Source organism: Pelorhabdus sp. sgz311002, from assembly GCF_056134285.1.
Genome location: NZ_JBWBCL010000001.1, coordinates 115,343 through 173,013, shown reverse-complemented (window position 1 = coordinate 173,013; position 57,671 = coordinate 115,343). Strand labels below are relative to the sequence as shown.

General features: G+C 39.3%; 60 protein-coding genes and 2 pseudogenes (2 of these 62 running past the window's edge). 21 read left to right on the top strand and 41 right to left on the bottom strand.

The genetic code is table 11. The features are described 5' to 3' along the window. A protein-coding gene (gene recD2, locus AC0NJP_RS00860) for an SF1B family DNA helicase RecD2 (RefSeq protein ID WP_474698480.1) crosses the window boundary here: on the top strand, window positions 1-1,794 show its 3' portion. The gene continues 435 nt to the left of window position 1, outside the view; only the last 1,794 of its 2,229 coding nucleotides appear in the window; its start codon lies beyond the left edge, outside the window; it ends in the stop codon at window positions 1,792-1,794. Here the strand turns inward: recD2 and AC0NJP_RS00855 are convergent. From AC0NJP_RS00855 to AC0NJP_RS00840, 4 genes are all read right to left on the bottom strand, one after another. Then, the gene (locus tag AC0NJP_RS00855) at window positions 1,769-2,224 is read right to left on the bottom strand and encodes a gamma-glutamylcyclotransferase family protein (RefSeq protein WP_474698479.1); all 456 of its coding nucleotides are present in this window, start codon (window positions 2,222-2,224) and stop codon (window positions 1,769-1,771) included. The genes recD2 and AC0NJP_RS00855 overlap by 26 nt on opposite strands. A 91-nt stretch (window positions 2,225-2,315) precedes the next feature. Next, on the bottom strand, window positions 2,316-3,404 hold the full coding sequence (gene rsgA / locus AC0NJP_RS00850; protein WP_474698478.1) for a ribosome small subunit-dependent GTPase A: 1,089 nt from the start codon (window positions 3,402-3,404) through the stop codon (window positions 2,316-2,318). A 219-nt stretch (window positions 3,405-3,623) separates the two neighbouring features. Next, the gene (locus AC0NJP_RS00845; RefSeq protein WP_474698477.1) at window positions 3,624-4,382 is read right to left on the bottom strand and encodes a hypothetical protein; all 759 of its coding nucleotides are present in this window, start codon (window positions 4,380-4,382) and stop codon (window positions 3,624-3,626) included. A gap of 65 nt (window positions 4,383-4,447) precedes the next feature. After that, window positions 4,448-5,329, bottom strand: coding sequence for a LysR family transcriptional regulator (locus AC0NJP_RS00840; RefSeq protein WP_474698476.1), 882 nt, complete (start codon window positions 5,327-5,329; stop codon window positions 4,448-4,450). Window positions 5,330-5,410: 81 nt separating this feature from the next. Here AC0NJP_RS00840 and AC0NJP_RS00835 point away from each other — a divergent pair, with 81 nt between their 5' ends. The 4 genes from AC0NJP_RS00835 (at window position 5,411) to AC0NJP_RS00820 (ending at window position 8,790) form a co-directional block, all read left to right on the top strand. Further along, the gene (locus tag AC0NJP_RS00835; RefSeq protein ID WP_474698833.1) at window positions 5,411-6,325 is read left to right on the top strand and encodes an EamA family transporter; all 915 of its coding nucleotides are present in this window, start codon (window positions 5,411-5,413) and stop codon (window positions 6,323-6,325) included. 31 nt (window positions 6,326-6,356) lie between these two features. Further along, window positions 6,357-6,764, top strand: coding sequence for a FosX/FosE/FosI family fosfomycin resistance hydrolase (fosX, locus tag AC0NJP_RS00830; RefSeq protein WP_474698475.1), 408 nt, complete (start codon window positions 6,357-6,359; stop codon window positions 6,762-6,764). 30 nt (window positions 6,765-6,794) lie between these two features. Continuing rightward, entirely contained in the window at window positions 6,795-7,769 is a 975-nt protein-coding gene (pta, locus tag AC0NJP_RS00825; protein ID WP_474698474.1) for a phosphate acetyltransferase, read from the top strand. 64 nt (window positions 7,770-7,833) lie between these two features. Further along, entirely contained in the window at window positions 7,834-8,790 is a 957-nt protein-coding gene (locus AC0NJP_RS00820) for an NAD(P)-dependent oxidoreductase (RefSeq protein WP_474698473.1), read from the top strand. A 152-nt stretch (window positions 8,791-8,942) separates the two neighbouring features. Here AC0NJP_RS00820 and AC0NJP_RS00815 read toward each other — a convergent pair whose 3' ends face one another. The 9 genes from AC0NJP_RS00815 to AC0NJP_RS00775 all read right to left on the bottom strand — a co-directional run bounded on the left by AC0NJP_RS00815 (window position 8,943) and on the right by AC0NJP_RS00775 (window position 17,256). Then, a complete protein-coding gene (locus tag AC0NJP_RS00815; RefSeq protein ID WP_474698472.1) occupies window positions 8,943-9,698 on the bottom strand; it encodes an AAA family ATPase in 756 nt (251 codons plus the stop codon). 70 nt (window positions 9,699-9,768) lie between these two features. Next, the gene (locus AC0NJP_RS00810; RefSeq protein ID WP_474698471.1) at window positions 9,769-10,986 is read right to left on the bottom strand and encodes an ArsB/NhaD family transporter; all 1,218 of its coding nucleotides are present in this window, start codon (window positions 10,984-10,986) and stop codon (window positions 9,769-9,771) included. Between the two features lie 50 nt (window positions 10,987-11,036). Continuing rightward, the gene (locus AC0NJP_RS00805; RefSeq protein WP_474698470.1) at window positions 11,037-12,269 is read right to left on the bottom strand and encodes an MFS transporter; all 1,233 of its coding nucleotides are present in this window, start codon (window positions 12,267-12,269) and stop codon (window positions 11,037-11,039) included. Window positions 12,270-12,318: 49 nt separating this feature from the next. Continuing rightward, window positions 12,319-12,828, bottom strand: coding sequence for a hypothetical protein (locus AC0NJP_RS00800; RefSeq protein WP_474698469.1), 510 nt, complete (start codon window positions 12,826-12,828; stop codon window positions 12,319-12,321). Window positions 12,829-12,921: 93 nt separating this feature from the next. Next, window positions 12,922-14,196 carry a sensor histidine kinase gene (locus AC0NJP_RS00795; protein ID WP_474698468.1) on the bottom strand — a complete coding sequence of 425 codons (1,275 nt, stop codon included), beginning with the start codon at window positions 14,194-14,196 and terminating at the stop codon, window positions 12,922-12,924. Beyond that, window positions 14,196-14,873 (bottom strand): response regulator transcription factor, encoded by a 678-nt coding sequence (locus AC0NJP_RS00790; RefSeq protein ID WP_474698467.1) that lies wholly within the window; start codon window positions 14,871-14,873, stop codon window positions 14,196-14,198. Before AC0NJP_RS00790 ends, AC0NJP_RS00795 begins: the two co-directional genes overlap by 1 nt. A 449-nt stretch (window positions 14,874-15,322) precedes the next feature. Next, complete coding sequence (locus tag AC0NJP_RS00785) at window positions 15,323-15,973, bottom strand: CatA-like O-acetyltransferase, family 3 (RefSeq protein ID WP_474698466.1); 651 nt, start codon at window positions 15,971-15,973, stop codon at window positions 15,323-15,325. A gap of 267 nt (window positions 15,974-16,240) precedes the next feature. Continuing rightward, window positions 16,241-16,567, bottom strand: a complete 327-nt coding sequence (locus AC0NJP_RS00780) for a branched-chain amino acid transporter permease (RefSeq protein WP_474698465.1) — start codon at window positions 16,565-16,567, stop codon at window positions 16,241-16,243. Continuing rightward, the gene (locus tag AC0NJP_RS00775; RefSeq protein WP_474698464.1) at window positions 16,564-17,256 is read right to left on the bottom strand and encodes an AzlC family ABC transporter permease; all 693 of its coding nucleotides are present in this window, start codon (window positions 17,254-17,256) and stop codon (window positions 16,564-16,566) included. The genes AC0NJP_RS00780 and AC0NJP_RS00775 overlap by 4 nt, the downstream gene beginning before the upstream one ends. Before the next feature lie 163 nt (window positions 17,257-17,419). On the opposite strand from AC0NJP_RS00775, the gene AC0NJP_RS00770 reads away from it, so the two are divergent. Beyond that, the gene (locus AC0NJP_RS00770; protein ID WP_474698463.1) at window positions 17,420-17,971 is read left to right on the top strand and encodes a helix-turn-helix domain-containing protein; all 552 of its coding nucleotides are present in this window, start codon (window positions 17,420-17,422) and stop codon (window positions 17,969-17,971) included. A 175-nt stretch (window positions 17,972-18,146) separates the two neighbouring features. Here AC0NJP_RS00770 and AC0NJP_RS00765 read toward each other — a convergent pair whose 3' ends face one another. After that, on the bottom strand, window positions 18,147-18,872 hold the full coding sequence (locus tag AC0NJP_RS00765; protein ID WP_474698462.1) for an SAM-dependent methyltransferase: 726 nt from the start codon (window positions 18,870-18,872) through the stop codon (window positions 18,147-18,149). A 130-nt stretch (window positions 18,873-19,002) separates the two neighbouring features. Beyond that, window positions 19,003-19,278 (bottom strand): CD3324 family protein, encoded by a 276-nt coding sequence (locus tag AC0NJP_RS00760; RefSeq protein WP_474037982.1) that lies wholly within the window; start codon window positions 19,276-19,278, stop codon window positions 19,003-19,005. A gap of 954 nt (window positions 19,279-20,232) precedes the next feature. Between AC0NJP_RS00760 and AC0NJP_RS00755 the strand changes: the two genes are divergently transcribed. The 5 genes from AC0NJP_RS00755 (at window position 20,233) to AC0NJP_RS00735 (ending at window position 26,796) form a co-directional block, all read left to right on the top strand. Continuing rightward, on the top strand, window positions 20,233-20,691 hold the full coding sequence (locus AC0NJP_RS00755; RefSeq protein WP_474698461.1) for a MarR family winged helix-turn-helix transcriptional regulator: 459 nt from the start codon (window positions 20,233-20,235) through the stop codon (window positions 20,689-20,691). 578 nt (window positions 20,692-21,269) lie between these two features. Continuing rightward, window positions 21,270-22,388 carry an efflux RND transporter periplasmic adaptor subunit gene (locus AC0NJP_RS00750; RefSeq protein ID WP_474698460.1) on the top strand — a complete coding sequence of 373 codons (1,119 nt, stop codon included), beginning with the start codon at window positions 21,270-21,272 and terminating at the stop codon, window positions 22,386-22,388. Beyond that, window positions 22,385-25,504 carry an efflux RND transporter permease subunit gene (locus tag AC0NJP_RS00745; protein WP_474698459.1) on the top strand — a complete coding sequence of 1,040 codons (3,120 nt, stop codon included), beginning with the start codon at window positions 22,385-22,387 and terminating at the stop codon, window positions 25,502-25,504. Before AC0NJP_RS00750 ends, AC0NJP_RS00745 begins: the two co-directional genes overlap by 4 nt. A 92-nt stretch (window positions 25,505-25,596) precedes the next feature. After that, window positions 25,597-26,040: a universal stress protein gene (locus tag AC0NJP_RS00740; protein ID WP_474698458.1), complete on the top strand. Its 444-nt coding sequence runs from the start codon at window positions 25,597-25,599 to the stop codon at window positions 26,038-26,040. Window positions 26,041-26,256: 216 nt separating this feature from the next. Further along, window positions 26,257-26,796, top strand: a complete 540-nt coding sequence (locus AC0NJP_RS00735) for a LysR substrate-binding domain-containing protein (protein ID WP_474698832.1) — start codon at window positions 26,257-26,259, stop codon at window positions 26,794-26,796. Between the two features lie 230 nt (window positions 26,797-27,026). Here AC0NJP_RS00735 and AC0NJP_RS00730 read toward each other — a convergent pair whose 3' ends face one another. From AC0NJP_RS00730 to AC0NJP_RS00715, 4 genes are all read right to left on the bottom strand, one after another. Further along, window positions 27,027-27,752 carry a flavodoxin family protein gene (locus AC0NJP_RS00730; protein ID WP_474698457.1) on the bottom strand — a complete coding sequence of 242 codons (726 nt, stop codon included), beginning with the start codon at window positions 27,750-27,752 and terminating at the stop codon, window positions 27,027-27,029. 639 nt (window positions 27,753-28,391) lie between these two features. Continuing rightward, window positions 28,392-29,126, bottom strand: a complete 735-nt coding sequence (locus AC0NJP_RS00725; RefSeq protein WP_474698456.1) for a 4Fe-4S binding protein — start codon at window positions 29,124-29,126, stop codon at window positions 28,392-28,394. Then, window positions 29,123-29,719: a flavodoxin family protein gene (locus AC0NJP_RS00720; RefSeq protein ID WP_474698455.1), complete on the bottom strand. Its 597-nt coding sequence runs from the start codon at window positions 29,717-29,719 to the stop codon at window positions 29,123-29,125. Before AC0NJP_RS00720 ends, AC0NJP_RS00725 begins: the two co-directional genes overlap by 4 nt. A 35-nt stretch (window positions 29,720-29,754) precedes the next feature. Next, window positions 29,755-30,264, bottom strand: coding sequence for a PadR family transcriptional regulator (locus tag AC0NJP_RS00715; protein ID WP_474698454.1), 510 nt, complete (start codon window positions 30,262-30,264; stop codon window positions 29,755-29,757). 1,510 nt (window positions 30,265-31,774) lie between these two features. Here AC0NJP_RS00715 and AC0NJP_RS00710 point away from each other — a divergent pair. From AC0NJP_RS00710 to AC0NJP_RS00700, 3 genes are all read left to right on the top strand, one after another. Beyond that, window positions 31,775-32,377, top strand: coding sequence for a hypothetical protein (locus tag AC0NJP_RS00710; protein ID WP_474698453.1), 603 nt, complete (start codon window positions 31,775-31,777; stop codon window positions 32,375-32,377). Window positions 32,378-33,121: 744 nt separating this feature from the next. Next, window positions 33,122-34,441, top strand: coding sequence for a lipopolysaccharide biosynthesis protein RfbH (rfbH, locus tag AC0NJP_RS00705; protein ID WP_474698452.1), 1,320 nt, complete (start codon window positions 33,122-33,124; stop codon window positions 34,439-34,441). After that, complete coding sequence (locus AC0NJP_RS00700; RefSeq protein WP_474698451.1) at window positions 34,442-35,146, top strand: FAD-dependent oxidoreductase; 705 nt, start codon at window positions 34,442-34,444, stop codon at window positions 35,144-35,146. A gap of 289 nt (window positions 35,147-35,435) precedes the next feature. Here AC0NJP_RS00700 and AC0NJP_RS00695 read toward each other — a convergent pair whose 3' ends face one another. Then, window positions 35,436-35,678 (bottom strand): hypothetical protein, encoded by a 243-nt coding sequence (locus tag AC0NJP_RS00695; protein ID WP_474698450.1) that lies wholly within the window; start codon window positions 35,676-35,678, stop codon window positions 35,436-35,438. Between the two features lie 860 nt (window positions 35,679-36,538). Here AC0NJP_RS00695 and AC0NJP_RS00690 point away from each other — a divergent pair. Then, window positions 36,539-36,670, top strand: a complete 132-nt coding sequence (locus AC0NJP_RS00690; RefSeq protein ID WP_474698449.1) for a hypothetical protein — start codon at window positions 36,539-36,541, stop codon at window positions 36,668-36,670. A 107-nt stretch (window positions 36,671-36,777) separates the two neighbouring features. Continuing rightward, window positions 36,778-37,080: a tyrosine-type recombinase/integrase gene (locus AC0NJP_RS00685; RefSeq protein WP_474698448.1), complete on the top strand. Its 303-nt coding sequence runs from the start codon at window positions 36,778-36,780 to the stop codon at window positions 37,078-37,080. A gap of 361 nt (window positions 37,081-37,441) precedes the next feature. Here the strand turns inward: AC0NJP_RS00685 and AC0NJP_RS00680 are convergent, their stop codons facing one another. The 4 genes from AC0NJP_RS00680 to AC0NJP_RS00665 form a co-directional block, all read right to left on the bottom strand. Continuing rightward, window positions 37,442-37,705: a helix-turn-helix domain-containing protein gene (locus tag AC0NJP_RS00680; protein WP_474698447.1), complete on the bottom strand. Its 264-nt coding sequence runs from the start codon at window positions 37,703-37,705 to the stop codon at window positions 37,442-37,444. A 77-nt stretch (window positions 37,706-37,782) separates the two neighbouring features. Then, the gene (locus AC0NJP_RS00675; RefSeq protein WP_474698446.1) at window positions 37,783-38,025 is read right to left on the bottom strand and encodes an SWIM zinc finger family protein; all 243 of its coding nucleotides are present in this window, start codon (window positions 38,023-38,025) and stop codon (window positions 37,783-37,785) included. 114 nt (window positions 38,026-38,139) lie between these two features. Then, complete coding sequence (locus tag AC0NJP_RS00670; protein ID WP_474698445.1) at window positions 38,140-39,705, bottom strand: DHA2 family efflux MFS transporter permease subunit; 1,566 nt, start codon at window positions 39,703-39,705, stop codon at window positions 38,140-38,142. Further along, window positions 39,702-40,763 carry an HlyD family secretion protein gene (locus AC0NJP_RS00665; protein ID WP_474698444.1) on the bottom strand — a complete coding sequence of 354 codons (1,062 nt, stop codon included), beginning with the start codon at window positions 40,761-40,763 and terminating at the stop codon, window positions 39,702-39,704. The genes AC0NJP_RS00670 and AC0NJP_RS00665 overlap by 4 nt, the downstream gene beginning before the upstream one ends. Before the next feature lie 228 nt (window positions 40,764-40,991). On the opposite strand from AC0NJP_RS00665, the gene AC0NJP_RS00660 reads away from it, so the two are divergent. Then, window positions 40,992-41,627, top strand: a complete 636-nt coding sequence (locus tag AC0NJP_RS00660; protein WP_474698443.1) for a TetR/AcrR family transcriptional regulator C-terminal domain-containing protein — start codon at window positions 40,992-40,994, stop codon at window positions 41,625-41,627. 772 nt (window positions 41,628-42,399) lie between these two features. Here AC0NJP_RS00660 and AC0NJP_RS00655 read toward each other — a convergent pair. From AC0NJP_RS00655 to AC0NJP_RS00615, 9 genes are all read right to left on the bottom strand, one after another. Further along, window positions 42,400-42,987: a hypothetical protein gene (locus AC0NJP_RS00655; RefSeq protein WP_474698442.1), complete on the bottom strand. Its 588-nt coding sequence runs from the start codon at window positions 42,985-42,987 to the stop codon at window positions 42,400-42,402. Window positions 42,988-43,077: 90 nt separating this feature from the next. After that, window positions 43,078-43,308, bottom strand: a complete 231-nt coding sequence (locus AC0NJP_RS00650; RefSeq protein WP_474698441.1) for a cupin domain-containing protein — start codon at window positions 43,306-43,308, stop codon at window positions 43,078-43,080. Between the two features lie 436 nt (window positions 43,309-43,744). Next, window positions 43,745-44,671, bottom strand: a complete 927-nt coding sequence (locus tag AC0NJP_RS00645; RefSeq protein ID WP_474698440.1) for an alpha/beta fold hydrolase — start codon at window positions 44,669-44,671, stop codon at window positions 43,745-43,747. Window positions 44,672-44,712: 41 nt separating this feature from the next. After that, window positions 44,713-45,774 carry a C45 family autoproteolytic acyltransferase/hydolase gene (locus AC0NJP_RS00640; RefSeq protein ID WP_474698439.1) on the bottom strand — a complete coding sequence of 354 codons (1,062 nt, stop codon included), beginning with the start codon at window positions 45,772-45,774 and terminating at the stop codon, window positions 44,713-44,715. Window positions 45,775-45,857: 83 nt separating this feature from the next. Then, entirely contained in the window at window positions 45,858-46,172 is a 315-nt protein-coding gene (locus AC0NJP_RS00635) for a DnaJ family domain-containing protein (RefSeq protein ID WP_474698438.1), read from the bottom strand. A gap of 34 nt (window positions 46,173-46,206) precedes the next feature. Beyond that, a complete protein-coding gene (locus tag AC0NJP_RS00630; protein ID WP_474698437.1) occupies window positions 46,207-46,413 on the bottom strand; it encodes a hypothetical protein in 207 nt (68 codons plus the stop codon). A 335-nt stretch (window positions 46,414-46,748) separates the two neighbouring features. After that, window positions 46,749-47,561: a carboxylesterase family protein gene (locus AC0NJP_RS00625; protein WP_474698436.1), complete on the bottom strand. Its 813-nt coding sequence runs from the start codon at window positions 47,559-47,561 to the stop codon at window positions 46,749-46,751. A 163-nt stretch (window positions 47,562-47,724) separates the two neighbouring features. After that, a complete protein-coding gene (locus AC0NJP_RS00620) occupies window positions 47,725-48,282 on the bottom strand; it encodes a carboxymuconolactone decarboxylase family protein (protein WP_474698435.1) in 558 nt (185 codons plus the stop codon). Window positions 48,283-48,285: 3 nt separating this feature from the next. Next, complete coding sequence (locus tag AC0NJP_RS00615) at window positions 48,286-49,071, bottom strand: cyclase family protein (RefSeq protein ID WP_474698831.1); 786 nt, start codon at window positions 49,069-49,071, stop codon at window positions 48,286-48,288. A 228-nt stretch (window positions 49,072-49,299) separates the two neighbouring features. On the opposite strand from AC0NJP_RS00615, the gene AC0NJP_RS00610 reads away from it, so the two are divergent. Continuing rightward, entirely contained in the window at window positions 49,300-50,088 is a 789-nt protein-coding gene (locus AC0NJP_RS00610) for a PaaX family transcriptional regulator C-terminal domain-containing protein (protein WP_474698434.1), read from the top strand. 177 nt (window positions 50,089-50,265) lie between these two features. On the opposite strand, the gene AC0NJP_RS00605 is transcribed toward AC0NJP_RS00610, so the two are convergent. The 3 genes from AC0NJP_RS00605 to AC0NJP_RS00595 form a co-directional block, all read right to left on the bottom strand. After that, on the bottom strand, window positions 50,266-50,814 hold the full coding sequence (locus AC0NJP_RS00605) for a CD3072 family TudS-related putative desulfidase (RefSeq protein ID WP_474698433.1): 549 nt from the start codon (window positions 50,812-50,814) through the stop codon (window positions 50,266-50,268). 239 nt (window positions 50,815-51,053) lie between these two features. Continuing rightward, window positions 51,054-51,812 (bottom strand): glycosyltransferase family 2 protein, encoded by a 759-nt coding sequence (locus AC0NJP_RS00600; RefSeq protein WP_474698432.1) that lies wholly within the window; start codon window positions 51,810-51,812, stop codon window positions 51,054-51,056. Between the two features lie 329 nt (window positions 51,813-52,141). Then, window positions 52,142-52,876: a flavodoxin family protein gene (locus tag AC0NJP_RS00595; RefSeq protein ID WP_474698431.1), complete on the bottom strand. Its 735-nt coding sequence runs from the start codon at window positions 52,874-52,876 to the stop codon at window positions 52,142-52,144. 269 nt (window positions 52,877-53,145) lie between these two features. On the opposite strand from AC0NJP_RS00595, the gene AC0NJP_RS00590 reads away from it, so the two are divergent. Both AC0NJP_RS00590 and AC0NJP_RS00585 read left to right on the top strand, forming a co-directional pair. Further along, window positions 53,146-53,520: a hypothetical protein gene (locus AC0NJP_RS00590; RefSeq protein WP_474698430.1), complete on the top strand. Its 375-nt coding sequence runs from the start codon at window positions 53,146-53,148 to the stop codon at window positions 53,518-53,520. An 81-nt stretch (window positions 53,521-53,601) separates the two neighbouring features. Further along, a pseudogene (locus tag AC0NJP_RS00585) lies at window positions 53,602-53,823 on the top strand (hypothetical protein); the annotation flags it as partial. 20 nt (window positions 53,824-53,843) lie between these two features. Here AC0NJP_RS00585 and AC0NJP_RS00580 read toward each other — a convergent pair. The 3 genes and pseudogenes from AC0NJP_RS00580 to AC0NJP_RS00570 form a co-directional block, all read right to left on the bottom strand. Continuing rightward, complete coding sequence (locus AC0NJP_RS00580) at window positions 53,844-54,506, bottom strand: IS3 family transposase (RefSeq protein WP_474698429.1); 663 nt, start codon at window positions 54,504-54,506, stop codon at window positions 53,844-53,846. Next, on the bottom strand, window positions 54,490-54,723 hold the full coding sequence (locus AC0NJP_RS00575; protein WP_474698428.1) for a transposase: 234 nt from the start codon (window positions 54,721-54,723) through the stop codon (window positions 54,490-54,492). Before AC0NJP_RS00575 ends, AC0NJP_RS00580 begins: the two co-directional genes overlap by 17 nt. Window positions 54,724-54,863: 140 nt before the next feature. Then, window positions 54,864-55,625 (bottom strand): annotated as a pseudogene (locus AC0NJP_RS00570) (MBL fold metallo-hydrolase); the annotation flags it as partial. Window positions 55,626-55,778: 153 nt separating this feature from the next. Here AC0NJP_RS00570 and AC0NJP_RS00565 point away from each other — a divergent pair. Then, window positions 55,779-56,357 (top strand): helix-turn-helix domain-containing protein, encoded by a 579-nt coding sequence (locus tag AC0NJP_RS00565; protein ID WP_474698427.1) that lies wholly within the window; start codon window positions 55,779-55,781, stop codon window positions 56,355-56,357. Between the two features lie 122 nt (window positions 56,358-56,479). Here AC0NJP_RS00565 and AC0NJP_RS00560 read toward each other — a convergent pair whose 3' ends face one another. Both AC0NJP_RS00560 and AC0NJP_RS00555 read right to left on the bottom strand, forming a co-directional pair. After that, complete coding sequence (locus tag AC0NJP_RS00560; protein ID WP_474698426.1) at window positions 56,480-57,532, bottom strand: hypothetical protein; 1,053 nt, start codon at window positions 57,530-57,532, stop codon at window positions 56,480-56,482. After that, a protein-coding gene (locus AC0NJP_RS00555) for a TrbG/VirB9 family P-type conjugative transfer protein (protein ID WP_474698425.1) crosses the window boundary here: on the bottom strand, window positions 57,529-57,671 show its end. The gene runs 706 nt beyond the window's last position; only the last 143 of its 849 coding nucleotides appear in the window; its start codon lies off the right edge, out of view — the gene reads right to left on this strand; its stop codon occupies window positions 57,529-57,531. The genes AC0NJP_RS00560 and AC0NJP_RS00555 overlap by 4 nt, the downstream gene beginning before the upstream one ends.

Genomic DNA, 57,671 nt, shown 5'->3' with positions numbered 1-57,671 from the left:
AGTGAAAAGATTGTGAAGGGCTGGGATGCCCAAAAGAAAATTAAAGAAATTATGCTTTTTTTATATTCAAATGGCGTTGGCACATCAAAAGCTGTTAGAATTTATAAAACCTACGGCGATAAAGCGATTTCTCTGATTCAGGAAAACCCCTACCGTTTAGCGCAAGATATATATGGGATCGGCTTTGTGACAGCTGATACAATTGCTCAGAAAATCGGTGTTGAAAAAAACTCGCTCATTCGTGCCAAAGCGGGAATTCGTCATGCCCTTTTCGAAGAAGTTTCCAACGGCAACTGCGCCTACCCCAAAGCCGCTCTGCTGCCCCAAGCAGTAGAATTATTAGAAATCCCGCTTGATATCTTAGAACAAGCCCTTATCGAAGAAATTGAGACACAAGGTATTATGATAGATACCATCGGCGACGCGGAGTGTCTCTTTATCCCCAGCCTCTATTATTATGAAAAATATATTGCCGAACGAATTGTCGCTGTCGCCTCAGGTTCGCCCCTATGGGGTGAAATAAATGCAGCTACTGCAATTCCCTGGGTTGAAGCGAAATTAGGCATCCAACTGGCGGAGAATCAAAAAAAAGCCATTGCTACAGCGATACAGTCTAAATTTATGGTCATTACTGGCGGCCCTGGTGTAGGAAAAACTACGATCGTAAATTCTATCATCAAAATTCTCAATGCCAAGCAACTACAAATCCTCTTAGCTGCCCCAACAGGTCGAGCTGCGAAACGCCTCTCAGAGTCTACCGGCCTAGAAGCCAAAACCATTCATCGCTTGCTGGAATATGATCCGTCAGAACATCAATTCAAACGAAACGAAATGAATCCGCTCGAATGTCAACTGTTGGTTATTGATGAAACATCCATGGTAGATGCCCAGTTAATGAATTCCCTGCTAAAAGCTGTACCGCAAAACGCTTCGATTATCCTCGTCGGCGATGTAAATCAGCTTCCTTCTGTGGGCGCCGGGCAAATCTTAGCTGACATTATTGATTCTGAATGTGTGACAGTTGTTACATTAAATGAAATCTTTCGTCAGGCTAAAACAAGTAAGATCATTACTAGCGCTCATGCGATTAATAGCGGCAATATGCCTGATCTCTCCAATCAGCTTGACGGCGATTTCTTTTTTGTTAGCTCGGAAACCCCAGAAGATGCTGTACAAAAAATCATTGAAATTGTAAAGCACCGCATACCAAAACGCTGGCACTATAATCCAATCACTGACGTTCAAATTCTCTGTCCGGCTAATATCGGCGGTATTGGCGCTAAATCTTTAAACATCGAACTGCAAAAGGTACTAAACCCTCAGGCTACAGAAAAAGTAGTAAAATTCGGGATTCCCCTCGCCACTGGCGATAAGGTGATGCAAATTCAAAACAACTACGACAAAGAAGTCTTTAATGGTGATATTGGCTTTATCACCAGCATTGACACAGGCGAAAAAGAGCTGGCCATTCAGTTTGATGATCGCACGGTAATTTATGATTTTGACGAACTAGATGAAGTCGTTCTTGCTTACGCTTGTACCATTCATAAAAGTCAGGGCTCAGAATATCCGGTTATCGTCATCCCGATCATGATGCAGCATTTTATGATGTTGCAACGCAATCTCATCTATACAGGAGTCACTCGCGGCAAAAAACTAGTCATTCTCGTGGGACAAAAAAAAGCCTTAAATATTGCGGTTAACGGCAAAAAACATAACAAACCGCGTTATTCAAAGCTTAAAGAATGGCTTGTAACCTTAACAACTATTACAACGAATCCACTTTCGCTTTAGCATTTTCCACTGCCTGTTCTAACACCATAGTATTAAGGTCATGATCCCGATAACCTTGCCGAATCATTTCAAGATACCGTTCATGCGGTAACGCCGGCATGGCTTCATACTCTTCAGCCATTACATAAAGCATGGCTTCCTGCTCGCCGATCTTAGTCCCTACCGTAACATTTTTCTTTTCATACAGCCTTGGATATCCCTCATAACGATCAAGAGCCTTTTCGCAATCTTGCGTAATATGCCAAAGGACAACCGGGACAACGCCCTCGCTTTGCCGTTCCACATTAGCAACACCGTTTTGTTTGCCGCGAAAAGTCAAAGTATAGCCTGTTAGCTCACCCGTACCAATTACCTGAGCATTCGGACAACGCCGCTTCATTTGCTGTATATTCATATTACTGCCATAAGCAGCATATACTTTGGCTTTCATGCGCTTGATTCTCCTTCCTTATCGCCAAGATAATCATTGAGGTTCATTCAGCTTTGCGACGTTTGCAAAAAAGCATCTCCAAAGAGATGCTTTAAAAGCCACGCCGTCTTTTATTTTTTTCTTTGACAAACTCTCGTGCGTTTTTCACGCCGCCCATTTGCGCAAACATAGTCGTACTCTTTTCCTGTTCAATCTGCTTTGAAGTTAAGCCCTCATACTTGGCTTCTTTTTTCAACTTTAAATAATTAGCAAGCCGTTCTGCCGACAGCAACCCGTCTTTTATAGCCCTTTGTACTGCACAGTTCGGCTCATTAGTATGAGTGCAATCATGAAACTTGCACTTTGCTTTGAGCTCGTCAATGTCGGCAAAGGCTTTCGTAAAATCAGCGCTCTCGATTCCGATTTCTCTCATTCCTGGGGTATCAATAACAACACCGCCACTTGGAATAGTGATCAATTCGCGCCTAGTCGTAGTATGCCTGCCTTTATTATCGTTTCTTATCCCTTGGGTTTGTAGCACTTTTTGGCCTGTGAGTCTATTGATTAACGTCGACTTTCCCACACCGGATGAGCCGATAAATGCAATGGTTTTACCACTAACGAGATAGCTTTGCACAGATCCGCAACCAGCCTCAATCAAACTCGAAGTAACAAGCACCTCAACCCCACAAGCAACCGTATTAAGCTCTAACAATTTTCGTGGTAGATTATCACATAAATCAGATTTCGTAAGAACGATAACCGGAACAGCTCCACTATCCCAGGCAATGCCAAGATAACGTTCTAACCTGCGAAGATTATAATCGTTATTCAGTGACATACAGATAAACACGGTATCAATGTTTGAAGCTACAACTTGCTCCTCATTTGAACGTCCCGCCGCCTTTCTAATAAAAGCGCTTTTCCGTGTCAAAACCTGATGAATAATGGCATTCCCTCTAGTATCATCATTTCGATCCAGCATAACAAAATCGCCCACTGCCGGATAATCAGATATCGCGCGGACATCAAAACGAAACTTTCCGGCAATTTCTGCTGTTAACTCACCGTTCTCGGTTACTACCTTGTATAAATCTTTATATTGGGCAATAATTCGCCCAATATAAAAACCAGAATATAAACTAGACTCAGTAATAAACCGTTGACTGAGCCCCATATTTTCCATATCAATTTTGCTCAATTTTATATCCTCCAAAAGTTTGTGAACTCAGCTTTTGGGAGGTATATACATTATTTTATTTTGTATGCACCTCCCAGGTTCTTACAATATCCATTGCACTACTATACAACATAAAACAACATCTCCTTTTAAAAGCAGATTCTCTTACAATTTGATCATATCACAAAAGCATTAACTCATAAAGCAGCCTTATGAATTATCACTAACTTTAAAATCCTATTATAGCAAAGCAGCAAGATAAAACTGCCGATATTTTTCCTCCTCAAATACAACAGAAATCTGTTCCCGATAAAGCGCAATGGCCAAAATGGCATTGCAGTCTGCCTCAAAGCACGGAAATTGCTCTTGGTCAAATACCGGCACTTCATTAACCGCATAGTCATGGAGCCAATAATCAGCCAAAGCCATACACGCTTGCTTAAGGTCAGTTGCATTTTTTTGCATAATGGCTCGATACAGTTGCAGCCAATGACGATCATCATAGGCAGGATTTTCTGTCGGTAAGACCACGGGATATCCTGTCATTAAGCCATATAGGATTCGGGAAGCAACACCTTCATAATCAGATTTTTCCGGCCAATCTCGATAATGTTCTAAAGAAAAATCCCGTGTCAAGGCGAAAAACGTAACAGTTTCTTCTGAATCGATAGGATAATTTTCGCCTACTAGCTTCTGGGAAAGAAGGAGCGCGAGACAAGCAAACCATAGGCGACACCGCTCTGCGCTTGCTCCCGCCGCACACTCCAAGGAGCCAAGACGAAAAATAGCTTCCCGCAAATATTTTATTTTTAGAACAAAAGCATCGTTACGATGCCACGCGTCAGCTTCCAACTGATCAATACCGCTCAGACTGCTCAGCCACTCAGGGGCTAGGCGCTCATAATCGGCAAGGCCTCCTGGAATTCGTTCTTCGCCAAATACGGGCGGCGTTTGAATAAGCTGAAGTATTTTCTCTTTTATGTAGTTCGTGTTCTCCATATAATCCTCCCAATAAATTACTAGTCGCTAACCGTCACCTGCTAAATCCGTATTAAGCAACGACCTTATACACCAAATATCGTTTGCAAATACTGATCAAGAATACAAAGTGTTTTGTTTAAATCCTGATAAGGAAACTTGTGGGTCGCCTTATAGCATATTCTAGGCGGAATGGGTTCTGCTAGCCGCTGAAGGACAAACTGTCCACCCTGTACCATGTGTGCACCTACCGAAGCTGGAACGATAGTCCACTGCTGAACGTCCTTCATAAAAGTAGTGATAAGCCCTGCCGAATCTAAATGAATGCGAGAAGGACAATGGGGGTCCCACCACTGATCATGTTTAAATTGAAATTCTTTATTCCAAATTATGAATATTTCGTGCTGCGGCGCTAATTCCTTTATTTCAACAGTGTCTCCTGCCTGACGCCCCGGTGCGGCAAGACGCAACAACATCATTTCTTCCGAAAAAAACGGCTTCACGGTGACACAGGGCGATGCGATCTCGCGTACCACAAAGGCCACATCCATCTCGCGTCTCTCTATACTATCAAAGGCCTCCTGCGTATGCTGTGTTCGAATTTGCAGCCGTATTGCTGGATTGTGCTCATTTAACAGGCGATATAAAGGCGGTAAAACAAAGTGACTTATACTTTCAGCAACACTAATGGCCAAACTGAATTGAGAGTCATTAGCTTGCAAGATTTGCGTTTCCCGCCAAAGAGCATCCCATCTCTCAGCAATATAAAAAAAGCTTTCCCCTTTTGGCGTCAGGCTGATTTTGGCTTCCCCTTTTCGTCGCTCCACCAAGAGGCCGCCCATATCCTTCTCTAAGGTCTTCAACCGATAGCTTACTGTAGCTTGCGATAAATGCAAGAGTTCCGCCGCCTTGCTTAAATTTTCCGTCTTCACAATCGCTAAAAAAGCTTCAATCCCAGGAAAGTACATAAAATCACCTCTTATATATAGAAAAAGTTAATATTTATTACAAAATACTTAACATTTACATCAGTATTCTATATATGTAAAATTAACATTAACAAAGCTGCTAGTCAAATCATTCTTTGCATTGGAGGAGATAGTATAACAGAATCAGCTCTTATTCTTATTCTGATTGCCGCCTTCGCTCATGCCACCTGGAATTATTTAGCCAAAAAAGCCTGCGGAGGTACCGCCTTTATTTGGCTGTTCGCCGCGCTTTCGACCTTGCTTTATTTTCCATTCGCTCTATGGATCATCGTTACGCAAAGCCCGGTAATTGGCTGGTATCAACTAGGTTTTATGCTAGGCAGCGCCATATTGCACTCTTTATATTATATCTTGTTGGACAAAGGATATCGAATTGGGGATCTTTCGCTCATCTATCCTCTCGCTCGTGGCACAGGTCCTATGATCTCGACGATTGCCGCCATTGTATTATTAGGCGAACAACCTTCTGCCATAGCGCTTATGGGAACGCTATGCATTGGACTAGGAATTATTGTAATCACCGGAAATCCTTTGCACATAGCCGAACCTACAGCCCGCAAATCAGTGATATTTGCTGTTTTGTGCGGCACTATGATTGCTGGATATACGCTCTCAGACAAATTAGCTGTTACTACCTTGCTAATCCCCCCGTTACTGCTGGATTGGGCAACTAACTTGGGACGAATATTTCTCTTAACTCCTTATGCAATCAAAAATTGGAACAAAGTAAAAGACCAATGGAAGAGTCATAAAGTGGAGGCTATTAGTGTGGCTATTTTGTGTCCATTGGCCTATATTTTAGTTTTAACTGCGATGGTATTTAGTCCGGTAAGTTATATCGCACCAGCGAGAGAAATCAGCATTCTAATCGGCACTGCCCTGGGAGCCAAGCTGCTATCAGAAGAAAATATAAGAATTCGTATCATTGGAGCAATTGCGATGCTCCTTGGTTTAGGCGCGCTGTCGCTAGGATAGCAATACCCTGCAGAAAGGAGGCGTTAATAGTATGATCGAAGGCATCAGTCACGTAACTTTTATCGTTAAAGATCTTGAACTTGCGACTACATTTTTCAAGCAAATATTTGAAGCAGAAGAAGTTTACGCTAGCGGTAATAATACCTTCTCGCTATCAAAAGAGAAATTTTTCCTCATTGGCGGACAATGGATTGCCATTATGGAAGGTGATTCTCTGCCCACTCGAACCTATAACCATATCGCCTTTAAAATAGCAGAAGCAGATTTCGAAGTATATGAATCACGCATTAAAAAACTCGGTGTAGATTTTAAGCCGCCGCGACCACGCGTAGAGGGCGAAGGCCGATCATTATATTTTTATGACTTTGACAATCATTTGTTTGAAATCCATACAGGAACACTCCTGCAACGATTAGAAAGATATAAAATAGCGAAATAAAATCCTATATGTAAAAATGGAGGTGCCAAAATGTTTGAAAGCATGATTGAAAAATTAAGAAATAACCAGCGAAAACTCGTATTTACCGAAGGTTCTGATCCTAGAATTCTTGAGGCGGCCAGTCGTTTAAAAACAGAAAAAATTCTCGAACCGATCCTGTTAGGAAATCCCCAAGAGATAAGCACAGCATCGCAACAGTATGGTTTTCCTATAAATGAAATTGAAATCATTGAGCCTAAAACCTATCCGGCGCTGGATTCCATGGTTACGCAAATGGTTGAGCTTCGAAAAGGAAAAATGGATAAAGCCACCTGCCAAGAGGCTTTGATGAAAACGAATTACTTTGGTACCATGCTTGTAAAAATGGGGTATGCTGACGGCCTATTAGGTGGTGCAACCTATTCTACTGCCGACACCGTTCGCCCGGCACTTCAACTTATAAAAACATCACCTGGAAATAAAATTGTTTCAAGCAGCTTTATTCTATATCGTAATATAGAGAATGTTGAGGAAAAATACGCCATGGCTGATTGTGCAATCAACTTGAATCCTAGTGAAGATGAGCTTGTTGAGATTGCTGTTGAAACGGCAAAAACAGCAAAGGTTTTTGACATTGATCCCAAAGTTGCTTTATTATCGTACAGCACCTTAGGCTCAGGCGCAGGAGAATCAGTTGATAAAATGCGAAATGTAACTGCCAAATTAAAGAGTATGAATCTTGCTTTTCCTATTGATGGCGAATTACAATTTGATGCGGCCTTTTCAAAAGATGTTGCCAAAATAAAAGCGTCACACTCGCCTGTCGCTGGAAAAGCAAACACTTTCATATTCCCCGATATCAATGCCGGCAATATTGGTTATAAGATAGCGCAACGTCTCGGAAACTTTAAGGCCTATGGTCCAATCCTGCAAGGACTTAATGCACCAATCAATGACCTTTCAAGAGGTTGTAACGCAGATGAAGTATATAATATGGCAATTATTACGGCTTCCTTAAAAGGATAAAACGGTAAGCCACAAACAGATTTTCTGCCAAACATAGTATAAAACCTGAAAAGGGGGTTTAGCCGTGAAGATTCTCATTGTTGGCTATTTTACTGAGACTGCAAAAACAACGATTGCAAAGCATTTTCCGACCGGCTGGGACATTATAATTGTCCCACCTGGAAAAGAAATAACGCAGCATATAGCAGATTGTCAGGTACTCATCCCCGAACATATTAAAGTAGATAGCAGCCTGCTTTCCATCGCAAAAAAGTTAAAGTTGGTACAAACAGGCGCAGGCTTTGATAATGTAGATATAGAGGCTTGTACGCAATTCGGCGTTTGGGCGGCTAATGCTGCCGGAGTCAATGCCCAGGCAGTTGCTGAACATGTAATGGCACTGCTTTTAGCTTATTATAAAAACATACCGTTTCTTGATACTTTCATGAAAAACAAGGTCGCTGAAAATCAACTGGCCTATACGGGGAGTGAATTAGCAGGCAAAACAATTGGGATTATCGGTTACGGCGCCATCGGCAAAAAAGTCGCTGAGTTTTGTAAAGTTTTTGATATGAATGTACAGGCCTATGCTAGAAATGCTGCGGCACAGTCTGACGGTTTTGTAAAAATGACGGATTTCACGACTCTTATCAGCACTTCCGACATCGTAAGCGTACATATCCCCTTGAATCAGCAAACCAAACAGTTGATCAACCAATCGACATTTAAGAAAATGAAAAGTTCAGCGCTGTTTATCAATACCGCCCGCGGCGGGATCGTCAATGAACAAGACTTGATCGCCGCATTAAAAAGCAGGGATATTGCAGGCGCCTGTCTAGATGTATTTGAGTCTGAGCCGCTGCCAATGGACAGTGAACTACGGAACCTAAGCAACGTGATACTGACTCCCCACACCGCAGGTATGCCTGACAGTCGTAAATTTCATAAAAAAAGATATGACTTCTTTGTGAATAATATTAAACGTGTGGAAAATGGTGAGGAACCAGAAAGCAAGCTTAATCAGCTTCATACTCCTCGGTAACGCACTTTAAAGAACAAGGCTAAACCGCTAATTGTAGTGTATAAAACGTCCAATTGGGATACAAACTACGAGGGGATACTCTCCTTTTTAAATATCAAGGCCATTGATGACTGTCATGGTCTTGATATTTTTTTATTTTTCTACCCTTAGATTTATTCTTCGGATAAAAGTATTTTTAGCATCTTTTCACGATTATTCATAAATTCCTTGGTAATGATATAGTGATCAGTATCTTCATAGGAAGCCCGTTTAAGCCTGCCTTGAGATAATTGCAATAATTCGGCGCCAGGATAAGCCATAATTATTGGTGAATGAGTAGCTATAATAAATTGCGAGTTTTTACGCACTAAATTACGGATGAGCGGAATCATGGACATTTGGCTTAATGGTGATAACGCTGCCTCTGGTTCATCCAAAATATAAAGACCTAGCCCGCCGAATCGATTTTTAAAGGCAGCTAAAAAGGATTCTCCATGTGACAATTCATGTAAAGATCGACCTCCAAAGGAACATTTTATCGGTGGTCCAAATGCTGGTTCCTCATCAAGTTGATCGATATTGGTCGCTACATTATAGTAGCTTTCAGCGCGGAAAAAGAAACCATTTTTGTTTCGCTGATCACCTCTAGTAACCCTAATGTACTCACTGAGTTTAGAGTGAGAATCCCGCGAGCTAAAATTGAAATTCTTTGTACCGCCTTCAGGATTAAATCCCAAATTTACCGCTAAAGCTTCCAACAATGTAGATTTGCCCGAACCATTTTCGCCAATAATCATAGTAACTGATGTATTCAGTTGTATTTCTTTCAAATCTTGGATTATAGGAATATTAAAGGGATACTCTTGTCGATTATCAACTTTATCCCAAAGCATTTCAATACTACGAACATAAAGGGATGATCCAAACATACCCTGCCCTCCTACCTAGATAATAGAAAATACTCAAAAATTCAACTCCAGCCATATAATAACACTTTTCTTAAATCAGCCATAAATATCCAATAAAAGTAACAACTAACGTTAGAGGAAAACCAATGCGAAAATACTCTCGCGCAGTCATATAGACATGATTTTGTTTGGCAATCTCAACTACAATTAAGTTCGCAATAGATCCCGCAATCGTGAGATTTCCGGCCAAAGTCGAAAATAAGGCTAAGGCCTTCCACCATACTTCCGCCTCGGTATCTGGAATAAGAAAACGCATTAATAACACTGCGGGAACATTGCTTACCAGATTAGATAAACCAACGGTGAATATAGCAAAAAGTCCTAAGGTGCTCAATTTCAAAAAAGAAAATTGGTCAAAAAAATAATTTACCAGACCACTTTCTTCGACTCCAGCCACAATAATAAAAAGACCAATAAAGATAACCAATAGGTTAAAATCCACACTAGCGTAGACTTTGCTCGGTTCTACCCGCCGAGTCAGTAAAGATGCCGTAGCTCCCAAGCTAGCTACTAATGCCAAATCAAAACCGAATAAGTACGTAATTAAGATAACTGCCAATATCAATAAACTTTTGATAATCAAATACATATGGACATTTACAGGAATTTGTTGGCGACTATCCCAACCACCGCAAAGTTCTTTACGATAATAAAATGCAATCACGCTAAAAGTACAAAGCAGCCCTAAGATTGCTATAGGAGCTGCAACCATAAAATAAGATAAAAATGTCATTTTTGACAGACTGCCCACAAGTATATTTTGTGGATTTCCCAGTAAAGTCGCAGCACTGCCTATATTGGAAGCCATGGCAACTCCCAGGAGATGTGGTACCGGATTACAATCAAGTTTCTGGCAAATAAGTAGTACTATAGGCGTAAAGAGCAGGCAGACAATATCATTAATCGTAAAAGCGGAGAGAACCCCACTTACCAAAATAATGGCAAACAACAAGTTTTTCTTATTGTGCACCATCCGTATCAGATGGTTGCCTACGAACTCAAAAAATCCGGCTAATTTCAAATTTGCTACTAGAATCATCATTGAAAATAAAATGATGATTGTCTTATAATCTACCGCCGAAACGGCTTTATCATATGATAAAACACCGGTTCCTGTCATTGCTACCGCTCCAATGATAGCAGCTCCTGCACGATCCACTCTGAAAATGGGGCTTTTTCCTAATGTAAAAATCACTAATACAACTCCCAAAATTATCCCCGCCAATACCATATGTAAAGAATGTTCCATTTCCTACCTCGTTTTGCGCTATTTCGAAATATTACTTAGCCAGCCAAATATTAATCTATCCCATCACACCGTTCGATTTTCTTCCCAACAATTATAAAGAGCGCAACAGCAAAAACTGCGACAAGCCCATGAAAAAGATAGGCTGTACCGTAGCCATAATGGTCCACAATGAATCCTGCTACTATATTGCTTGATGTAGCCCCGAGTCCCTGCACTGTAAGAACGGCAGCAAGACCAAAATTGAAATGACCGGTTCCTGCTAATAGCCGTTCAACAGCTAATGGCGTTAAAATGCCAAGTAAACCTGCGCCAACACCATCTAAGACCTGAACAGGATAGATCATTGCAAAACCGGACATTTGGGCAGCAAGAATGCCACGAATTGGCAATGACCCAAGCGACAAAAGTATGGTCCATCGTAATCCAATCCGCTCAACAGCATAGGGAGCCAACACAGCACCGACAATCGATGAAATCTGACCTACACCAGTAATGATCGCAGTCGTCTGAAACGGCTGTTGCAGCTCTCTAGCAAATTGTTGGGATATCAACCTTGCAATCGGCGCATTCCCGAAATGAAAAATCATTAACGTCCCCGCAAGTAAAAATAACGCTTTATTCGACAGCAGCCGTTTAAATTGTGATGGTCCTAACCCTTCCGTTCTTCGGTTAAGACCACGGGCGACAGCATGATCAATCTTCGATCTGTCAATGGCTAAAACGGCCATAGCTGTAGCAAGTGTAGTCACAACCATTAGTGCAGTAACGCCGCTGATACCACCCCATTGACTTACGAGATAGGTTCCTCCGATAAGTAATATGTTACCAGTATGGTCCCACACTGCATTCCGACTAATCTGCCGACCGAATAGCTCTTTTCCGACCAGTCCAAGAGTAATCGCCATAACAGCTGGTCCAATCACCAAACCGGCAACACTAGTTATAAATTGAGTGGTAAAAACAGTAAAGCCAATTGGATAGATAAGAGTTACGAAAGCAAGGATCGTAATCAATGTAATCGGAACAACGACGAGCGTACGCTTATGACAGGTTGCATCGACGAAAGCGCCCGCCGGAGCGCCGCCAACGATACCAACAATTCCGCCAATAGTAGCAAGCACACCTAAATCAAAGGGCGTCCAGCCTTTAGTGATAAGATACGCATCTAAGAAAGGTCCAAGACCGTCCCGCGCATCAGCAAGAAAAAAGTTAAGCGCCGCCAAGGCAGTAAGCGGCGCTGTCATACGACTGCACAAGTTACCTTGTTTGACACAGTTGTTCATAAAACGAACTATCTGACAAACAGTTAGGGCACGCTTTCTTTCTGAAAGCCTAATCATTGGTCGATTCGTCTGGCTCATCTAGGTCTGGTCTCGGTAATGGAGGCCCCGGCCGATGTTTTCCTGGAAGCGGACCGGGATCATTAATTTCTCTTACTATATGCTCTTCCAGATCCGCTTTTATTCTTTGCGCTTGGCATGCAGAAATGCGGCCTTCTTTTACATCTTCATCGATATGCTGCGTCCTTTCAGCAATCATGAATTCCTTCAACGATTCCTCTGAAATACCATGTTCATTTGCTATAATAACTAAGGTTTTACCTGCCTCTCGCTCAGCTCTTAAAGTATTTTCATCTACTTGTAGTAATGTAAGAAGTTTTGGGTTCTCCATTGGTCCTCCCCCTGGTTTTGGATGACCTTTCCCAGGTATTGGATGATCCTTTACAGGAGCTGAACTTTGTTCAATAAAATCATTTTGCTGATTGGGAATGGCAAAACCTATTGCCAAATTACTAGCCGCCATGATAGCCACAATACTCATTGTTAAAATACGTTTTTTCATAATATGATGTACCACCCTTCAAAATTTGATGAAATAAATGGAACTATATTCATATTATGAAGCCTTATTTTTTGAGATTTTTTTGAAAAGTATTTACTCCTTATTAGGTATATAGGCAGGCATAGAAATCATAAATTTTGTACCTTTTCCTAGCTCGCTCTCAACGTTTATTTTTCCTCCGTGCTTTTCTACAATCCACTTAGCAATTGCTAATCCGAGTCCGATTCCGCCACTTTCACGCGAACGTGACTTGTCTACCCGAAAAAACCGCTCAAAAATGCGGTGTAAATGATTCGGCGCTATGCCAATACCAGTATCTGCTACAGTCATTACAACGTTTTTTTTAGCTTGAAAACAATGGATTTGTACTTGTCCGCCTGCCTGTGTATACTTCAAAGCATTATCAAGCAAGATAACGAATAACTGATGTAGCCGCTCTTTGTCAGCTATTAGTGCTAAATTGGGTTGGATATCACTGAAAAGGCTAATTCCATTTAACTCATCCATCCCTTTGAATTGTTCCAAAACATTGTCAATGATTGCACTTATATTAATCAGTTCCAGATGCAACTCCGATTTATTGGCGTCAGATCTAGCTAGCGTAAGCAGACTAGATATTAAGTTCTTCAGTCGCATTGACTCTCTTATGATAATATGAAGCCTATAACTTTCCGCTTCAACACTGTTTTCAGGATGTTTTAGCATCAATGCGGCATTCGTATAAATTCCTGTAATAGGAGAACGAAGTTCATGTGATGCATCGGAAACGAACTGTTGCTGCTTTTCCCACGCTGCTTGAATGGGAATCATCGCTCGTTTTGCAAGAAAATATCCTGCCAGGATAATGGCGATTGTTCCAATTACTCCGCCGCCCAAGGTAATCCATAGTAAATTATTAAGTAATGCAACTTCGGCATCCACATTACTTACTGCAATCACATACTGCACCTGAAAGTCATTAACCTCATTAAAAGAATTATCCGTATCTGAATAAGGAATACGGACCGTTCGATAAATATGTTCTTCATAATTCTTAGTTTGAATTTCCCCTGGCTTGGTCAGTGAATTGAATTCTTCCATATTGCTGATTTCCTCAATTTTAGCTGGTCCTGGATGAATAATACGTCCATCGGTGCTCTGTAGCAATAGGAATATCCGTGGGTCGGGCGGTTGCGGTGGCTTAGGCGGAGGTTTATGGGCGCCTCTAGGTACTCTAAAGGAACTCGCTTGTAACTGCATAGCATAATCAATCTTATCAAACAAGCGAAAAGCCATATATTCGTATAGTATCATGGTGAATGCTACGAAAATTAATAGGAATACAAGGGAATTCAAGACAGTCAATCGTCGCAGTATATTTTTAAACATTACCTCTTCTCCCTCAATGAAAAACCTGTGCCACGAATCGTTTGTATCATTGTATCAAAACCATAAGGCGCAAGTTTTTTTCTTAAATAATGAATATATAAATCAACAATTTGAATCGCTGCATCGTAATCGTATCCCCAAATTCGATCAAAAATTTGTTCTCTTGTTAGAGTTTGGTTTTTATTTAAAATAAGAAACTCTAAAATATCATATTCTTTAGCCCCTAGTTTAAGCGACTGGCTATCAATATACCCGTCTCGGATCTTGCTATTTAATGAGATACCGCCATAGCTCAATCCGCTATCCATACCAAGATTGCCCTTCCGTCGTAAGAGGGCCTTTATTCTTGCTAACAGTTCCCGTACAGCAAAAGGCTTCACTAAATAGTCATCTGCTCCCGACTCCAAACCAATCACCCGATCATCGACACTGTCTAGGGCTGTAAGAAGCAGTATTGGCAAAGTACAGCCAGTTTCTCTTAATGTTTTAACTATATCAATTCCATTTATCTCTGGTAACATAATGTCTATTATTAATAGATCATGTATTTCTTGCTCAGCGGCACACAACCCAGCTTCACCGGTTGACGCCTCATCGACAACATAATTTTCCTCTATTAGAAGCGAAACAATCGCTTCACGCACGACATTATCATCTTCAATTACAAGAATTCGCATGTTCATCACTCCTAATATAATAAGTTTTATAAATCAAGAAAAGCTATAAAGTAATCTAGCTATTATAACCAGTTATGTTTCTGTCGTGTAATTCTGCTTTTCTATACATCAAATAATATAATAGTTTGTTTATTATAAAAAGGTGTTTTTTGTTATAAATATTTTTATATAAACAATGCATAAAGCTCCCAGTTCAACTACAAACTACCAGGACATACTATTCTTTTAAAAATATCAAGGCCATTGACGATTGCCGTGGTCTTACATTTAACAAAGAGAAACGGCGAATTTCTAAATTCGCCGTTTCTCTTTGTTCCTACTCATTCAAGTCGCACTTCTTCGCCGCCCTATTTTGCCTAAAAGAAAAGCAGTATTATACAGTTTGCAATATACGCTCCGAAAAGCTACCATGATCCGCTCTATATAAAGAATAAAAAGCCTAAGCAGCTCTATTGCTGAGTAAAATTCAGAATTTCGTCTTTTAGCAACAAAAACACCTTAGCCAAAAGATACCCATCTGCTACTGCATGATTCAATCGTACACTGACCGGCATCATTAAACGGCCGTCTACCTTACGGTAACGCCCCCAATTCACGATTGGCATAAAATAAAGGTAGCCATCTGGCAGTTCCACATGCAGTGAATCATAGGACAACCAGGAAATATACGAGGCATCAAACCAATTTGGATGATTTTCCATATCGACCCCATACTTCCGCGTCTGCTTTGCTTTCGCAATATCCGCTACACACGCAGCATAAAAGGCTTTATAATCCTTTTGGTACTCTGTATAGACTGGCGTACAGGTTTCTGTATCCTCGTAAAAAATATACTGAGTGGGATTAATCTTGTCATACACAATAACTTGCTTTGTCTGCCAAAGATATCCCATTCGATAATCTTCCCGAGAATTCAAGACTTTTGCTAATACATAAAGAAAATTAATATAAAACTTCGTACCGCTACGCCGAGAATAGGCTTCTAGCTCCGTCACATCTAGTTGGCTGGTCATCGAAACAGAGCACTTGCAGTCAGCCGAAAAATGATGAAACACGCCACGGCGATAATATTTGTCCATCTCGATCACTTTATAATTCATACATTTTGCCCTCTTTGTTTGAGATTTTTTAATGACACCTCTAGCAAAGCTGGCATACAGCGACACATCTATCGCTTCATATAATCGTCGCTGTAGCAGCTTTGTATGAAGCCTTTGCAATACAAAGAATCATCTCCAGCACATCCTCTCATGAATTAATTTGCTAGCTTTATTATACAATAGTTTTCAAAGAATTCTTCTTTTAACTTTTATTACTTATTAAGCTACTTAAAGCCACACTTAACATGAGCTTTGCCAAAGGCAATCTCAGCCAAAATAAGCTTGTACTAAAAACATATATAAAGCGGTTCCTGCTCCAATACTCAGCAGCATATTCTTTTTCCACTTGTGGAGAGCAGCAAGAAAAATAATTGCTGCTATTTCAGGAATAATATCCCCCTTGCCGTTAAACGAATCTTTTAAGCAATAAACAACCAGTAACCCCATTACCGCATAGGGCAAAACATTTCCTAAATATTTAATATAGGGCGGCGGAGTCTTTCCCTCGGGGAAAATGAGAAAGGGAAGAAACCTTGTTACCATCGTACCAAATATAACAATAAGAATTGTGATTATCCCTTGTGTTGTTGTCATAATTCCACTTCCTTTGCTTTTGTCTTTCTATCTAGGGAAAGACAAAAAACGATTAACGCCATAGCTGGCAAAATGAAGTTCTGGCTGCCAAAAATCAATAGGCACAATACGGAACAGAGTAATCCGGTAAGAGCTGAACGATGATTAGCTGCTTCTTCCCATTGATTCATAAACATAACTACAAAGAGTGCCGTCATGACAAATTCAATCCCTGTCGGATCAAAGTGAATGACATATCCCAAAAGGGCGCCCAAGGTTGCTCCCAAAACCCAATAAATTTGATTAAGAAATGTGACAAAAAACATGAACCAGCCTCTGTCAACATCGGAAGGCGGCGTCACAGTGCAATTGATTGAGAAAGATTCATCACACATTCCATAGATTAGATAGGATTTCTTCCAACCGCAATTCTTGTATTTTTCTAACATAGAAATACCATAAAAAAGATGTCTAGCATTTACCATAAGCGTCAAAAAAAATGCAGCAAACGGATTAAATGCGGATAACAACAAATTGATTGCGACAAATTCCATCGAACCAGCATAAATAAATAAGCTCATTAACATGGGATAAATAAATGAAAATCCTTTACTTTGCATAAGAAAACCATAGGACATTCCTAATAAAAGAAAGCCCACGCAAATCGGTATAGTGTATGGCAGCGCCGCCTTAAATGCTTTGATTTTCATCAATAAATCACTCCTCATATTCCTTGATTTTCTTGTTAATATTTCATATAATAACCTCAGTAAGGCTACATTAAAACTTACGATTATCCAGTATATCGAACAATTTTATAATATATATCCTACAACTGTTCGATATATCTGTCAAGGAAGGCGAAAAGTAATTATGGAATTAGGAAAAACTATAGCGATAAATTTGAAAACATTACGCGATGAACGTAACTTAACCTTGGGACAATTATCAAAAATATCAGGTATTAGTAAAGCCATGTTATCCGATATTGAAAAAGGAAACAGTAACCCGACAATCAATACGATCTGGAAGATTGCCAATGGACTAAATGTCCCCTATACGAAATTAATAGATAGTATGGAAAAAGAAACTACCGTGATCCGACGTTCTGAACCTACGGCACAAGTTGGTGAAACAGAACAATATCGCGTGTATTGCTATTTTACAAGTACTCCTGTTAGAAACTTCGAATTTTTCTATGTGGAATTAGATGCAAAGTCGTCTAACGCATCGATCGGGCACTCTAAAAAAGCCCAGGAATATATCTATATTATCCAAGGCGAACTTAAACTTCAAACTGAAATGGACGAACATACACTCAATGCCGGAGACGCCATTATGTTTGATTCTTCTATCAGTCACACTTATATAAACGAGCAAAATACCCTTGTCAGTTTTCTGGTTATAAATTATTATCCGAATTAAACAATCTCCTCCTCACATAGTCGCAGCAGCTTTCATACAAAAGTCGCTGCATTTCACCAACTAAAAATAAAGCAGAGATTCTCATCTCCGCTTTATTTTCAGTTTCATTATTTATTGCCATCGAATGGATATGCTGCACTTCTATCTGATAAGGGTCTGGTCGTGCCGACGCCCTTCAAAGGACTTTAGCAATCAACTGCACAAGATTAAAGTACCGTCCTCCCTCAGCCTGCATCATTTTGATGTCTTCAGCGACAATGGGATGATCGGCGCTCAGCCATTCTTTCCACGCCTCACTACAGCAAGCCATTTCACGACTATCCACCATTTCAATCCCCTCAGCCTGCTGCCACAAAGCTTGCCACCACTCCAGCGAGTGTAAAGTTCTTTCCATTTCGCTATTCCAAAATGGCAGCATATCGGCGGGAACGTTTTCCCCAAATTCGTATTTTAAGCCGGGAATAGCTACAACGATATAGCCCCCCTTTTTCACAAAAGGAATAAGCGACGGAAGCATTTCCGCCGTATCCCCGAAATAATGATAGGCATCTACTGTAAACAACAGGTCAAAAAACTCGTTTGCGAAAGGCAAGCCTTTCGTAGCGTCTACTGAAATGGGAACTGCTTTATCCTCAATTCCGCTAGCTTTGAAACGCTCATAATTTTCTGTTGGTGAAATCCACAAGTCGGCAGCGAAAACATTTACACCGTATTTTTGTGTCAATAAGAGCGTAGAAAGACCGCACCCACACCCGAGATCAAGAATCCGCATATTAGCATTGATGTTTAAATAGGACGCAAGTTCTTCTGCTACGCGCATAGCATTAGGCCCCATCATCGCAGCTTTCAATAATTCCATATTGTTTTGATTCGAAATAAATTGATTTGTAAAGGTATACATGATTTTCCTCCTCCGTAAATCCCCTATCGTGCTATAAATCCATTATAATAATTATATTATGGCAATACTCCCTACAAGATCATTCAGAAGTAAAAAAGCGACATGGCAAAACCACCATGTCGCTCTCGTTTTAGCATTGACTTTTCATATCAGCCAATATTTTATAAATTGTTTTAGGTGATAAGTAATTACAGCTTGCAATATCCTCAACTGAAACACCCTTTTGATACTGAGAAAATATTAATTCATTGCGTTTCTGAATATATTGCCGACTATTTTTTACTTCCCCCCACCGTTTTTTATTTTCTGCCTTTCGTGGTATATAAATATATTCACCATCAATATATTGTTGCATTGCTTCTAATAAGTCCGCGGGAAATACATTAAATGCATTCTTGTAGCCCATTATGCTCCTCCTAAAATTATAGTTTTAGGATGGAACAAAGGCTATCTCACAGCATGTTTGTTATGCGATAGCCTTTGCTCCGCATAACACCGACTCCAAATAATATAAGATGATAAGCCATTCTCCTTTCTTAAAAATTTTTATCTTTCGCAAATTTCACCGATTAGGATAAATTTATTGCTTTATCAGCAGTCTACCACAAAAAACAGGGAAAGAAAATTGCTTGCAGTTGCAACATCATCCGCACTTCTGACGATACACGATCCGTAGCAAAGTCGATCAATTAGGTTTCATAGAGTAGCCGCTATTTCTTCTTCATGGTTTATTGGGCAAAATAGTTACATATTAAAGCAATAATCTAAATGTAAAATTGTTAACTAAAGGATTATAGTTATGCTTATGTGGCTACGGGGAACTCTTGGCAAATATACCGAAGGATGGCGATTTTTCTTGGAAAATAATTCTAAAGAAACTTTTCCCAAAACAGTATATTTAGATAGGACAGGACATCATGTCGACTCAAAAATAGCATATCAAAAGCTCACACGTTGTTACGATCATGACCATCATCTTTTAAAAACTCATCTAAACATTCGTTTTTCTCTAAATACCGACTGGTAATAAACTAGTTCTAAAACAAGAGTTTCCAGGTATACCACTTAACATTCTCCTTAACAACTTATAAATTATATCGTTCATAATAAACACGCCTTTCACGATTCATCACCCTTTAATTTATGTACTACGGTAAGAATAAGAACGTGTCGATGACTACTGTATGTATGACTTATAATAACCATGGTTTTTTTCTGCAATCATGTCATTTGTCCTCCATTTTCGCATTGGTCTTTTTCATTCTTTATAAAATATAACTTGACACATAGTTAACCTAGTGTACAATATAACCATAGAACATCAAATCTGATATTTTACCAACGATATGAGGTTAAAACAATGACAGAACAAAGAAAAGAAATGCTGGAATCTATTTTTAGGCTGTCAAAGAAATTTTTTGAGACCATGAAACAGCCAAATAAATTTGGCACAGATCAACTCTTATACTCATCAGAAATTCATACCCTCGAAATGATCGGCAAACATCCCGGTATAACCGTAACCGAACTAGCAGACCGACAAGGCATTTCCAAAAGCGCCCTACCAAAGCTTGTCCACAAACTGATCCAAAAAGATTTGATCTATCGTTATCAAGAAACCGGCAATAAAAAAAATATTCTCTTGGAATTGACGGACAAAGGCCGAGTTGCTGTTCGACACCACTTCGAGTTTCACGAAACCTTTGACAGCGGTATTATGGAAAAAATCAACTTATTAACGCCAAAAGAATATTTGTTTCTCAGCGATATCCTGGAAGAACTAGAGCAGTATATCGACCATATGAAGCAACAGGAATAAAAAAACTTTATACAAAACTTTTGTTACCCCTATGAAAATATCAAGATGTTTGGTCAGGAGTGTTGGTAAAATTAAAATTTCTACACCAACATTCTTATTATTTAAAGTTATTGTTCACCTAGTTAACTTTTTTAAGACAAGAAAAACAACTGTTTCATATTAAATAAACAGGATATTGAGGTAACACCATATAATCAAGTTTATCTATTTGGAACTAAAAATGGAATACTTCAACACCAAGGATATCTTTTGCGAGAACCGGCAAACGAAATCCTTATCTTTTTTGAAAATAGTTCACCTAGTTAACTTTATTGTAAATTTCCAACTCCCTCAGACCTAGCTCGCAATCATTCATCCTTTGTCTTACTTTAGAATAATCAATAACGTCTATGAATCCTCTTGCTATTGAGATCTTGCGATTACTCTTATTCTAATTACTTCACTAAGGGAGGAATCTCTCTATGCCACAGCATGTACCTATGCGTCAGCAAATCATAACGATGTTGTTTTGCATCGCCCAACGTGCACCATAATTTTTCTTCTATAAAAACAGATTGCATATGATAAGGAGTGTTTTTATGTTAAACGTGCGACTGCATCTCAGTCGAAAAAAATACTATTATGTCCTGGCGGCTTTGACTGTAATCTGCGTAATGGTCGGAATCATGGCAAAAGCACATTTTGCCAAAGCACCAATAAAATCGGAAAATTCCCCTGTAGTCCGCACCCAAGTCATTCAGGCAGTTAATAACGGACAAAGCTACACCTATCCAGGAGAAGTGCGTGGCCGCTATGAAAGTCAATTGGCTTTCCAAGTCACCGGTAAAATCATCAAACGCAATGTGCAATTAGGCAGCCGTGTTACTGCCGGTGATGTGCTAATGCAAATAGATGCCAAAGACATTCAGCAGATAGTAAACAGCAATTCTGCCCAAGTATATTCTGCCCAATCACAGCTTAATCTTGCTGAAAGCAACTTAAACCGATATCGGCAATTACTGGATAGCGGCGCAATCAGCCATGCTCAATATGACCAGTACGTCAATGCCTATAATGCCGCGGCAGCAGCAATGCAACAGGCAACAGCCCAATATACGCAAGGAACCAATCAGCTAGATTACACCTTATTGAAAGCAGATCAATCAGGAGTTGTCTCCGCTATTACCGCCGAAGCCGGCCAGATTGTCAGCCCCGGCCAGACGGTTGTTACCATCGTCCAAAATGGAGAACGAGAAATCGAAATCAGCGTACCCGAAAACAGGTTGGAAGAATTAAAAACCGCGGGACGATTCCAAGTTACTTTCTGGGCCTTGCCTAACGTGACACTGAACGGCAAAGTGCGAGAAATTGCTCCCATGGCCGATCCGACGACGCGTACCTTCAAAGTGCGCATTAGCTTACTCAATCCGCCACCCTCTATCAAATTAGGAATGACAGCTACCGTTTCCTTAGCCGATGTTGATGCCACTACGGGATTTTCCATTCCAATATCTGCACTTTATCAGACCGGTGATACACCTGCTGTCTGGGTTGTAAACGACAATATTCTAACACTGCGCCCCATCCAAACTGGTTCTTTCGGTAATGGCACGATACAAGTACTGACAGGACTTCAAATCGGTGACCGAATTGTCAGTGCCGGCGTTCATAAATTGGAAGAAGGGCAGAGGGTAAAAATAGCCGGTGATACCCTATGAACCATTTTAACCTTACCGCCTGGTCATTAAAGCACAAACAATTCATTTATTTCTTTGTCGTCCTCTTCTTTGTGGCCGGTCTTTTCTCTTATAAAAACGTGGGACGCATGGAGGACCCGGATTTTGCCATTAAGCAAATGATTGTCAGCGTTTCCTGGTCAGGAGCCACTGCCAGCCAAATGGAAGAACAGGTTACGGATAAAATTGAAAAGAAACTACAAGATTTACCTGGACTTGACTATTTAAAAAGTTACTCTACACCGGGCCGGACCGTAATTTACGTTAATCTTAAAGATCAGGTGCCCGCCAAGGAACTTCGGGCCAGATGGTTTGAAGCTCGCAACATGGTAAATGATATCAAGAAAACCCTCCCAGAAGGAGTTTCAGAACCTACCTTTAACGATCGATTCGATGAAGTATATGGCGTAATCTATACGTTGACTGGTGATGGATTTACTTACGAAGAAATGCGAGAGAAAGCGGAAAAAATCCGTCGTATTCTCTTAAGTGTTCCCAGCGTTAGCAAGGTCCAACTGCTCGGGGTGCAAACCGAAAAGATCTACATTGAAATTGAAAATAGCAAACTGGCCAACTTAGGTCTTGATCCGTCCGTAATTACATCCACTTTAAAGGAACAAAATACCCAGGCAGCTGCTGGTATGCTGGAAACGACATCAGACAACGCATACTTACGAATTACTGGGATGTTTGAAAATATGGAAGACATCGGTGCTACACCCATTCAAGCTGGTGGACGCACTTTCCGTCTAGGAGATATTGCCAAAATTACTCGTGCCTACGCCGAACCATCCGACCCCAAAATGTTCTTTAACGGTCAACCATCGATCGGCATTGCGCTAGCCATGGAACCCGGCGGCAACATTCTGACCCTAGGTAAAAACCTCGATAGCACAATCTCTCAAATAAAGCAAGAACTGCCAACAGGGCTGGAAATCAGTCAAACTGTAAATCAGCCAAAAGTTGTGGAATCCTCCATCAACGAATTTATTGAATCCCTGGTCGAAGCAATTATCATCGTTTTAATCGTAAGCTTTGCCAGTCTGGGTATGCGTTCCGGTGTGGTCGTGGCCCTAACCATTCCGTTGGTCATTGCCATTACCTTTACCTTAATGTATCTGACAGGAATTGCCCTGCAGAGCATCTCACTGGGAGCCCTCATCATTGCGTTAGGCTTGTTGGTCGATGATGCCATCATCGCCACGGAAATGACGACAGTCAAGCTAGAACAAGGCTGGAGCCGCTTCGATGCTGCTTGTTTTTCTTATACTTCTACCGCCTATCCTCGTTTAACTGGCGCATTAATAACCTGTGCAGGCTTTATTCCCATCGGATTCTCCAAGGGGCTCGCCGCCGAATTTTGCGTCGATCTCTTTTGGGTTATATTCTTTGCTCTCCTCGCCTCCTGGCTAGTTGCCGGGGCAGTCACGCCGTTGCTGGGTTATCAATTTATCAAAATAAAACCAGCCCAGCAAAAAGCCGCTGAAAACAATGTACACCATGACCTTTATGATACTCCGTTTTATCGACGATTTAAACGCTTGTTACTATGGTGCATGTGTCATCGAAAAATCGTACTAACAGCTACTGTTGCTGCATTTATTGGCTCTATCTTTCTCCTGGGGTTGGTCAAACAGGAATTCTTTCCTCCGTCGAGTCGCCCTGAGCTCATTATCCAGCTCAAATTACAGGAAGGAGCGTCTCAAATCAACACTGAAGAAGTTGCTCGCCAATTTGCTAAAGAATTGGACGATGACCCGAATATTTCTTATTACACCTATCATGTAGGTGAAGGAGCCCCACGCTTTGTGCTCAGTTTTGAACCAACTTTCAATAAATCGAATTTCGCCGAATTCATTGTAGTGGCCAAGGATGTGGAAGCTCGTAATGCGCTGGCCCAAAAAGCCGAACAATTATTAAACACCGAATTTACAAATGTTCGAGGACATATCAAGTTATTATTCACCGGGACAGGGCCTGATTATCCGGTGATGCTGCGAGTAAAAGGCCCTGACCATGAAAAAGTTCGTGATATCGCTGAACAAGTCCGCGCCGTCATGGCCGCCCATCCGTCTACACAAAACGTAAACCTCAACTGGAATGAGAAAAACAAAGTGATGCACTTGGAGATTGACCAGGCAAAAGCAAAAGCCCTCGGCCTCAGTTCCCATAAATTGGCCGCCTCGCTCCAAACCCAGTTATCTGGAGCACCGATTACCGAATTTCGTGAGAATGATAAAACAGTTAGCATGGTTCTCCGGTTTGCGGGAGCAGACCGTAATAACCCGGAACGGCTAAAAGACCTCAACATCCATATCGGGAATGGGAAATATGTTCCGCTCGATCAAATTGCCACCATCCGTTATGATGCTGAAGAAGGTTTAATTTACCGACGTGACCTGCTACCGATGATTATGGTTCAGGCGGAACTCAATCCCGCGTCTAAACTCACTGGTTCGGATGTAACCAAGCAAGTTTATGGCAGCCTTCAAGAACTCAGAAATAGTCTGCCAGTCGGTTATTCCATTGAATTTGACGGCGCAACAGAACGCAGCATAAAAAGCAGCAAATTCCTGGCGGAACCCATTCCGGCCATGATGCTGATCATTATGATTCTGCTCATGACGCAGTTGCAAAGTATTCCAAAAATGCTGCTAACCCTCTTTACAGCGCCGCTAGGTATTATCGGTGTATCCATCAGTCTCCTCGTTACCGGAAGCCCCATGGGCTTTGTAGTCCAATTGGGAGTTCTCGCCTTGTTCGGTATCATTATGCGCAATACCGTTATATTAATGGACCAGATTGAACAACATTTGGTGGCTGGCGACTCGCTATGGGACGCAATTGTGTCAGCAACGATCAGCCGCTTCCGCCCAATTATGTTAACAGCCGCAGCCGCTATCCTTGGCATGATTCCGCTAGTCCCTAGTACTTTATGGGGCTCCATGGCGATTGCCATTGCTGGCGGTTTGCTGGGAGCAACCATACTAACTTTATTGGTGTTGCCGGTTATGTACGCCACATGGTATAAGGCACAGCCAGTTGACGGTGCACAAAACAATTCTTTAAATGATGCCGGAAAGTCACTGTCTCAGTAGCATGAATCAAATTGCGCACGTAATTGCTGAAATCCAGAAAACTTCTTGAGTTTGTTAGATCACTAATACATTTTTATAAGGAGTTGCTTATCATGGAGATTTTGTATAGAAAAATTTTAGTCCCCATAGACGGCTCTATCCATTCCCGCAAGGCATTGTCTCATGCAGTAGCGTTAGCCCGTTCCTTTGCTGCCGAAATCGGGATTCTTTACGTATCAGTTTTATCGCAGCAAGTCCCTTTGTATAATCAAGTCCAGGGAATTAAAATCCCGCCAAACGCATCTACAGATCCTGTAACCTTTGCTAAAGCAATTCTGGCAGAATCAATCAAACAAGTTCCTGAAGACATACTCTTTCAAGCACACAACGAAATTGGCGAACCGCGCCTTCTGATTACCGATTTTGCCGCTCAAAATGACTATGATGTTATCGTCATTGGTAGCCGGGGCTTAGGAACGATTTCCGGCTTGCTTTTGGGAAGTGTCAGCACATACGTCGTCCAGCATTCCCCTTGTCCTGTTTTGATTATCAAATAATCTTTATTGATACTAAATCTGCCGCACGCTTTCCCCTATCTATTTATGATCAGATGACAACGGCAATGCAGCATGATAGCAAATACTGCATTGCCCTGTCATCACTGCACTACTGATCTAAACATTTCGAGCAAAGCAATATAAACTTAAAAAGATACAACCGAAAGGAACAACCATGAAGTCACCGTTTATTTTCATTAATACAGTCATTATGGCATCTACTGCTTTCTTATATTTTCCCAAACTACTCTAGCATCGCCACTTGAGTTATCACTTGATGAAAGTATTGCTCTGACGTATAAAAATAATCCAGCATTACTAGCTGCATCGCCGGAACATCCTTTCAATAGCGTCCAAACGATTTCTTTTACTGATCTTTCCCACGAATCATTTGTGCTGTTAAAAGAAAATCACAGCATCCGCAAACGCTGTGATGAACTGTTTGAGAAAACTGGCTTTGTTCCCAAAATAGTATGCGAATGTGATGAAATCAGTGCCGTAAGAAATTTGATTCATGCCGGATTAGGTATCTCATTTTTACCTAAACCATCCAATAAAGCAATTGCCCTACCGCTTACTTTTGTTAGGAATAAAGAGCTTACTTATCCCAATACACTTTTTCTTGCCTGGAATAAACGACGTTATTTATCTAAAACCGCCGTTAGTTTTAGAGAATATGTCATACAATATCACGCTCAGTGCATATCACTATATTTTTATGATATGCAACTTAAAAATTCAAGATTTAATGCTTAGTATTAAAATCAGTAATACAGGTGTACCAATTGCTGCAATAGTAATTATTTTTAATTTTTTATTCTTTTTTTCATCTAGAGATTTTTGCCACCTATTCCTGCTTAGTTAAACGTCCCTTAGCATAGACTTCAATAATAAAATCGGTGCCTCCTTGGACTTAATCAAAAAAACACCATGCTGCACAACTGCTAGCGTTATTGAAGAATTTACCCGGCTTCCCCATCTAAATTTTATTGATCCTCTTGCTTTACCAATAGACTATCAACATACTTTTTAACTTCTCGTATATACACTTCATCTGGAATAAATTTTTGTTCTAACAACTCCATTGTTTTTTCTGTCAATTTTCGATTGACAGCAATCTCCCTGCCTGCGGTTTCCAAAGCCTTAAGATAGTTAGAGACAACAATGCCCACCTCACCTTCCCTGACGCTCAACAGCGCCCCCTGAGGGGCATATATTTCCCCAATTATCTGTGCATTGAGATTCCGGGCATGCCGTTTAAGCCAATGGGAAATCACTTGGAATTGTGATCTTTCCGGAAAGCCACAATTCGCCATCATCACTAACTGTGGCGCCGCTTTCATTGTTATATGACGGCATTCTCCCTCACTATCCTCTCCCCAATAGGGGCTGGCTGTTACCATAAGTCGATCTATAAAAATTTTTAGCATACTTGAAATATTGTCAAAATAAAGCGGCGTCGCCAAAACACGAATATCCGCATCTTCTATGAGAGCTACAATTTCAGCCATATCATCCTTGATGACACATTCCCCTGGCGTTTTAAACCAGCAGGCCTTACACGCCGTACAATATTTAATTTCTTTTTCTGCTAAAAAAACAGTTGCGATTTCTGCACCTGCTTCCTTTGCTCCCTTTAAGAAAGCAGAAACCATAATATTTGTATTGCCATTTCTGCCGCGATGACTGCCGTTAACCACTGCAATTTTCATTGAGTCACACTTCTTTCATTTTTTTATTTACTCAGCTTTTGCACTTGGGAAACCGCCAGAAAGCTTTGCAAACTAGAACCCTAGCGACACAAAAATAAACACCTTTCTAATTTCATACTATTCTGCAACAATAAGTGGCTTTGTTCGCCGTGTTGAAAGGACAATTCAATCTACTTACCTCTATGTCCTGTGAAATGCAATATTATAACAATGTTGAAATCGTTTGTTCAACTTCATGTATCCATTCTTTGCGTTGTAATGGCATGCTCTCGGCAATTAATTCTAAACATTTTCTATGAAAATTACTCACACCGCAGAAACCAAAAATACAATTTTCCCATATAGTTTGTAGGGGTCGCCCCAAACTGCTAATTCTTGATTTTCTTCAGTATTTGAAGTATTAAAAACAATTGCTGTGAATGCTTTTAATAAACCATTAGGAATTCCACTGCCATTGTCGGACTCATTGAAGGCATATGTAACAATTGGCAGGAGGCTGCTCCCGCCAATTGGAATGACTTATTAACTGCACCTGCTTCAATAATTTGGCGGCAATGCATTTCTACAAGTTTATTGAAATTATTTATCGGTATTATTGGCGACATATCAAATCATCTCGCAGTGATTATTCCATGATGTTCATCGGCTATTATAGAGTGTAAATGAAATTGCCTTTTTAGGACAGCTATCCACGCATAATCCACACAGCACACACTCTGAATGGCCTAGAGAATTATTTTGCACCATTTCCTGTACCGGCAGACTCATCACACAATTACGGGTACATTTCATACAATTGATGCATTTAGCTTTATCTGCCGTAAGTTCGAGTACACGGGTTTTAAAATAGCCGCCGATTTTATCGCCAATAACCATGAATGGCGCCATCCAACAAACATAGTGGCAAAACCCGCGTCGGCCGCTAGCAAGTGCCAGTATGACAATCAAGCCGTTGAAGAAATAAAATATGATATAATCCATAGGCTGCGCAATGGATATGCCACACTTAGTGCCGAACAATAGATTAACCGTGTGCAACCCGACGGCGATAACAGCACAGTAGATGATGGCACCTATCCACGGAATCCATAGCAAATACTTTATTATGTTATATTTGCCGCCCGCAGTTGGTTTGTCGTTTGTCATCGTACATATTTCCTGTAGCCCTCCGGCCGGACATAGCCAGCCGCAAAACCCCCGGCCAAAAAACAAAGCTGCCAAGAACATCAGCAGAAACATAATAAAACTGCCAGTAATAATTCCGTGAGCCGCCCCGATAATTATTAACATCGGGGAAAAGTAGAACATGGTGACAGGAAATGATAAATACAATATGAGTAGCAATGTTTTTCTGACTTTTTGCCGATTTTTCATCTTTCTCTTTCCCTAAACTCTATATTTTCTGTCGTAATCTCCTGTACCAGTTTATAGGCGACTGCATCCGCCCTCGTCACAAAATCGGCCGTCTCACTTAAGGCAATAACGTGTTTTCCCACAACGTTGCATTTCATTATTCCATTCATTGATCTGTCGAAAATGACCTGCGCAAGGTCGGCGTTGCCTTCCTCCTGTCCCATGCAAGTAATTAGCAAAGCGACTTTTTTGCCAGCCAGCATCGATGACGCGTCCGGAGTGCCAAAGTCAACAGTAAGACAATAATGCCTATCAAGAAATGCCTTGAATTGAGCAGTAAAATCGAAAAAGTAGATAGGCCCTGCATATATGATCGCATCGGAGTTTACCAGCCGCTGAAACAGAGAAACAGCGTCATCCCTTTGAACACAGCTGGGTTCATTCTTACTAGCCATACAGGCGTAACAGCCGCTGCAGCCGCTGATAGTATAGCGGCAAATCCATATCCTTTCCGCTTCGTGTCCCAGGGCTGTGAGTTTGTCTTCCAGCAGAGTCAGTGCCTGAGATGTTTTTCCCTTTTCCTTCGGACTCCCCAGTATAGTTGTTATTTTCATATCTCATCCTCCTCATTGTCCTAACTTTGCATTTTTCAATCCTTCAATGTCTGCAATAAATCGTCGCACCAGTTCAATACGTATTTATAGTATCCTATACCGAACTTTAACGTGGAAAACTGATAGATATCATACTGTTTCTTAACCTCGGGTCCATGGTGCTCCAACACATGTAAGACGGGCTCCACTTCTTTCTTTAGGGCACACAAATGCTCTCTCACTTTTTCCTTTGGCAAAAATCTGCAAAAGAAAACCTTAATCAAATGATCCGGTTTGGTTTGTGAAAACTCCACTGGCTGCTCCATCCAGTTCATAAACTCTGCCTTCCCTAAATCGCTGATGTTGTAAATTTTTTTAAACTTTCCTCCTTTCACAGTTTCCTTGGAAACTATAAGCCCCCTATGTTCCATCCTTTTTAGTGCCGGGTATATGCTTCCAAAGCTGGCGTCAAAAAAATTGGACATAATTTTTTGAATATACTGCTTTAAATCATATCCGCTCTTATCGCCGTACATTAAAATACCTAAGATTATGTACTCTAACACGTTTAGCCTCCAATCGAATATTATATCTATTATTCATATATCGTATCGATATATACAATTTGATAATACTACCATTGGTCAGTGTTGTCAATTAGGCCTTTTGAGGTAGATTATGGTTATCAGAACTTATACTTATCGGTAACTGCGGGGTTTCTAAAAAAGAGAATTTTTCCATCCTTTTCAAAAACCTTTAGGATAGAACACCTCAACCGCCACTTCAAAAGTATAAAAAAGATCGCAGATTTCGCGAAACTGGCGACTAGTTGCGTTCCGATCTTTTTTATATTCTGACAAGCAGCTATCATCAACACTTGTTGGATACATACACTCAACACCTTAGCCCAGTGGAATATGAGCTTAAAGCCTTAGAAAAATTCTGCGGCTGAGGATCAACTGACCTTGCTCAAAAATCGCCTTATGCGTCATATTAAGGAACTTTTCGCGTGCCTCAATAGGAATATCAATTGTAAGCATTTCAAAGCCCAGACCGATCATCTGTCCCTGAGGATTGCAAATACCTACTCGTTACGCGCTTAGTTGAGAATGACCTTGTGCACGGCTTTACGTGATTCTTTTTCTAGAGGGCAAAACTGGGAACAGCATCCTGGACAAGTATAAAAATCAAACTTGTCGCGAACCATCGGCTCACCACAAGCATTACAATTACTGCTAATCAACTTCAATTTAGATCTCAATGTATTTTCTTCCCCTAAACTAAATTTCAAACGCACCGAGTCAGACGCCCCAGCGCCTGCTTTTTGCTTATTTATTTGGTTTACTAAAGCTGCAGTACTTCTTGAATTTGCGGTAACAGCCGCACGTCTAACGGCACATGAACCGTAGCGCAATAGGGCAATTAGGTTTCATAGGCTGTCGCTTTAACGCAATAAAATTCATAAATAAAAGCATATAGTTATGCTTAAGTGGCTAACATGAAGCTCTCATCAAATATACCAAAGGATGGCGATTTTTCTTGAAATGTTACCCTGGGAAAAACCCCCTCGATTCCGAAACAGTATATCTTGATAGATACGATAACCCTGCATATCGAAACCACGCTTATCGAAAGCTAGTAACCTCCTATGATCAGCAACGTCAAATAGAACTGAGTTCATTAACAATTCGTATTTCTTTAGACTCTGAATGGTAATAGCCTTGTTCTAAATAAGGGTTTCCATGCAACGCCACTTAAGCCCGACAAATTGCATATACTAATAGTGTTACAGAATCTTCATACTCCTCTGTAACGCACTTTGAAGAACAAGGCCGGACCGCTGACGACCTTCTTCTTTTTGTCTCAAGAAATGCATAGCCTTTCCACTTCAGCTACAAACTACCAGTGGAAGTACGCTCCTTTGAAAATATCAAGGCCATTGACGACTTTCGTGGTCTTGGTATTTTTTGTGCTGACATGTCCCACTCCCAAAAGCACGTCATCAATCTAACTTTTTAGTATCACCCTCTGAAACGTCACGTATTATGTAATATAAAATGAATAAGGGGAATAGAGATGAACAGATCAATGTATGAATATATCCCTTGCGAAGATCAAGATCAATATCATTATTTCGATCAATCGCTTTACTGTCGTTTAGTAAATTGCTTTCGCTTACTCTGGGAACAGCATGTATACTGGACAAGAATGTTTATTATGGTAGTGGTCTTTGATCTACCTGATTTAGTTGCAACTCAAAAACGACTTCTCCGCAATCCCAATGATTTTGCGAAAACATTTGACCAGTTTTATGGCGAGAAAGTTTCTCATGAAATTAACCGTCTAATAACAGATCACCTAACTATCGGAGCAGAACTTGTCAAAGCAGCCAAGGCCGGAAAAAACAAACTTGCAGCAAATACAGAAAAGTATTGGTACAAAAATGCTGATGATATCGCCTGCTTCTTAAATCACATTAATCCTTATTGGTCCGTTGAATCTATGCAAGCCATGTGGTATAAACATTTATCCTTAACAAAGGAAGAAACTGTCACTATGTTAAACGGAAAATATAGCAAAAGTATTTGTCTCTTGAACGAAATTGAAAGAGAAGCTCTAATGATGGCTGATACCTTTGCAAACGGCATCTTTAAACATTTTGACGACTGTAATGGCTAAAGTATCACATCCAATGCTTTTCCGATTGGAGCGGCAGAAGCGATTCCCGCCGCTTTTTCTATGCTCACTGACCTACCCCTATTTGTTTGAGTCGTTTTGTTTAACATTTCATAACACATTATCCGCTAAAGCTTCTCATCTCACTCTTCCTCATCTCAGCCATCTTCCTAAGAGCAACAAAGTGAGCATTCCAACCTTCATATTCTCCATCTGCTGCTATATATAAGGCAGTAGCTATCTGATTCGAATATTCGTCAAGTAGAATTCAGGAAGATATTTATAAAACGACCACCTCTTTCGTAATGAGATGGTCTTAATTTATTTTCAACAATATCTAGCTTTTAATTATAACAACAGGCTACGGTTATTTGGTTCTAATTGATTAATATAAAAAGACTTAAGAACATTTTTCCTAAGTTTTAATTCATTGGTCACATTGTTTATTTGACTCGAAATCAAGAACCCTGCAATTACATCATCGGCTTTAAATTAAACATACGTACGACTTAAAACTCTGGACAGGGGTTCGACTCCCCTCACCTCCACCAATCAAATCCGAATTACTTATGAAGCCGCGAATTTCGTGGCTTTTTTGCTTTGTGTGGTTTTAAAAAGTCGCGGTTTACATTGACAAAACTAATTATTTAAGCTATGTTCAAGCTATCTATATGATTGAATACTGTGGAGTTATATAAAGGGATCGTTGTTCCCATCTTGATTTAATAGTAAAAAGGGAGAGTAAAAATGAATAATCAGGAAAAAGAACTAAGAGAAGAAATTTTTCAAAATGTGAAAAAAATTTATAAACAGAGGTTTGAAGGGGAGAAGTTTATTCCAGGGGAAACTATTATTCCTTTTGCGGGGCGTGTGTACGATGAGAAAGAAATGATATCTCTCGTGGATTCTTCCTTAGACTTTTGGCTTACTGCGGGACGAAATGCTGAGGAGTTTGAAGAGGAGTTTGCAGATTTTTTTGGAGTCAAAAGTTGCTCTCTTGTAAATTCAGGATCATCAGCTAATCTGATAGCACTGTCAGCCTTAACTTCGCCTAATCTTGGGCAGAAGCGATTAAAGCACGGTGATGAGGTTATAACAGTTGCGGCAGGTTTTCCAACTACCGTAAATCCAATTATTCAAAATGGATTAGTTCCTGTATTTGTAGATGTAGATGTTGAAACTTGTAATATAGATTCAAATGAATTGGACAAGGCTATTTCAAGTAAGACGAAGGCAATTATGTTAGCTCACACTTTAGGTAATCCGTTTAATCTAGAAAAAGTAATGGAGTTAGTAAAAAAGCATGATCTTTTTTTAGTAGAGGATTGCTGTGATGCAGTTGGTGCTAAATATAAAGGTAAGAATGTTGGAAGCTTTGGACATATATCAACAGTAAGTTTTTATCCTGCACATCATATGACTATGGGAGAAGGCGGAGCCGTATTAACCAATGATTTGAGATTAACGAGGATAATCCGATCTTTTAGGGATTGGGGAAGAGATTGCTATTGCGAGCCTGGTTCAAATAATACTTGTGGAAGAAGATTTCAAATGCAAATGGGTACTTTGCCCGCTGGCTACGATCATAAATATATATATACACATATAGGATATAATCTAAAAGTACTTGATCTTCAGCCAGCTATAGGACTTCAACAACTTAAAAAATTACCTGATTTCATTAAGCTTAGAAATGATAACTTTATAATGTTAAAAGAAATGCTATCGGAATATCAAAAATTCTTGGTATTACCAATAGCTACAGAACATTCTGAGCCTTCTTGGTTTGGATTCCCTATAACGGTTAAAAAGGATGCTCCTTTTGATAGAAATACTATAGTTGAATTCCTTGAAAATCACAAAATCATGACAAGAATGCTTTTTGCCGGAAATATTATAAGACAACCTGCTTATATAGATATAAATAAAAGAGTTGTTGGAAATTTAGAAAAAACAGATATAATAATGAACTATACTTTCTTCATTGGTGTTTATCCAGGGATAGACGAGCAGAGGATTAAGTACATTTCTTCAATATTTAGAGAATTCTTCGCGAGGTATGAGTAAATGAGTGTTACAACTGAGGCTAAAGTAGAAAAGATAAATTATATATCCGATAGTATAAGAGAATTTGTCTTGATACCTCAAAAATATAAAAAATTTGAACCTGGGCAATTCTTGCAATTGGCATTTGGTATAGTTGAAAATCATCAGATATGGCCGGATTCTAGAGCCTTTAGTATAGCAAGTCATTACGATAAAGATTATGGTAAGATAAATATTGTGGTCAAAAGGGAAAAGAATTTTACCACTAAAATGTTTAAAGACCTTAAGGAAGGCAGTATAGCCACTATCAGATACCCATTTGGAGATTTTTTAGTAGGTGAAGGTGATAGACCAAAAGTTTTTATTGCAGCGGGTACGGGAATAACCCCATTTTTAAGCTATTTTGGAAGTGCAGATTTCGAAACATTTAATAGTGATATAAATCTTTATTATGTTGCTAAAGATGCAATGAGTTTAATTCACTTTGATAAGCTTGAACATTTGTCTGAAAATCATAAAAATTTTCATGCAAAGTACTATCTAACTAAAGAAACTAATAGGGAAAATAGCAAATTTAACTATAAGAGAATAGAAATTGAAGATATAATTGTTGATGTTTTGAGTACTGATTTCTATATCAGTGGGCCAAAAGATTTTATAATGGATTTAACTACTAAGCTTAAGAAACAAGGAGTAGATACGGTGTATTCAGAAGAGTGGACATAGATAATAAATAGTAATTCAACTGAAAAGTAAAGTAGAAATAAAAACTGAAATTTGATAAAAGTGGCCAGTCTTAAAATATAAGTTTCTAAAAATGGGGAGTATCCCTCATTTTGTGTAAACGTCAATTGGTATAAAAAGAGCATATATTTTTATAGGGGCAAAACAGTCATCTGGGCTGGTTGCCCCTTGTTTGCATTATACGAAAAAGTTCCTCAGGTACCGTCAAGATTTATGCGCAAATTTGTTTGCAGTCAGGTAAAAATGAAATCAACCCGCTATGAAATCCGACTCAAAGCCGGTTATTTCTAGATGTTTCATGTGCTTCTAACTTGCATGCCATATTTTCTACTGGGCGTCCCGGCAACGATGATCGGCCATCGCCGACATTTTCATCGCGTTCTCTAGTCCCTGTAATAATCTCTTGCCTCCGCTCATCGAAACTTCGCTTGCGTTCCCGATAATGAATGATCCAGTTTGCCGCAATTTTGTTGTCAGATCTCATCTGAGCTTTAATATCAATAGCTTGTACCATCTACCTCTCCCCTTCAACGCATAATAAGTTTTTAACGCACCGAAGCAGACGCCCCCAGCGCCTGCTTTTTGCTTATTTATTTGGCTTACTAAAGCCGCATCGATCGCGGCAGTATTTGCGACATTTCATACAGCAGCCGCACGTCTGTCGGCACACGAGCCGCAGCGCAATAGGACAATTAGGTTTCATTGGCAGTCCTCCCTTACTAGGTTAATAAATTTAATTATTATTAAGCAAGATAGTTATACTTTAGTGCAATAATTTACATACAAACTCGTTAACTAAAGGATTATATTTATTTATGTATGGCTAGTATGGAACTCTTATCAAATATACCAAAGGACGGCGATTTTTCTTGAAATGTTACCCTGGGAAAAAGTCCCCCGACTCCGAAATAGTATATCTTGATGTAAACGGTAACCCTGCAGATAAAAACCATGCTTATCGAAAGCTAGTAACCTCTTATGATCAACAACGTCAAATGCAGTTGAACTCACTGACAATTCGTTTTTCTCTAGATTCTGAATGGTGATACCAAAATTCTAAAATAAGAGGTTCTATGCTAGCCACATAGGTCCAACAAATTGCATATACTAATAGTGTTGCAGAGTCTTCATGCTCCTCTGTAATGATCTTTGAAGAACAGGGCCGATCCGCTGACGACCTTGTTCTTTTTGTTGTAAATAATACATAAAGTTTCCACTCCAGCAACAAACTACCAGTGAGATACTCTCCTGTTTAAATACCAAGACCATTGACGACTGCCGTGGCCTTGGTATTTTTTATTTCTCTATCCTTAAATTCCAGCTTGAATTTAATCTGTAGTTTTGTAAAAAATAACATCGGGAGGCGATGATGTTATGAGTACGTATCGAGATAGAACAAGTGAGTGGAATAAGGAAAGACAGGCCTTAAAAACTATGACCACTTCCAAACCTTCCAAGGAAATAAAGGGTCATCCACCTGTTACCGATCGAAAATCCGTAACGTAACGTTTTTCTCTCCTCCTAAGCTAGAGCTGACGAAGCTCTAGCTTTTTCTATGCTCATTGTTATTACCTTCATGACTCATCTCTCCTCAAAGTGCTTGACATTGCACCATGCATATTCATCAGCAGGACTGTAGCTTTCAAGCACCAGTTTCGCTTTTTCCACCGTACAAATATGATCGTCTTCGCCAATGGCAATACATTCGACGCATAGCTCGCAACAAGCCTTATTTACGACACACGCACGCTACGATCCTGATAGAAAATGGCGCCAACGTCAAAGACGTGCGGGCAAGACTAGGTCATACAAACATTGAAACGACTTTAGGCAAATATACTCATGCCACCCAAAAGATGGCCGAGCAGTCTGTCGACATCTTCGAATTAGCTGCCAACTTTGGCGACAAAAAATAAAAATTGCCTACGCGAGTAATATTGCGTAGGCAAATCGTCGGCAAATAGCCTATATTAGAGCCGATGAGAAAGCAAAGATCCTTATTCTTTGCGGGTGATGAGAGCGACACACTCCACATGATACAACACTCCATAAAGCTTCGTTTTCCTACTGTAAAATTCGGGAATTCAATAAAGTATCTTCCGTTCCCTCTTGGTCCATAATTTATGATTTGCTGGTTTTACTCGTCTATGCAGAATATATGAAAATTTCGTTATACCGCCAAATGCAATAGAAGTTATATCTAATTTCATTTTGCCATTTTTCTAAATGCAAATCCGAAAAAGCTATATTATCTTTTCCTTTATCAGTCTTATTTTATTACATCGTATGGAATTTTAAAATCCCCTCAATAAGCTTATTCTGTAGTTCAGTTTTTAACTCATAATCCACACAAGTATACGTATTTCCGTATTGATCATATAAGTCTTTAGAGGCCAGCGTTATAATATAGTTTTCATAGTATCTTAATACCTGTTTTATTGCATCTTCTTCTCCCCGCACAGCTTCTAGAATAACAGTACGCGGAAGCAATGAACGCTTTCTTTTAAATTGTTCTTTTTTAGCATCTTCTTTTTTCTCCATTTGCACTATCATCTAATTTTTTAATTGTCGTAAAATTATGTTTTTATGATATGTTCTAATAAACAAGATGTAAACATTCACTCCCGCTCTGTTACAGCGCAAAAAACTGCTACCACATGTTTACAATAGGGCGCATCTAAACAAGAACAAAAACATTCTTCCCAAATAATTATGCCTTGTTTATCCAGTTTCAGCTTGACTGAATAAATTTCTTGAATAGCTACAGTTGCCGTATATTTATTATTTTCTTTTTTGATGCACTCTCCAACACTGCCATCCCAATAACAATCATGTCCCAGCTCAAAAATTTTCTCATTCATAAAATCATGCTCCCTTTTAAACCATTTTCCTTATTGCATATGTGCCCTATCCCACTCCAGTTAGTACATACAAGAACAGAAATTCTTACGGGTTAAAAGAGCAATAAAAAAACACTAACTTAAAGAATCGTCACTATCCCTTTCATCCAAAGTATTGCCCGGCATAAATAGTGCAGCAAATCCTAATACAACTAATACACCCGCGACAAAACTATAGGTATCCCGAAAGGCAAGAATACTGGCCTGGTGGAGAAGTTCCTGATAAATTTGGCCCATAGCTGACAAAGATGCCTGAGTTGATGGAACACCTAAATTCATTATTGTTTGTGTGTAGTTTGCCAACGCGTTTCGGTAGCCAGGATCAGCCATTGTTAGATGCTGAGTCAGATAGGCCTGCTGTACTTGTTGACTGGTGATGAGTTTATTTGTAACCAGCGATATACCAATGCTTGCGCCTAGATTACCTATAAGGGAAACAATTGCCGATGCATTACTACTACTTTCTGGTGGAATTTTTGAAAATGCAAGCGTATTGACTGGAACAAACAGGAACGGCAAACCAATGGTTTGCAGAATGCGCAAGATGACGAGAGTATTATAGTCTATCTGCGGCGTTATAAAGCCAGTTATCCATGCACCAAAAGCACTAATCATCATCCCAAAAGAAATCAGATACTTTGCCTGTACCACTTTTAGCAGTCTGCCGACCACCGGCATCATACAAATGACTGCAACCCCACTAGGCGAAAGAAGCATTCCTGACAACGTGGCGTCATATCCAAAATTCTCTTGGGCAAGCATGGGCAACAATATATTACTCGAATAAAGGGCAAACCCGACAAAAAATAACATGATGCACGGCATAGTAAAGCTGGGTATCCGAAACAGCTTAAGATCAACCACCGGATTTTTTTGCCGCAGTAACCAAAATATCGCCAGCAAAATGCTTCCCGCGGCTATACAGGTAAAAACCACAATAAAGAAACTGTCAAACCAATCCTCCTGTTGCCCTTTATCCAGAATGAGTTGCAAGGAACCAAGACCAAGAGCAATTAAACCAAGGCCGATGTAATCCACAGAATCAACCTTTTGTTTCTGAGCAGTAGGCGGATCCTGCACCAAAATATTAACTAGAAAAGCGGCTAAAATCCCCACAGGTACATTTATGAGAAAAATCCAACGCCAGCTGTAGTTATCTGTGATATAACCACCAATTACGGGGCCCAATATCGGCGCTAATATCGTAGTTATCCCCGTAATTGCAAATGCCATTCCTAGCTTTTCAGGCGGAAAACTATCCTTGATGATAGCCTGTTGGCTCGGTTGTAACCCCCCGCCAGCCAGTCCTTGTAGTAGTCGAAATGTAATTAGCATCGGCATCGAAGTTGACATACCACATAAAAAAGAAGTTAGCGTAAAGCCGACAATACACAATGTAAAGAAGTTTTTTCGCCCCACTAGGGCTGACAACCAGCCTGATAATGGTAAAACAATCCCATTGGATACCAAGTAAGAAGTCAATACCCAGGTACTTTCATCTGAACTGGCTCCAAGTGCACCGGCTATATGAGCGAGAGAAACGTTGGCAACTGATGTATCCAGCACTTCCAAAAAAACCGCAAGGGTAACAACGATTGATACTAAGAATGGATTAGTTACTTTTGGCATAACGTCACTCATCTTCCCGCTCCTAATCTATCTGTATGAACGGTCGGTGTAACTGACATCCCCGGTCCCAAGGGAAGGTCAACGTCCGGAAGGCTATCAATTACAATTTTCACAGGAATACGTTGTACAATTTTAACAAAATTGCCTGTGGCATTTTCCGCTGGAAATAATGAAAAGTACGCCCCAGTTCCCGCTTGAAAACTATCAATATTGCCGTGTAATACTATATTCGGATAGACATCGATTTTAATGTCAACCGCCTGTCCAGCTCGCATGTGAATTAACTGAATTTCTTTAAAGTTAGCGGTAACCCACAGATTCATTCCGACAATTGAGGTCAACTGCTGACCTACCTGCACATAATTGCCTAGTTCCACGCTTCGTTTAGTAATGCGCCCATCCATGGGAGCAACAACCTTCGTATTCGCCAAGTCAGCTTCCGCCTGTGCAAGATCAAATTCAGCTTGTTTAACTTGAGCCTGCAATTGTTCGCTAGTATTTTTGGCAGCCGAAATTACGCTAGGCGCTGTATTGGCTGAATGAAGGTCAGCCTGCAGTCTGTTTAGAGTGGAACGCTCGACCTTTTCCGTTGCTATTGCTTGATCTAGCTGTTGTTTTGAACAAGCCCCTTCTTTAAATAGAGTCTCCATACGCTGTCTGTCGGCAGACGACTTTTCCCAGGTTGCTTGCGCCCCTGTAACCTGCGCTGCTGCCGAAGCAACGTTGGACGGCGCTGAAACCGCGATTGTATTCAAATTTTCCTCCGAAGCTCTAACAGCAGCTAATGCCGCTGATAAGGCTGCTTGCGCCCGATTACGACGAATTATATAATCAGTTGGATCAATCTCCAGTAAAATATCTCCAGCTTTAACCATCTGATTATCTTGGATATTCAAAGCTCTCACATACCCAGAAACCTTTGGACTTATACTGACAATATGTCCATCAATGGCAGCATCATCTGTTGAAACATCTCCACCGTGTAAAAAATAGTAAAATCCAGCGCCAATGATAATAGTGATAGCTAAAAGGAAAACGAGTACTTTCTTTGAGTTTACAATAAATTTCATATTATCACCTTCTCATATAAAACAATAAACTATCATCGATAGATTATCTATGAATTCAATAGTAATCTATCAATGATAGTTTTGTCAATAAAATTATAAATGGACTATTCCTTAATTTTGAATAAGCAAATCCGACTTCTATATATTTTTTATTGTAAATTTAATATATTGGGTATAATATATCAGTGATAGGTTTTAAGTATTGGAAAGTAAGGAGATATTTTAAGAATGGCTAAGATAAAACGAGAAGAGATCATAGAAATGGCGCTTTTACTGCTTAAGGAAGGGGGCTTAGAAGCTATCACAACTCGGCATTTAGCACAGAGATTAGGAGTTGAATCAGCATCCCTTTATTGGCATGTCAAGGACAAGTCAACACTTCTAAGTGAAATGGCCTCTGTAATAATGGCCAAGCATCATACAATTAAAATACCACAAGACACTAAACAATGGGAAAAATGGTTTATCGCTAATGCCTGTAGTTTCAGAGACGCGCTGTTAAGTTACCCTGACGGAGCTATGCTGCATGCTGGATCAATTCCTATTCATAATGATCTTAATCCATTAGCACTTAAAATTGATTATCTTGTACAAGCAGGATTTTCTAGAAGAGAAGCGCAGCTAGCTATGCTAACAACAAGCCAATTTACTATAGGGTGTGTACTAGAAGAGCAAACACGAAGTAAGCGGGAAGTATTAAAATCAGCATCTATTGAGAAGATAAAAAAATTTCAAGACCCTACAGATATGGATGCACTGACTTCAGAAATAATACATACTGTTGAAAGCGGCATGCAAGATGCCTTTGAGTATGGATTAAGCCTAATCATTAATGGATTAAAAAACACGGCTAAAACTAGTTAGAATCGCTTATCGCGGTAGAAATACCCTCATTACTTTCAATGAAGGTTTGATTTTATACAAAATTGTTCATTTTTACATTTGCAAAACCATAAATCAATCTAGATATATCTGTATTTTTTATACGAGTCGTAAATGTGAGTTTAAAATTATCTAGTTGATGATTTTTTTGAAAGAGTTTCATATTCGCCAATCTCTTGGTGCAAAAGGATATCTCAATGACAATGCTGTGGTTGAAGCACAATTTAAATATTGAATTGATATTGTAGTTTGTTGATTTAGCAATTAATAAATTCAAAATATAAAAATCCAGTAGTGATCCCGAGAGCGTGTAAGTGGAATAATCTTCTCATGAAAGGGAATACCGAGAATGCTTTTACTCATCTGGAGGATAGGTTAACGTTGGAAACTGAACCGAGCGCCGGATGAGGTTTAGCGGGGCGGCGAATTCGAAAGAATTCGCTCTTTATTTTGTCGCTCTGGAAAACCCTAGCGGTAAACTTCGGGGCTCGGGCAGCGCCCCGCGGGTTATTCTTCATATAACTAAAACAATTTTTAAAAGCGTTTTGGCAAAAATCAGATTTTCTCTAAATAAAAAACCATTTTAGTTTTATAAATCATATAAAACTAAAACGGTCTTTCTCTAATTGAGTAGCTCAATATTAGTTTTAGAGGGGCTTTGATAAATAGAATTTACCATACAATAATTTTAATAAAATTTTAAAGGTGTTGACTTATTTTATCTTCTATCCGACCTATGATTTATTTCACTTGATTACTTTATAAGAATTCCTGCTCCAGTATAGTAATAGTTAGAATCCCTTTTTAACAAAAGTTTGCCGTTGTCATCAAGAGAAAAGCTTTCCCATACTACCTGATCCATACCATAAGATTCAATAAGTTTGAATGTGGTATGATCCATGTTATAGATTGAATCCAAAAGCTTATAAGTACCATTTTCATATTTAGTAAGCATATAATGCCCGACTTCTATTTGATGCCCTACAGTACATATAATAATCGCATATTTATTATCGCTATCCCTAATTTTGTCAAGAACATTTATTGATTCACAAGAAATACCTAACCCCTGCGCCAGTGGAAGAATCGGGCTATCACTTAACATACATGTATATGCATATGAATCCCAGTTATTAAATAGTTCCTTAGACATTTTTTCCGGACTGGAATGGATTTCAGGAACACCCATGTTATTGGGTCCAACCTGTATTGCTTGGTGTATATTCTTTACAAAGATTTGATCATTTATATTTGCTGCTTTATTCGTTTCCCACAAATAGTAAGCAATTGAAAACGCTCCACAATTAGCATCTTGCGGAATTTGAGAAATATATGGTTTCATATATTTTTATCCTCCCTTGATTTTTATTGCTCAAAAACAGTGTAAAAATGGACAAAGATGTTTTCCCACCTTTTTATTAACCCTCTCCCTTTATTGTTCTTTAACCTTATATCTCGATTCCTGATCTAAGTAAGTTATATCGGCATAGCCTGCATAGATTTTTCCAGAATGCTTAACACCCTCAAGGATAAAATAGCGGTCACCTTTATAAAACGTTTGTTTCACAGAACCAATCATTAAATCTATTTTTCCTTCCAAGACAATTCGCCACTGTCCTTCATGAGCATGCTCAAGTAAAACGACGTCTTCATTAAATTCCATAAAAATAATCTGATGTCTTTGTCCTTGTGCTAGATAAGCTTTAACTCCTTTGAGTGGAATATCCCTTTAGGCAGCTTAAGTATAGATTCCGAAAAATTAATCAAAGCATTAATCTCCTTTCTAATTCCTGATTTTGGAAAAATAAACTATAACGCGGTAATACTGTCCTCCTACCTGATAAGCAGGCCAATTTCCATACACCCTAACACCCATCAGCCCCATGTTGTTTAGTGAAACAATTATATTTTGAAAGCATTGACGTGCCGGACGAGAGCAACTGAGGAGAATGCAGCGTCAGCGATAATAACTATCTCTATGATCTTTAAAAGAAGTTATGGCTATTCTTCAGCAACTACCTGATGTTGAACTTTAAACTTGGTAGAAAAGACATTACACTTTCATTTTCATATTTTTCCTCGATATTATTGGACTTGATTCATTTATGCAAACAGTTATGGGGATCTCCAGTAAGTGTGGGTTCTGTTGCTTGCTTTATATGATGGGAAATAGCGGTTACTATTTCCGGCCAGACCCCCGTGGGAAGATCGTGCCCCATTCCGTCAATGATCAATAAATCTGCTCCGGGAATTACCCGAGCTGTATCTTTCCCTGCTTCGACTGGGATCAGCGGATCACCGGACCCGTGTATGACGAGTGTAGGGGCTTTAATGGCTGAAAGTGATGCTGTTCTATCGCCTTGAGAAAGAATCGCCATATTTTGACGCGCCATTCCCTGTGGGTAATATGATCGGTCATAGCTCTTCTCCAGGTATGTCCGGGCTCTTTTTTCCTCAAAGGGAAAACCGGGACTCCAAATCTTTCGCCATACATTCATATTGTGTTCAATATATGCTGTGCGCTCCGTCGGCGGCGGTGCGACAACGGCGGCAATCGCGTCCGGCTTTCCCTGCGGAAGATCGGGGTTTCCCGTGTTTGACATGATGGAAGTCAGACTCAGAACGCGCCGTGGATGCCGATAAGCAACAACTTGGGCTATCATGCCGCCCATCGAAGCGCCGCAGATATGCGCTTTTTCAATGTGCAAGGAATCCAGTAACCCCACACAGTCATCTGACATATCATCCAGGGAATACGCCGCTGCAATTTCCTTGCCTTCCATAGCGTCTTTGATTGCAGCCATAATATTCGGGACTCCGGCTTCATCAAATTTGGTCGAAAGACCAGCATCGCGATTGTCAAAACGAATAATAAAAAGCCCCGTTTTCGCTAATAGTTCGCAGAACTCAGCGTCCCAGAATAGCAATTGGGCACCATTGCCGGCGATTAATAGTAAGGCTGGAAAAAACCTATCACCGAAAGTGTCATACTCAATCTGAATTCCATTGGCCGTCACATTAAACATTGTTTTCTCCTCCCTGCATTATTCTAATGGTGTTTAAGTCTTTATTCAAAAAGCACATATCGAATATATTCCTGCTCGCAGGGATGTCCGGCTGCTATATATATAACTCCCTCAGCTGGAACCATGATAAACGAAGCGAGCGTTGTCGATGATATTGGGTCGACAGGGTTAACATGGCGGCATATTGCATTGGGATGTTGGTCGTGATCGGACAGGATTTTCATAGCTGTTTCAATATTGATACGACCATAATGCTGATTCATGAAACTGCGCATTCTGTCTAAGCGATGGTAGCTGTCCGGCTGTAATTGGGATGCCGTGTCCACTCCCTGGAAACGTTCTGTGAGATAATGATTGGAGTGTAGCAACATATCCCTTGCCGGGTATAGAAGTTCAAAATCATTATGAATACTCTCGATACCGGACATATTCCCGTTTGCATCGGCTAAATGATAGTAGCCAAGACCACGGGCAACTTGTTTAAGAATATCCATGGCATCATGGATATTCTTTTGTCTCATCACTCGGGGAAGGTAACAACCCACCGGGATAGTAGGTGCAAAATCCTGCCCGATAGTAGCATTTCCACACATGCCGATTCCAGAGGATGAAAATGTGAACTCACTGGAGTTTGAAAAGCTTAATATGAATTGTACGAGGCCGTTGGCATGATGAATCTTCAATAAATCTATCGGTGTATCAGGGAAAAAATCTATGTTTTGCCCCAAAATGGTTTTACCCCCTTGAGTTGCTTTTCCTGTTGCCGCAAAGGAGGTGCACAGACCTGAATCATCTTTGTATTTTAAGACAAGCTCATTAAAACACTTCTGCGTAAATATTTCGGCAAAACTAAGCCCGGTAGCGTCAGCCTGCCCTTGCATTATTTCAACCAAATATGGATCAAAATCTTGAACTGCAGGGAGAAACTTCATAGCCTGAGAGACAATCTCTTCCTTTGAGGCTTGGTAAAAAGACATCATACTATTACCAATGTTCTCGGAAATTTTTAAAATGCTGTCTTTACAGCCCTCCCCCCACTGACGGCCAATTTCATAAGGAGTGCCGCCGCATTCAATGAGTTTAAATTCTTTAGTATTCTTCATTAGGGTTTTTCCTCTTTTCTGCTAAAAAATTGGTATGACTTCAATGGAGCCGTCTGCTATGCTTAAGCTCCTTTATCCTCGCCTTACCGTTTCCGGCGTTCCATTAGAATATCATAAAACATCTTCTTTTCAATAATTGCTTTAATAATGCCAGGCTTATCTTGTTCCGTAGCTATTTGCAATTGTTCTTCTAAACTAGCAATTTCTTTACGTAATTGCATTTCTGGCGGAAGCGATCCTGAGTTTTTTAATGCCAAAAATGCCCCTCGCTGCTCCGGGGGAATAAATCGCAGATCGGCAAGCTGCAGGGCTTTTCCCTTACCGGGTAAGTCATTAAAAGACCCCTGGGCGATTGCCTTTTTAATGTTTCGTTCTATTATCCTGCTCATCCCGTCCATGGTTCCTATTGCCTCCTTGGGCTTAGACTAAATTCTATTGGTCATCTTGCTTTACCAATAGACTGTCAACATACTTTTTTACTTCTCGTATATACACTTCATCTGGAATAAATTTTTGTTCTAATAATGCTTGTGTTTCTGGTGTCAGTTTTTTATCAATAGCAATTTCCCTGCCTGCAGTTTCCACAGCCTTCAGATAGTTAGCGACGGCAATGCCCACCTCATTGTCCCGTACAATCAAAAGCGCCCCCTGGGAAACATCTATTTCGCCGATTATCTGTGCATTGAGATTACGGGCATGCCGTTTGAGCCAATGAGAATTTACCTGGAATTGTGATCTTTCCGAGAAACCACAATTCGCCATCATGACTAACTGTGAAGCCTTTCGGCTTTGGTCAATTTTTATTGTCCCTCAGCGAATGCTGGTATTTTTGTTTTCGCCAATACATAGTACTCAAATTCATGTTCTTGAACGCTTATGATGCGCAAGGATGAAATATTGAGAATACCTAACCATCTAACTCCTCTCGCTATACAAAACAGGAATAAAAGATTTTATTATCATATAATCTAGTTTTATCGATGTTGTCGATTATTAGCAAGGAACCAATCATAGAGTTCCTTATTTTTATATACATCTGTAATATAGTGTCCTTGATCCGAAAGAATCGTAAAACGAGGCGTACCTCCTTGCATGCGTAGAGCATTAATCATCGATTCGTCACTTTCCACGGGGTGAATGGGATCTTTTTCACCATGGAACGCCCATGTTGGCATAGAAATTAGCCCTTTATTCCAGTTGTTAAGAATTATTGGCTTGGAGGCTAGCGGCGCTATTGCTGCAAAGTATTCTGGGTGTTGACTGGCCATTTGCCAAGTACCATTTCCGCCCCAACTTGTTCCAGTTAAATAAACTCTATCTTGATCTATACGATTTTTTTTTAAAACATCATCAAGTAGTGCTGCTAAAAGATCCGGCTTATTCATCCAATTTTCTTCCTCGGCACACTGTGGTGCAAGAACAACGAATGAAAAATCCGTGTTGTGTTCTGCAACCCACGGAGGCCCATATTCCTTAACTAGGTTTAGATCTTGTCCACACGACGACCTTCCATGTAAAAATAGAATCAAAGGCCACCGATTTGTACTTTGGGTATACTTGGCGGGAAAAATTAGTAGGTATTGAATTTTTTGATCTTTATATGTAAATGTATTTCTTTTTTCCGCAAAATTATCTGATTGTTCAATGATTTCAGGCGAGTTTGCCGCAGGTGTATGTAATGATTCGACTTTAATAATCATTTGTTCGTTTCCATAAAAAAACTTTTGGACAAAGTAGCATGATATTAAAATTGCTAGCAAAATAATGATACTTGTAATTTTTTTCAAAGTAAAATCGCCTTCCATACAACGCACTTAATCTCATATATGCTATAAAACTTTCTTTCAAAAGTACATTAGATAAATCAGACACTTAGTAAGTGTTTAACATTACAAAATGAATATTTCAACATATTAATCCGATTTTTAGCATGCTTGCATTAATCGTTTTTCAACACGATTTTCCGAATACCCGTAAAAATAAGTACACATTATCCCAGGAAGTAGGAGTCTCATCCAAATCAATTTCCAATGTTTCTAAAAATCTTGCAGTCATCATGTAGTGACCAATTAGCAATGTAAGTTCGGCAATCTCACCCTCACTCAAATACTGTTTTGTCGCTTCAAAGGTATCTGTTGATACTTTAACTTGACTAACACATTCATTTATAAAACGTAAAATCGTTGCCATACGTTGATCAAAATATTGAAGATCATTCTGCGCAATTGCGTCTATATCCTTTGCGCTCAAGCCTTGCTGCATGGCTAAATGTATGTGTTGCATCAACTCGTACTTTGAGTTACTCATGTAGGCAACCCTTACGATAACGAATTCTCTATCTTTGGCCGACAAATATGTATCACGTAAAACGGCGCCCAACTCAGCATACCCATGAGTACTATTCTTTGTTCTCAATAACCCACGGAATAAATTAGATGGGAATCGGTCATATTCCACTTTTTGTTCTTGTGACATGTTTTCTTGATTAACTAACTTTATTCTGGACATTATTTATTCACCACCATTTTCATCAATAATTGCAACTGGGCGTGCCCAGCCTGCCGACGCCTTATAGACATTGACTGGCAATGCAATAACCTGAAACCCTGTTGGCGGTAGCTTATCTAAATTACCTAGTTTTTCCATCTGGCAATATGGACGAATACAGCCAGCAAAATGACCTTCCCAAATGGTGGACGGATCCTTTGTTTCTTCAAAGCGTTTCCGCATATAATTAAATGGGGTATCCCAACTCCACGCATCTGTACCAACCAATCGAACACCATGCTCGGTTAAATACAAAGTGCCCTCCCTGCCAATGCCACAACCACTATCTAGGTAATTATCATCACCGTATTTGTCCCCCGCCGCAGTATTTACAAGAACAATATCTCCGGGTTGTAACTCATGATCGATCCTCACCAATTCCGCCTTAATTTCATCAACAGTGACAACATGACCATTCTCAAATTTACGAAAATCCAATTTAACACCTGAACCAAAGAACCAATCTAACGGTATCTCATCAATAGTTGGCATTGGATTGCCACTATCATCAACGGCATGATAATGATATGGTGCATCAATGTGTGTCCCTGAATGAGTGTTAATTTTTAAAAATTCCACTGCCCAACCTTGTTTTTGGGGTAAATCGTTAAGATTTAAGCCTGGAAAAATAGATACCATCTGCTCTGCTCCGATTATATGATCCAAATAATGAATTTCTGGAAGCTGTGATTTGGGATCAGATGCAATACCAGCTTTTATTACTACTGATAAGTCAATTATTTGTTGCATTCTCCTCACTTCATATCGCTCCTTTTGCAAAAATCTTGCTTACAAGAATTAATAATACGCCCGATCATTATACTTGTAAATACAAATATCGTATTTTTTAATATATATATTATTATTTTTATTTTTTCATTATAATAATATATATATTTTATTACGATTTTAGTATAATATATTTGAGTTTATTTAAATTAATCATACTTAAATAATGAATAAAAGGAGTCTCCTACTTTGAAATCGATAGAAAAACAAATTCTGGGATTAATTGATATTTCTAATACAGTACAAGCTAAAGAACTAATCGATATTTATGAGATTAGAGGCTACAAAGAAATTACAATTCGCAATACACTTTCCCAGTTAAAGAAAATTAATTGTATCGAATCTGTCTCTCGTGGAACATACCAAATTACGGAATATGGAAAAAAAGCGGCTAAAAGTTTAAATAATAAACGTCAACATGTAAATGAATCATTTGATGATAACTGGTGTGTAGTTATCATGCAAATTCCTGAAAAGCGTCGTAAACAAAAAGATACCTTCAAGTCGATTATTACTAATTTAGGCTTTGCGCAATATTATAGTAACATCTATATTTCTCCATGGGATTACGAAACAGCGATTAGAACTTCTCTAGAAAGATTAGAGCTAAAAGAATATGTAAATATTATTAAAGGCCCTTTTTCAATGACACCTATTACATCTGAACAAGCTTATAGATTATGGAATATTTCCAAATTGGAAAATCTATATAAACAAGAAGAACAATGGATTACCAAAAGCTTTTCAAATATAGAAAAGACCATCCACGATTCGGATGATCTCACGTTATTTCATAGCTATCTTGATTTAGATGAACATATTGACAATATATTACTACAGGATCCGTTTCTCCCCATCCCATTATTACCGAGAGATTGGAATGGCAATCAGATTCTCAAGCTATTGACCAATCTGCATAATTTGATCGGTAATAGGCTCCGTCAAAACAGTCGATATTACAAGTTTATAAAAAAATAGAATACACCTACTATTGAACTGGAAGCTCGCCCAACCGCAGGCAGCCGCACCGGTAATTTAAAAACATCACTACCCACAGTCACAACAAAAACTAAAAAAGCCACCTCAGCAGCGAAAATTTTATCACTGCTAGGTAGCTTGAAGGAATAGAAAATAGTACTGGATTTTGGTGGGGTATTAGCTGTTAAGTAATGTTTTTATTGCTGTAACAGCATGTTTGGGATCGCGGGCTCTTATTCCTACTTTTCGCAATGAAATTGATTTATTTTTTAAGGTTTTATCTAAAATGTCAATAAAAATACCGTGGCCATCAACAACTTGGTCGTTTGCCCAAGTTGTTTCAACACCACAGGTTGGGGAGCCATTAATTCCTATAATTCCAACTACGTCAAAACCATTTTTTGTATAGTCTTCAATCTGATACAAAATTGCTTCTGCAATTACATTACAGATTTTTCTAGACTTATCTTCATTCATTCGTTTTGCTACTCTCGTATCTTCTGACTCAATGCTGTGATTGGCTTGATGGTCTGCTTCTCTATCTAGGCCCATGCAGTAAAGTTCAGGACACGGTATCTGAATAATTCCGACTTCTGCATCTAATATAGTTTTTGTTGCTTCTAACATTGCTCCAGGGTAGTAAGCACAGCCGTCAATTTTAGCATTTTGATTTAAAATACAGTGAGCGATAAGAACGATTTTTTTACTTCGTTTATCCTTAAACATGAAAGATACCTCCAGTTATGTAAAATATTCTTACAGTTACAACTATAGACAGATTTTGTAAAAAAATCAATGATAGTGAAACACCAAGAATTGATTTGCCTATTAGGGGTAGTACCAGCAAGCGTGTCATGTACTGAAAAGTATTTGTTATAAGTTGGAATAATTAAAGCATACTTAATCTTTAAAAAATCAAGTATGCTTTAATTTCTGTAGAAAATATGGCATTTGGTATTCTTAGGTTATCTTTTTATATCATACCACACTTTATTTGCTATTTCCTGATCTTGGCTATTAAAACCTGCTACATCAGGATTGGCTCTTCTAAGAATTTTAAAAATCCCTCTTGCATTCTTAAACCAATTCCAATCACCAAATTTATCATGTTTTCTGGATAATGTGGTTATATATGCTTTTTTTATTGTATTGAATTTTTTTCCACATTGTTTACCCCAATTTCTTAACCTCAATGCAAAATTAACATCTTCTGCAAGAAGCAAGTTTTCGTCAAACCCATTTATTGCATCAAAGTCTTTTTTATAACACCAAAAAAGACCTACAGATATTACTCCATACTGCATAAGAACTGAAAAAATGATTACTAAACTTCCTAATATCAGACCCAAAGAAGTCCTTTCTCCTTTAATCGAAACACCGCCACCTATATATTTTCCTGTAATTAACTCTTTCTCTATTTCTATTAGCATGTTTTCGCTCATCCAGCTATCTGCGTCTATGGTAACTAATACTTCTCCTTTTGCGACTTTAGCCCCAGCATTTCTGATTTTGGAAAGATTTTTAGCATCTTCCCTTACTATAATGCAACCATATGATAATGCAATTTCTTCGGTTCGGTCAGTACAACGATTCAATACTACTATTACCTCAACTTGGTTCTTATAAGATGCTGATGCAGCAATAATTGAATCTAAGCATTTAGTGATATAGTTCTCTTCGTTATAAGCCGGAATTATAATTGAAAACTTAATTTTTTCTTGCATAATATTTATCCTCCACCACTGTCGTTGTAGTCTTTTATTCATGTAATATCTAATAGTAAACAGTTCGTATTTTAGAATAAATCCCCTGCTAATTAATTAAGGAAAATAATTCCTGGTCATTTATGTAATAACAACTACATCTTAACGTACTAAATCAGTTTAGTTTGTAGTGAAATAAGCTGTCTCCAAGGCTCATACGCCAGCAAATGAAAGCGTATGAGCCTTGGGGACAGCAATGTCGGTAAAGTTGACCGCAAAACGGTGGTTTTTGAGACTAAAATTCAACAAAACTTTATAGACTGAGCAAGAATTCGTTTTGATCTTCGAAATTATAAATTGGACTTTCTCATGATGTCGATCTGGCGGTTAAGCCCTTTAATATACATCTCATCAGGAACAAAACTATTTTCTAATGCCTTTTCTGTCGTCACTGACATGGCCTCATTGGTAGCAATTTCATTTCCTGCCTTCTTCAATAATTGTAAATAGTCTGAAATAATAGGTTGTACTTTTTCATTCTTAGAGGTTAGGAGCATTCCTTGGGTGGCGTAAATTTCCCCAATCAATTTCGTGTCCATCATTAAAGCAGTCTTCCTAATCCATTGAGAAACAGCTTCAAAAATAGATCTTCCTGTATTACCACAGTTAGACATCATTACTATTTTGGGAACTTGTTTTTCTGGTTTTGCAGTAGATTTATATTGCCCTGTTGCAGTCATTTCCAAATGGCCGTAGCCTAAGTCATACCCCTTCACGTAACTTCTATCGATATAAGCTTTTAAAAGTCCAGAAATATGATAAAAGTACAGAGGAGTTCCCAAAAGAAGGATGTTAGCTCCATTTTCAAGGGATATTATTTCCGCCATATCATCATTAATCACACATTGTCCATGATTAAAATGGCAGGATGAACAACCTCTACAATATTTGATATCCTTTTCCGCTAAAAAAACATTTTTGGTTTTTGCTCCTGCTTCCTGAGCTCCTTCTAAAAAGGCAGTAATCATAACATTAGTGTTACTGTCTCTTCCTTTAGGGCTCCCATTAATCGCTACTATCTTCATGTGCTTTTCCCCCTAACGATTTAGTTGTCTTGAGGCACCACCGATAATTCAAATTATCGCTCCTTTTGCAAAAATTTTGCTTACAAGAATTAATAATACGCCCGATCATTATACTTGTAAATACAAATATCGTATTTTTTAATATATATATTATTATTTTTATTTTTTCATTATAATAATATATATATTTTATTACGATTTTAGTATAATATATTTGAGTTTATTTAAATTAATCATACTTAAATAATGAATAAAAGGAGTCTCCTACTTTGAAATCGATAGAAAAACAAATTCTGGGATTAATTGATATTTCTAATACAGTACAAGCTAAAGAACTAATCGATATTTATGAGATTAGAGGCTACAAAGAAATTACAATTCGCAATACACTTTCCCAGTTAAAGAAAATTAATTGTATCGAATCTGTCTCTCGTGGAACATACCGAATTACGGAATATGGAAAAAAAGCGGCTAAAAGTTTAAATAATAAACGTCAACATGTAAATGAATCATTTAATAATAACTGGTGTGTAGTTATCATGCAAATTCCTGAAAAGCGTCGTAAACAAAAAGATACCTTCAAGTCGATTATTACTAATTTGGGCTTTGCGCAATATTATAGTAACATCTATATTTCTCCATGAGATTACGAAACAGCGATTAGAACTTCTCTAGAAAGATTAGAGCTAAAAGAATATGTAAATATTATTAAAGGCCCTTTTTCAATGACACCTATTACATTTGAACAAGCTTATAGATTATGGAATATTTCCAAACTGGAAAATCTATATAAACAAGAAGAACAATGGATTACCAAAAACTTTTCAAATATAGAAAAGACCATCCACGATTCGGATGATCTCAAGTTATTTAATAGCTATCTTGATTTAGATGAACATATTGACAATATATTACTACAAGATCCGTTTCTCCCCATACCATTATTACCGAAAGATTGGAATGGCAATCAGATTCTCAAGCTATTGACCAATCTGCATAATTTGATCGGTAATAAGCTCCGCCAAAACAGCTTTAAGGCCGCTGAAACCAGCTCGGTCTTCATGCGACTATCCATGGCCCAGCCAACGATTCTGCGACCAAATAAGTCCATGACTCCCGCCAGGTAGAGCCAGCCCTCTTTAGTCGCTACATAGGTTATATCTGAAACCCATTTCTCGTTAGGCCTAGTTGCCGTGAAATTTCGATTCAGAATATTATCCGCTACCGGGAGGCTATGCTTTGAGTTGGTTGTGGCCTTGAACTTCTTAGTAACTTTGGATCGTATTCCGTTTGCTCTCATAAGCCGAGCGACGCGCCCTCGACTGGCCTTTTTATGGTGCGGTAGATTTTCCGCAATCTGGGGAGCACCATATATTTTATGTCTTTCTTCGTGGATTTTCATAATGGTTTTCAGCAATTGCCGATTCTCCTGACTTCGTTTGCTTTCAGGTCTTTCGGCAAAGGGATAATAGCCGCTTCGAGATACTCCAAAGGCCTTACACATCTTCGCAATCCGAAATTTGAAGCGGTGTTCATAGATAAACATGAACTTTTTCATTTCTGATTTTTCGCGAAGTAGGCCGCCGCATTTTTTAGTATTTCGTTTTCTTCTTTCAGATCGGCAGTTCACGACGCAATCTCCTTAGTTCGCCATCTTCGGGCTTGAGATTGCCGCTACCGGGAAAAGAGTTAGCACCATCTTTTTTATACTGTCTGACCCAATCTCTCACAGTAGTATAATGTACGCCAAGTTCGTCAGCCATTTTGGTGATGGCCGTTTCCCCTTCGATAATCCGTCTTGTTGCCTGCTCTTTAAATGCCTTGTCAAATTTCTTCCGTTCTCCCATGTTGAATCCCTCCCATTTTATTATAGAGGGTATTCTCCATGTCCAACAATTCGACGCAAGGTCATAGTGTTATTTCTTATATCCAAAAAATTTAGCGATTGCTTATGCTAATAATCCAAGCTTTTTACATCAAAATCAATTTATTCGTTTGCTTGAAAAACTAGTGTAGTACCAACATTGTTTGGTATAAATGTTTCAGGCATTGCTAGGGCAATTTGATGAATAGCAGACCAACCAGTGCAATGGCCAGGCATTAAAAAGGTTGGTCGAATTTTTTGTAATTCATCAATTGTTTCAGGAATAATTTTTTCAAATATGCCACCCGTTAAGTGAAAACCACCTAATACAGCATAGACTTGTTGACAATTAGTCAGCATTTGAGCATAACGGATAGTATTAATAAGTCCAGAATGACAACACCCCGTAATTACAACCAATCCCTTTCCCTTCACTTTTACAATAACGCACTGATCATCCTTTATTACCGGATCATTTTCCCATTGACCTTCGCGTTTTGTATAGTGGATAGGAAATCCCTTCTCGAAATCAGTGGTTCGCGCAATTTCACCGGAAACTAGAATCATGTTATCAACTAAAAGAGTGGGATCTGTCTTATTAACAAAAACAACTTTTTCCTGTTGTGAAGTGGTTAATTGGGGTATTGAAACATTGTTTTCATACCCGTCCGGCATTACTACCATTCTTTCTAATAAAGCATCGGGATGAAATACAATTGGTATTTGATGCATCTTTAGTTTATCAATTAACGCAGTTAACCCCATAGTATGGTCCATGTGACCATGGCTCAGTATAATCGCTTGCATATAATTTACATTAATTCCCATAGTATTCATGTTATGTATAATCCCGCCAGGACTCATGCCTGTATCCAATAATACATTGCCTTGTTTATTTCCGCATTTAACACTGTATTATGAAAAGCTACACATAAAATAAAACTTTACTCAAAAGAAACACTTCCTTTTTATTTTTATTGTGATAAAATATAATATATATTATTTGTTTTACGGTAAATATATAAGTAGGTGATTGGGTTGAGTGAATTTGCAAAACGGCTGAAAGAAATACGAAAAGGAAAAATGACGCAAGGCGAGTTGGCGGATCTTTTAAATACGACTCAAGTTCAAATTTCTTTGTACGAGACTGGAAAAGATGAGCCAACACCAGAGCTTCTTGAAAAAGTCGCAGAAATCTTTGATGTGACAACGGATTATCTTTCTGGAAAAACACCCGCCAAAGATGCTTCTGTAGATACAGAAGCAGATACCTTAGCGCAGCGCATTAAAGTCATTCGTGTCTATTACGACAAGTCACAAGAAGAATTCGCTAAAGATTTATCTATCAGTCAATCAGCCCTTTCCTCGATTGAACACGGCACAATCCCTTCTGCAGAAGTCATCCAAAAGCTTGGTAAAATGGGGTTTTCCCTTGAATGGTTACTCTATGGAGAAAACAATCAGCCAACTTCGCCAAAACAAGTCTTGGAAGATACTGCAGCAGATTGGGAACGGACACGCATCAACAAGCTCTTAAATGCCCTTTCCCATGATAAGCTCAAACTTTGCCGTCAATGTTTGGAACTTTTCGTCTTATCCTTTACCAAAGAAAAATAGAATGTATACCTTTAGAGCAGGGCAAACGCCCTGCTCTTTTTCATTCCCCATACTGCATAAAACCAAGGCTTTTCGTCTGCACTACCCGTTTTTGCATATCATATTCGTTTGGATGATAGGGATCATAACCATAAAACTCCCCAGCTCTGGCTTTTTCTCTCTATGCGATTGGCCGTAAATTCAGCTTCTTGCATAGTCACTTGCTTCATAAATTCCGAGCCCTTGACTTCTGCCTGATCTATACTCTCTAAAGCTTCCAAAACTTCTGTCGTATTCTTTTTTTGCTGTTCACCTAAAAGGCCGTCTGTGTTTGTTTGTAGAACCTCTTCTTGCGCATTTTTTCTAAGCTGCTGATTTTGAAAAACTTTTTGTGCAGCATTGGCCGCATCCCGATTCGCATTTTCCAAGCTGGTATAGAGAAGAATTTCATACGCTTCATCATTCTCTGCTTTTTCTTTAATCTCCCGAAAAATCGCATCCAGCTCTGCTGCACTTTTTCCTGTTGGCATATCGCCAATTCCCTGCACAGCCTTGAAAACACTTTGCAACTCGGAATTCAGACCTGTAATCATCAAAATTCTATTATTGAGATTTTCCAACGTGTTCTCCACCGCAGCAATAGCCTGTTCTGTTTCCTTTACACTGTCGGCAAAGCGCTTAGTATCAAAGACATGCGCTGCAGGCGTTGCTGGCACATATGTAGCTGAAGCGGGGCGACTGGTTGTTGTACTAGTTGCCTGGTATGAATTCTGCGCTCTGATTGGTGAGTTTGTCCCCTGCCCACCTTGCCCCCCATTGCTGTTTAGATCATTCCCTTTATTTTTCTGATACTTGCCAATCTCCGAATACTTGTCTGGAAGCTGTTCTGCCGGTGTAGCAGCTGTTGCAACACTTTGACTAGAAAGCGGTTTATCTACTTTCTCTTTTGTCCCGAAAAACGTATTGCTGGCAGCTGCCGTAATCGCACAAAGTAGGACGGCTCCACCAGTGACCATAATGGCTTTTTTCTTTAAGGTTTTCGCCCGACTTTCTGGATCATCGTCATCCGAAAAATCTATTTCACCACTCTCCCCTATCTCTTTTTCTGCTTTTTCATCAAGTGTTTCAGTTTCCTCTTCTTCAAAATCTTCATCCCGCTTTTTATGAAACAGGCCTTTCACCTTGTCAAATATCACTTTTTATCACCACCTGTTAGAAGTTTTGGCAGACCTGATTCTTCTTTTTTGGGGTAAATATCTACATAGACATTGGCTGAATAATAAAGTCTGGCATGCGTAAATACACGATCTGCAATGAAATAGGCCCCGTGCACCC

Bases quoted from the DNA above. Each gene is read 5' to 3' on its own strand.
- AC0NJP_RS00855 (WP_474698479.1), bottom strand. From the start codon at position 2,224: ATGAAAGCCAAAGTATATGCTGCTTATGGCAGTAATATGAATATACAG.
- AC0NJP_RS00845 (WP_474698477.1), bottom strand. From the start codon at position 4,382: ATGGAGAACACGAACTACATAAAAGAGAAAATACTTCAGCTTATTCAA.
- AC0NJP_RS00840 (WP_474698476.1), bottom strand. From the start codon at position 5,329: ATGTACTTTCCTGGGATTGAAGCTTTTTTAGCGATTGTGAAGACGGAA.
- fosX (WP_474698475.1), top strand. From the start codon at position 6,357: ATGATCGAAGGCATCAGTCACGTAACTTTTATCGTTAAAGATCTTGAA.
- pta (WP_474698474.1), top strand. From the start codon at position 6,795: ATGTTTGAAAGCATGATTGAAAAATTAAGAAATAACCAGCGAAAACTC.
- AC0NJP_RS00815 (WP_474698472.1), bottom strand. From the start codon at position 9,698: ATGTTTGGATCATCCCTTTATGTTCGTAGTATTGAAATGCTTTGGGAT.
- AC0NJP_RS00810 (WP_474698471.1), bottom strand. From the start codon at position 10,986: ATGGAACATTCTTTACATATGGTATTGGCGGGGATAATTTTGGGAGTT.
- AC0NJP_RS00805 (WP_474698470.1), bottom strand. From the start codon at position 12,269: ATGAACAACTGTGTCAAACAAGGTAACTTGTGCAGTCGTATGACAGCG.
- AC0NJP_RS00800 (WP_474698469.1), bottom strand. From the start codon at position 12,828: ATGAAAAAACGTATTTTAACAATGAGTATTGTGGCTATCATGGCGGCT.
- AC0NJP_RS00795 (WP_474698468.1), bottom strand. From the start codon at position 14,196: ATGTTTAAAAATATACTGCGACGATTGACTGTCTTGAATTCCCTTGTA.
- AC0NJP_RS00790 (WP_474698467.1), bottom strand. From the start codon at position 14,873: ATGCGAATTCTTGTAATTGAAGATGATAATGTCGTGCGTGAAGCGATT.
- AC0NJP_RS00785 (WP_474698466.1), bottom strand. From the start codon at position 15,973: ATGAATTATAAAGTGATCGAGATGGACAAATATTATCGCCGTGGCGTG.
- AC0NJP_RS00780 (WP_474698465.1), bottom strand. From the start codon at position 16,567: ATGACAACAACACAAGGGATAATCACAATTCTTATTGTTATATTTGGT.
- AC0NJP_RS00775 (WP_474698464.1), bottom strand. From the start codon at position 17,256: ATGAAAATCAAAGCATTTAAGGCGGCGCTGCCATACACTATACCGATT.
- AC0NJP_RS00770 (WP_474698463.1), top strand. From the start codon at position 17,420: ATGGAATTAGGAAAAACTATAGCGATAAATTTGAAAACATTACGCGAT.
- AC0NJP_RS00765 (WP_474698462.1), bottom strand. From the start codon at position 18,872: ATGTATACCTTTACAAATCAATTTATTTCGAATCAAAACAATATGGAA.
- AC0NJP_RS00760 (WP_474037982.1), bottom strand. From the start codon at position 19,278: ATGGGCTACAAGAATGCATTTAATGTATTTCCCGCGGACTTATTAGAA.
- AC0NJP_RS00755 (WP_474698461.1), top strand. From the start codon at position 20,233: ATGACAGAACAAAGAAAAGAAATGCTGGAATCTATTTTTAGGCTGTCA.
- AC0NJP_RS00750 (WP_474698460.1), top strand. From the start codon at position 21,270: ATGTTAAACGTGCGACTGCATCTCAGTCGAAAAAAATACTATTATGTC.
- AC0NJP_RS00745 (WP_474698459.1), top strand. From the start codon at position 22,385: ATGAACCATTTTAACCTTACCGCCTGGTCATTAAAGCACAAACAATTC.
- AC0NJP_RS00740 (WP_474698458.1), top strand. From the start codon at position 25,597: ATGGAGATTTTGTATAGAAAAATTTTAGTCCCCATAGACGGCTCTATC.
- AC0NJP_RS00730 (WP_474698457.1), bottom strand. From the start codon at position 27,752: ATGAAAATTGCAGTGGTTAACGGCAGTCATCGCGGCAGAAATGGCAAT.
- AC0NJP_RS00725 (WP_474698456.1), bottom strand. From the start codon at position 29,126: ATGAAAAATCGGCAAAAAGTCAGAAAAACATTGCTACTCATATTGTAT.
- AC0NJP_RS00720 (WP_474698455.1), bottom strand. From the start codon at position 29,719: ATGAAAATAACAACTATACTGGGGAGTCCGAAGGAAAAGGGAAAAACA.
- AC0NJP_RS00710 (WP_474698453.1), top strand. From the start codon at position 31,775: ATGAACAGATCAATGTATGAATATATCCCTTGCGAAGATCAAGATCAA.
- rfbH (WP_474698452.1), top strand. From the start codon at position 33,122: ATGAATAATCAGGAAAAAGAACTAAGAGAAGAAATTTTTCAAAATGTG.
- AC0NJP_RS00700 (WP_474698451.1), top strand. From the start codon at position 34,442: ATGAGTGTTACAACTGAGGCTAAAGTAGAAAAGATAAATTATATATCC.
- AC0NJP_RS00695 (WP_474698450.1), bottom strand. From the start codon at position 35,678: ATGGTACAAGCTATTGATATTAAAGCTCAGATGAGATCTGACAACAAA.
- AC0NJP_RS00690 (WP_474698449.1), top strand. From the start codon at position 36,539: ATGAGTACGTATCGAGATAGAACAAGTGAGTGGAATAAGGAAAGACAG.
- AC0NJP_RS00685 (WP_474698448.1), top strand. From the start codon at position 36,778: ATGCATATTCATCAGCAGGACTGTAGCTTTCAAGCACCAGTTTCGCTT.
- AC0NJP_RS00680 (WP_474698447.1), bottom strand. From the start codon at position 37,705: ATGGAGAAAAAAGAAGATGCTAAAAAAGAACAATTTAAAAGAAAGCGT.
- AC0NJP_RS00675 (WP_474698446.1), bottom strand. From the start codon at position 38,025: ATGAATGAGAAAATTTTTGAGCTGGGACATGATTGTTATTGGGATGGC.
- AC0NJP_RS00670 (WP_474698445.1), bottom strand. From the start codon at position 39,705: ATGAGTGACGTTATGCCAAAAGTAACTAATCCATTCTTAGTATCAATC.
- AC0NJP_RS00665 (WP_474698444.1), bottom strand. From the start codon at position 40,763: ATGAAATTTATTGTAAACTCAAAGAAAGTACTCGTTTTCCTTTTAGCT.
- AC0NJP_RS00660 (WP_474698443.1), top strand. From the start codon at position 40,992: ATGGCTAAGATAAAACGAGAAGAGATCATAGAAATGGCGCTTTTACTG.
- AC0NJP_RS00655 (WP_474698442.1), bottom strand. From the start codon at position 42,987: ATGAAACCATATATTTCTCAAATTCCGCAAGATGCTAATTGTGGAGCG.
- AC0NJP_RS00650 (WP_474698441.1), bottom strand. From the start codon at position 43,308: ATGGAATTTAATGAAGACGTCGTTTTACTTGAGCATGCTCATGAAGGA.
- AC0NJP_RS00645 (WP_474698440.1), bottom strand. From the start codon at position 44,671: ATGTTTAATGTGACGGCCAATGGAATTCAGATTGAGTATGACACTTTC.
- AC0NJP_RS00640 (WP_474698439.1), bottom strand. From the start codon at position 45,774: ATGAAGAATACTAAAGAATTTAAACTCATTGAATGCGGCGGCACTCCT.
- AC0NJP_RS00635 (WP_474698438.1), bottom strand. From the start codon at position 46,172: ATGGACGGGATGAGCAGGATAATAGAACGAAACATTAAAAAGGCAATC.
- AC0NJP_RS00620 (WP_474698435.1), bottom strand. From the start codon at position 48,282: ATGTCCAGAATAAAGTTAGTTAATCAAGAAAACATGTCACAAGAACAA.
- AC0NJP_RS00615 (WP_474698831.1), bottom strand. From the start codon at position 49,071: ATGCAACAAATAATTGACTTATCAGTAGTAATAAAAGCTGGTATTGCA.
- AC0NJP_RS00605 (WP_474698433.1), bottom strand. From the start codon at position 50,814: ATGTTTAAGGATAAACGAAGTAAAAAAATCGTTCTTATCGCTCACTGT.
- AC0NJP_RS00600 (WP_474698432.1), bottom strand. From the start codon at position 51,812: ATGCAAGAAAAAATTAAGTTTTCAATTATAATTCCGGCTTATAACGAA.
- AC0NJP_RS00595 (WP_474698431.1), bottom strand. From the start codon at position 52,876: ATGAAGATAGTAGCGATTAATGGGAGCCCTAAAGGAAGAGACAGTAAC.
- AC0NJP_RS00575 (WP_474698428.1), bottom strand. From the start codon at position 54,723: ATGGGAGAACGGAAGAAATTTGACAAGGCATTTAAAGAGCAGGCAACA.